The 57,671-nt window shown below is 29.8% G+C and carries 51 protein-coding genes and 1 pseudogene (2 of these 52 cut by a window edge); 24 read left to right on the top strand and 28 right to left on the bottom strand.

Features of this window, described 5'->3' with window-relative positions:
* The 5 genes and pseudogenes from BUA86_RS15955 to recG form a co-directional block, all read right to left on the bottom strand.
* On the bottom strand, positions 1-338 hold the beginning of the coding sequence (locus BUA86_RS15955; RefSeq protein ID WP_083580324.1) for a hemin-degrading factor. Its footprint begins 700 nt before the window's first position; the window shows 338 of its 1,038 coding nt (coding positions 1-338); its start codon is at positions 336-338; its stop codon lies beyond the left edge, outside the window.
* Between the two features lie 81 nt (positions 339-419).
* Positions 420-1,124, bottom strand: a pseudogene (locus tag BUA86_RS15950) (ABC transporter ATP-binding protein); the annotation flags it as partial.
* Positions 1,124-2,155 carry a FecCD family ABC transporter permease gene (locus tag BUA86_RS06880; RefSeq protein WP_072931106.1) on the bottom strand — a complete coding sequence of 344 codons (1,032 nt, stop codon included), beginning with the start codon at positions 2,153-2,155 and terminating at the stop codon, positions 1,124-1,126. The pseudogene BUA86_RS15950 and the gene BUA86_RS06880, both read right to left, overlap by 1 nt.
* Before the next feature lie 161 nt (positions 2,156-2,316).
* Entirely contained in the window at positions 2,317-3,186 is an 870-nt protein-coding gene (locus BUA86_RS06875; protein ID WP_072931104.1) for a heme/hemin ABC transporter substrate-binding protein, read from the bottom strand.
* Positions 3,187-3,413: 227 nt separating this feature from the next.
* Complete coding sequence (gene recG, locus BUA86_RS06870; protein WP_072931102.1) at positions 3,414-5,519, bottom strand: ATP-dependent DNA helicase RecG; 2,106 nt, start codon at positions 5,517-5,519, stop codon at positions 3,414-3,416.
* 110 nt (positions 5,520-5,629) lie between these two features.
* On the opposite strand from recG, the gene BUA86_RS06865 reads away from it, so the two are divergent.
* Positions 5,630-6,223: a thioredoxin family protein gene (locus BUA86_RS06865; protein ID WP_072931100.1), complete on the top strand. Its 594-nt coding sequence runs from the start codon at positions 5,630-5,632 to the stop codon at positions 6,221-6,223.
* A 29-nt stretch (positions 6,224-6,252) separates the two neighbouring features.
* Positions 6,253-6,813: a TlpA family protein disulfide reductase gene (locus tag BUA86_RS06860; RefSeq protein WP_072931098.1), complete on the top strand. Its 561-nt coding sequence runs from the start codon at positions 6,253-6,255 to the stop codon at positions 6,811-6,813.
* Between the two features lie 259 nt (positions 6,814-7,072).
* On the opposite strand, the gene BUA86_RS06855 is transcribed toward BUA86_RS06860, so the two are convergent.
* The gene (locus BUA86_RS06855; RefSeq protein WP_072931096.1) at positions 7,073-7,285 is read right to left on the bottom strand and encodes a heavy-metal-associated domain-containing protein; all 213 of its coding nucleotides are present in this window, start codon (positions 7,283-7,285) and stop codon (positions 7,073-7,075) included.
* Between the two features lie 91 nt (positions 7,286-7,376).
* On the opposite strand from BUA86_RS06855, the gene BUA86_RS06850 reads away from it, so the two are divergent.
* Together BUA86_RS06850 and BUA86_RS06845 are read left to right on the top strand one after the other, a co-directional pair.
* The gene (locus tag BUA86_RS06850; RefSeq protein WP_072931094.1) at positions 7,377-8,201 is read left to right on the top strand and encodes a UDP-2,3-diacylglucosamine diphosphatase; all 825 of its coding nucleotides are present in this window, start codon (positions 7,377-7,379) and stop codon (positions 8,199-8,201) included.
* Positions 8,202-9,182: a glycosyltransferase family protein gene (locus BUA86_RS06845; protein ID WP_072931092.1), complete on the top strand. Its 981-nt coding sequence runs from the start codon at positions 8,202-8,204 to the stop codon at positions 9,180-9,182.
* Here the strand turns inward: BUA86_RS06845 and BUA86_RS06840 are convergent.
* From BUA86_RS06840 to BUA86_RS06820, 5 genes are read right to left on the bottom strand one after another with little or no spacing between them, the layout of a single operon-like run.
* Positions 9,179-10,720 carry a TrkH family potassium uptake protein gene (locus tag BUA86_RS06840; RefSeq protein ID WP_072931090.1) on the bottom strand — a complete coding sequence of 514 codons (1,542 nt, stop codon included), beginning with the start codon at positions 10,718-10,720 and terminating at the stop codon, positions 9,179-9,181. The two genes, BUA86_RS06845 and BUA86_RS06840, sit on opposite strands and share 4 nt — an antisense overlap.
* Positions 10,720-12,087 (bottom strand): Trk system potassium transporter TrkA, encoded by a 1,368-nt coding sequence (gene trkA / locus BUA86_RS06835; protein ID WP_072931070.1) that lies wholly within the window; start codon positions 12,085-12,087, stop codon positions 10,720-10,722. Before trkA ends, BUA86_RS06840 begins: the two co-directional genes overlap by 1 nt.
* Positions 12,088-12,106: 19 nt before the next feature.
* Positions 12,107-13,207 carry a peptide chain release factor 2 gene (prfB, locus tag BUA86_RS06830; RefSeq protein ID WP_072931068.1) on the bottom strand — a complete coding sequence of 367 codons (1,101 nt, stop codon included), beginning with the start codon at positions 13,205-13,207 and terminating at the stop codon, positions 12,107-12,109.
* Between the two features lie 46 nt (positions 13,208-13,253).
* On the bottom strand, positions 13,254-13,652 hold the full coding sequence (locus BUA86_RS06825; protein ID WP_072931066.1) for a hypothetical protein: 399 nt from the start codon (positions 13,650-13,652) through the stop codon (positions 13,254-13,256).
* Positions 13,653-13,688: 36 nt separating this feature from the next.
* Entirely contained in the window at positions 13,689-14,096 is a 408-nt protein-coding gene (locus BUA86_RS06820) for a DUF6146 family protein (protein WP_072931064.1), read from the bottom strand.
* Positions 14,097-14,294: 198 nt separating this feature from the next.
* On the opposite strand from BUA86_RS06820, the gene BUA86_RS06815 reads away from it, so the two are divergent.
* The gene (locus BUA86_RS06815) at positions 14,295-17,054 is read left to right on the top strand and encodes a M4 family metallopeptidase (RefSeq protein WP_072931062.1); all 2,760 of its coding nucleotides are present in this window, start codon (positions 14,295-14,297) and stop codon (positions 17,052-17,054) included.
* A 67-nt stretch (positions 17,055-17,121) separates the two neighbouring features.
* Here BUA86_RS06815 and BUA86_RS06810 read toward each other — a convergent pair whose 3' ends face one another.
* Both BUA86_RS06810 and BUA86_RS06805 read right to left on the bottom strand, forming a co-directional pair.
* Complete coding sequence (locus tag BUA86_RS06810; protein WP_178300406.1) at positions 17,122-18,966, bottom strand: carbon starvation CstA family protein; 1,845 nt, start codon at positions 18,964-18,966, stop codon at positions 17,122-17,124.
* 270 nt (positions 18,967-19,236) lie between these two features.
* Positions 19,237-19,866, bottom strand: coding sequence for a hypothetical protein (locus tag BUA86_RS06805; RefSeq protein ID WP_072931057.1), 630 nt, complete (start codon positions 19,864-19,866; stop codon positions 19,237-19,239).
* Between the two features lie 214 nt (positions 19,867-20,080).
* On the opposite strand from BUA86_RS06805, the gene BUA86_RS06800 reads away from it, so the two are divergent.
* Positions 20,081-20,425: an arsenate reductase family protein gene (locus BUA86_RS06800; RefSeq protein ID WP_072931047.1), complete on the top strand. Its 345-nt coding sequence runs from the start codon at positions 20,081-20,083 to the stop codon at positions 20,423-20,425.
* Positions 20,426-20,486: 61 nt separating this feature from the next.
* Entirely contained in the window at positions 20,487-20,711 is a 225-nt protein-coding gene (locus BUA86_RS06795; protein ID WP_143147255.1) for a hypothetical protein, read from the top strand.
* A 51-nt stretch (positions 20,712-20,762) separates the two neighbouring features.
* Here the strand turns inward: BUA86_RS06795 and BUA86_RS06790 are convergent, their stop codons facing one another.
* The 3 genes from BUA86_RS06790 to BUA86_RS06785 all read right to left on the bottom strand — a co-directional run bounded on the left by BUA86_RS06790 (position 20,763) and on the right by BUA86_RS06785 (position 22,663).
* Complete coding sequence (locus BUA86_RS06790; RefSeq protein ID WP_229731838.1) at positions 20,763-21,068, bottom strand: cupin domain-containing protein; 306 nt, start codon at positions 21,066-21,068, stop codon at positions 20,763-20,765.
* A 20-nt stretch (positions 21,069-21,088) separates the two neighbouring features.
* The gene (locus BUA86_RS16110) at positions 21,089-21,244 is read right to left on the bottom strand and encodes a hypothetical protein (RefSeq protein WP_178300405.1); all 156 of its coding nucleotides are present in this window, start codon (positions 21,242-21,244) and stop codon (positions 21,089-21,091) included.
* A gap of 84 nt (positions 21,245-21,328) precedes the next feature.
* Positions 21,329-22,663 (bottom strand): NAD(P)/FAD-dependent oxidoreductase, encoded by a 1,335-nt coding sequence (locus BUA86_RS06785; RefSeq protein ID WP_072931044.1) that lies wholly within the window; start codon positions 22,661-22,663, stop codon positions 21,329-21,331.
* Between the two features lie 239 nt (positions 22,664-22,902).
* Here BUA86_RS06785 and BUA86_RS06780 point away from each other — a divergent pair, with 239 nt between their 5' ends.
* From BUA86_RS06780 to BUA86_RS06770, 3 genes are read left to right on the top strand one after another with little or no spacing between them, the layout of a single operon-like run.
* Positions 22,903-23,982: an NADH:flavin oxidoreductase/NADH oxidase gene (locus tag BUA86_RS06780; RefSeq protein WP_072931043.1), complete on the top strand. Its 1,080-nt coding sequence runs from the start codon at positions 22,903-22,905 to the stop codon at positions 23,980-23,982.
* A gap of 3 nt (positions 23,983-23,985) precedes the next feature.
* Positions 23,986-24,375 (top strand): SMU1112c/YaeR family gloxylase I-like metalloprotein, encoded by a 390-nt coding sequence (gene gloA2, locus BUA86_RS06775; protein ID WP_072931042.1) that lies wholly within the window; start codon positions 23,986-23,988, stop codon positions 24,373-24,375.
* Positions 24,376-24,383: 8 nt separating this feature from the next.
* Positions 24,384-25,541, top strand: a complete 1,158-nt coding sequence (locus BUA86_RS06770) for an MFS transporter (RefSeq protein ID WP_072931041.1) — start codon at positions 24,384-24,386, stop codon at positions 25,539-25,541.
* A 245-nt stretch (positions 25,542-25,786) separates the two neighbouring features.
* Here BUA86_RS06770 and asnB read toward each other — a convergent pair whose 3' ends face one another.
* The gene (asnB, locus tag BUA86_RS06765) at positions 25,787-27,397 is read right to left on the bottom strand and encodes an asparagine synthase B (RefSeq protein WP_072931040.1); all 1,611 of its coding nucleotides are present in this window, start codon (positions 27,395-27,397) and stop codon (positions 25,787-25,789) included.
* Positions 27,398-27,608: 211 nt separating this feature from the next.
* Here asnB and BUA86_RS06760 point away from each other — a divergent pair, with 211 nt between their 5' ends.
* The 6 genes from BUA86_RS06760 to BUA86_RS06735 all read left to right on the top strand — a co-directional run bounded on the left by BUA86_RS06760 (position 27,609) and on the right by BUA86_RS06735 (position 38,278).
* Positions 27,609-27,935, top strand: coding sequence for a DUF493 family protein (locus BUA86_RS06760; protein WP_072931039.1), 327 nt, complete (start codon positions 27,609-27,611; stop codon positions 27,933-27,935).
* 590 nt (positions 27,936-28,525) lie between these two features.
* A complete protein-coding gene (locus BUA86_RS06755; RefSeq protein ID WP_072931038.1) occupies positions 28,526-30,097 on the top strand; it encodes a histidine kinase in 1,572 nt (523 codons plus the stop codon).
* 107 nt (positions 30,098-30,204) lie between these two features.
* The gene (locus BUA86_RS06750; protein WP_373282286.1) at positions 30,205-32,772 is read left to right on the top strand and encodes a zinc-dependent metalloprotease; all 2,568 of its coding nucleotides are present in this window, start codon (positions 30,205-30,207) and stop codon (positions 32,770-32,772) included.
* A gap of 7 nt (positions 32,773-32,779) precedes the next feature.
* Positions 32,780-36,118 (top strand): SusC/RagA family TonB-linked outer membrane protein, encoded by a 3,339-nt coding sequence (locus BUA86_RS06745; RefSeq protein WP_072931036.1) that lies wholly within the window; start codon positions 32,780-32,782, stop codon positions 36,116-36,118.
* 13 nt (positions 36,119-36,131) lie between these two features.
* Positions 36,132-37,451: a RagB/SusD family nutrient uptake outer membrane protein gene (locus BUA86_RS06740; protein WP_072931034.1), complete on the top strand. Its 1,320-nt coding sequence runs from the start codon at positions 36,132-36,134 to the stop codon at positions 37,449-37,451.
* A 62-nt stretch (positions 37,452-37,513) separates the two neighbouring features.
* Complete coding sequence (locus BUA86_RS06735; RefSeq protein ID WP_072931033.1) at positions 37,514-38,278, top strand: LytR/AlgR family response regulator transcription factor; 765 nt, start codon at positions 37,514-37,516, stop codon at positions 38,276-38,278.
* Here the strand turns inward: BUA86_RS06735 and prmC are convergent.
* Positions 38,275-39,099, bottom strand: a complete 825-nt coding sequence (prmC, locus tag BUA86_RS06730; RefSeq protein WP_072931031.1) for a peptide chain release factor N(5)-glutamine methyltransferase — start codon at positions 39,097-39,099, stop codon at positions 38,275-38,277. The genes BUA86_RS06735 and prmC overlap by 4 nt on opposite strands.
* 170 nt (positions 39,100-39,269) lie before the next feature.
* Here prmC and uvrA point away from each other — a divergent pair, with 170 nt between their 5' ends.
* A complete protein-coding gene (gene uvrA / locus BUA86_RS06725; RefSeq protein ID WP_072931029.1) occupies positions 39,270-42,071 on the top strand; it encodes an excinuclease ABC subunit UvrA in 2,802 nt (933 codons plus the stop codon).
* A gap of 50 nt (positions 42,072-42,121) precedes the next feature.
* The gene (locus BUA86_RS06720; RefSeq protein WP_072931027.1) at positions 42,122-42,598 is read left to right on the top strand and encodes a GNAT family N-acetyltransferase; all 477 of its coding nucleotides are present in this window, start codon (positions 42,122-42,124) and stop codon (positions 42,596-42,598) included.
* A gap of 88 nt (positions 42,599-42,686) precedes the next feature.
* On the opposite strand, the gene BUA86_RS06715 is transcribed toward BUA86_RS06720, so the two are convergent.
* The 3 genes from BUA86_RS06715 to lpdA form a co-directional block, all read right to left on the bottom strand.
* Positions 42,687-43,463 (bottom strand): T9SS type A sorting domain-containing protein, encoded by a 777-nt coding sequence (locus BUA86_RS06715; protein ID WP_072931024.1) that lies wholly within the window; start codon positions 43,461-43,463, stop codon positions 42,687-42,689.
* Positions 43,464-43,658: 195 nt separating this feature from the next.
* Positions 43,659-44,441 (bottom strand): T9SS-dependent surface endonuclease, AS87_RS02955 family, encoded by a 783-nt coding sequence (locus tag BUA86_RS06710; protein ID WP_072931022.1) that lies wholly within the window; start codon positions 44,439-44,441, stop codon positions 43,659-43,661.
* 149 nt (positions 44,442-44,590) lie between these two features.
* Positions 44,591-45,982: a dihydrolipoyl dehydrogenase gene (gene lpdA, locus BUA86_RS06705; RefSeq protein ID WP_072931474.1), complete on the bottom strand. Its 1,392-nt coding sequence runs from the start codon at positions 45,980-45,982 to the stop codon at positions 44,591-44,593.
* 90 nt (positions 45,983-46,072) lie between these two features.
* Here lpdA and BUA86_RS06700 point away from each other — a divergent pair, with 90 nt between their 5' ends.
* Together BUA86_RS06700 and BUA86_RS06695 are read left to right on the top strand one after the other, a co-directional pair.
* A complete protein-coding gene (locus tag BUA86_RS06700) occupies positions 46,073-46,420 on the top strand; it encodes a hypothetical protein (RefSeq protein WP_072931019.1) in 348 nt (115 codons plus the stop codon).
* 54 nt (positions 46,421-46,474) lie between these two features.
* Positions 46,475-47,086: an alpha-ketoglutarate-dependent dioxygenase AlkB family protein gene (locus BUA86_RS06695; protein ID WP_072931018.1), complete on the top strand. Its 612-nt coding sequence runs from the start codon at positions 46,475-46,477 to the stop codon at positions 47,084-47,086.
* A 36-nt stretch (positions 47,087-47,122) separates the two neighbouring features.
* Here BUA86_RS06695 and BUA86_RS06690 read toward each other — a convergent pair whose 3' ends face one another.
* The 3 genes from BUA86_RS06690 to pdxH all read right to left on the bottom strand — a co-directional run bounded on the left by BUA86_RS06690 (position 47,123) and on the right by pdxH (position 49,277).
* Positions 47,123-47,695 (bottom strand): hypothetical protein, encoded by a 573-nt coding sequence (locus BUA86_RS06690; protein WP_072931017.1) that lies wholly within the window; start codon positions 47,693-47,695, stop codon positions 47,123-47,125.
* 63 nt (positions 47,696-47,758) lie between these two features.
* Positions 47,759-48,541: a M15 family metallopeptidase gene (locus BUA86_RS06685; RefSeq protein WP_072931016.1), complete on the bottom strand. Its 783-nt coding sequence runs from the start codon at positions 48,539-48,541 to the stop codon at positions 47,759-47,761.
* Between the two features lie 88 nt (positions 48,542-48,629).
* Entirely contained in the window at positions 48,630-49,277 is a 648-nt protein-coding gene (pdxH, locus tag BUA86_RS06680) for a pyridoxamine 5'-phosphate oxidase (protein WP_072931015.1), read from the bottom strand.
* 89 nt (positions 49,278-49,366) lie between these two features.
* On the opposite strand from pdxH, the gene BUA86_RS06675 reads away from it, so the two are divergent.
* A complete protein-coding gene (locus BUA86_RS06675) occupies positions 49,367-49,918 on the top strand; it encodes a YqgE/AlgH family protein (protein WP_072931014.1) in 552 nt (183 codons plus the stop codon).
* Between the two features lie 7 nt (positions 49,919-49,925).
* On the opposite strand, the gene BUA86_RS06670 is transcribed toward BUA86_RS06675, so the two are convergent.
* From BUA86_RS06670 to BUA86_RS06660, 3 genes are all read right to left on the bottom strand, one after another.
* Positions 49,926-50,735 carry an aminotransferase class IV gene (locus BUA86_RS06670; RefSeq protein WP_072931013.1) on the bottom strand — a complete coding sequence of 270 codons (810 nt, stop codon included), beginning with the start codon at positions 50,733-50,735 and terminating at the stop codon, positions 49,926-49,928.
* A gap of 12 nt (positions 50,736-50,747) precedes the next feature.
* Positions 50,748-51,131 (bottom strand): START-like domain-containing protein, encoded by a 384-nt coding sequence (locus tag BUA86_RS06665; protein WP_072931011.1) that lies wholly within the window; start codon positions 51,129-51,131, stop codon positions 50,748-50,750.
* A 229-nt stretch (positions 51,132-51,360) separates the two neighbouring features.
* Positions 51,361-52,149, bottom strand: coding sequence for a DUF6515 family protein (locus tag BUA86_RS06660; protein WP_072931008.1), 789 nt, complete (start codon positions 52,147-52,149; stop codon positions 51,361-51,363).
* 228 nt (positions 52,150-52,377) lie between these two features.
* Here BUA86_RS06660 and BUA86_RS06655 point away from each other — a divergent pair, with 228 nt between their 5' ends.
* Positions 52,378-53,427, top strand: coding sequence for a nucleoid-associated protein (locus tag BUA86_RS06655; protein ID WP_072931006.1), 1,050 nt, complete (start codon positions 52,378-52,380; stop codon positions 53,425-53,427).
* Between the two features lie 67 nt (positions 53,428-53,494).
* Here BUA86_RS06655 and BUA86_RS06650 read toward each other — a convergent pair whose 3' ends face one another.
* On the bottom strand, positions 53,495-55,843 hold the full coding sequence (locus BUA86_RS06650; RefSeq protein WP_072931004.1) for an ATP-dependent helicase: 2,349 nt from the start codon (positions 55,841-55,843) through the stop codon (positions 53,495-53,497).
* 426 nt (positions 55,844-56,269) lie between these two features.
* Here BUA86_RS06650 and BUA86_RS06645 point away from each other — a divergent pair, with 426 nt between their 5' ends.
* Together BUA86_RS06645 and BUA86_RS06640 are read left to right on the top strand one after the other, a co-directional pair.
* The gene (locus tag BUA86_RS06645) at positions 56,270-56,725 is read left to right on the top strand and encodes a Fur family transcriptional regulator (RefSeq protein ID WP_072931471.1); all 456 of its coding nucleotides are present in this window, start codon (positions 56,270-56,272) and stop codon (positions 56,723-56,725) included.
* A gap of 19 nt (positions 56,726-56,744) precedes the next feature.
* Positions 56,745-57,671 carry the 5' portion of an OstA-like protein gene (locus BUA86_RS06640; RefSeq protein WP_072931002.1) on the top strand. 717 nt of this gene lie beyond the right edge of the window, so the window shows 927 of its 1,644 coding nt (coding positions 1-927); it begins with the start codon at positions 56,745-56,747; its stop codon lies beyond the right edge, outside the window.

Raw genomic sequence — 57,671 nt, 5'->3', positions numbered from 1 at the left:
GCAGTTTTCCAATGCGTTAAGAAAATACGCATATCAATATCTTCACCAACAAATAGTTGTGCATGAGGAGAAGAAAAATCTGGATTTAAATAAATACCCTTTCTTTCATGTACACATTCGTTGTTACGTGTAAGTGCCATTACTTTTCCTAAAGACTCTATTTCTTGTAAAATAGCAGCATGTTCTGGTTTTAGTTTTGTAACACCATTACCTAAATCTGTTGCTAATAATTCCATTTCGCTAACACCTAATTCTTTTGCAGCGTTACGAATTCTAATTTTTGGTTGATTTGCTTTCAAATCATCCCATTGTTTTTTTAAATCTGTGATTGTATTCATTGTGATTGTTTTTTTTCCAAATAAAATAAGTGGTTTCTGATCGAGCGGATTTTTACAAATTGTACACGGAAATTTATAAATCTTAGATATGATATCTGGTTTAAATACATTTTCGGGTAAATCTTTTAGTACAATTTTTCCTTTATCCATTAAAATAACTTCATCTGCAAACTGTGCAGCCAAATTAAGATCATGAATAACCAATATAATCAGGTTTTCTTTTTGTTTTAACTCTACTAAAGTCTCTAATAAATTAAATTGATGAGAAACATCTAGGTTGTTTAATGGTTCATCTAACAAGATTAATTTTTGCTGATGATTATTATCCAATTGAGAAAAAATACGAGCTAAATGTACACGTTGTTTTTCTCCTCCAGAAAGATGGATATATTCTCTATTTTTTAAATGAGAAATATTGGTTTTATTCATCCATAATTCTATTGCATTTGTATCATTTTTTTGCGGTTGATGATCAAAATAGGGGTAACGTCCCATTAAGACAACTTCTTCAACCGTAAGCGGAATATCTGCTGGTTGATGTTGAGAAAACTTCGCTTTATGTTGAGATAAATCTTCTTTTTTCCAGTTTTTTAAGAGAATTTTTTTAAACTGTATTTCGTTCTTCTTTGGTTCAATTTCATTTGCAATATAACTAAGTAAAGAAGATTTCCCTGCTCCGTTAGGACCAACGATAGCAATTATCTTTCCTGAGTCAGAATCAAATGAAATATCCTCTAAAATTTTGAAGGATTTGTGCTGATAATTAATTTTTTCTACCGTTAACATTACAATGATTTTTTATAATTCATTAAAATAGATATAAATACCGGAGCGCCCATTAACGAAGTTAAAATTCCAATTGGAATTTCTGATGGAGCAACAACAGTTCTACTAATTGTGTCAGCAACAATTACCAAAATTGCACCTAAAAATGCAGATAATGGTAGAATGATAACATAATTAGATTTAAAAATTAATCTCAAAATATAAGGAACAATTAATCCTACAAATCCTATAGTTCCTGAAAAAGCAACAATTGTTCCTACTAACAATGCAGAAAAAATAATGATTTGTTTCTTCGTTTTTTCAACATTAATTCCAAGATGCTCTGCATCTTTTTCTCCAAGCATCATTGCATTTAATATTTTTCCTTTTCGTATTAAAAAGAAAAAACTTACAACAATAACAACACTTAAAATTAAAATTTTGTCCCAGTTGGCACTTGCAATGCTACCTAATGTCCAGAATGTCAAGTTTCGTAGTTCTTCTTCAGTTGATAGATAAGTTAGTAATCCAGTTGCTGCTCCACAAAGTGCAGAAATTGCAACACCGGCAAGTAACAGTATTGTTACATTAGTTTTATGTTGATGAGAAGAAATTTTATAGACAAAAACGGTAGAGCACATAGCTCCTACGAATGCCATTATACTAAGTAATGAGTAATGAATAATTTCTGGGACAAAATTTTTGATATATCCTCCTAATACAATTGTAACTGCAGCAAATAAAATACTTCCAGATGTTACACCAATTAAATCAGGAGATGCCAAAGGATTTTTAAAAATTCCTTGTAAGCAAGTTCCTGCAACGGCTAATCCAGAACCAACTAAAATAGCCATTATAATGCGTGGCAATCTTAATTCGAATAAAACATAAAAATCACTTTCGTTAATAGCACTTTTATTAGAAATAGCATTATTTATTATAGATAAAATAGAATCATTAAATTGGTAAACACCTAAAAAAAGTGCAATACCAGCCATAATAAATATTACTAAACTAAGTAATGAAAGATGAATTTTAATTTGCGGATACATGTATAATTATAGTTTTTTGTAATAAAATTGTTTAAACTGATTAGTTTACATTGATTTGTCATATTGAGCCTATCGAATTTATTATTCTTCGACAAGCTCAGAATGACATGATGTATAAAACAAATTTATAGTCATTAAAAAAGTTTAAACAACTTCAATAATTATTTTTGTAATAATTGATTTAATTGTACTGCAGCTTCACCAACTCTTGGTCCAAAACCTGAAACCAATTGTCCGTCCATTGCAATAATTTTTTTGTTTTTACCAGCAGTTGTAGATGAAACACCTTCTAGTTTTAAAACACCATCTACACCACCAATACTTTGTAAACCACTATCGAACATTAAAATATAATCTGGATTGCTTTTTACAACAGCTTCTGGTGTTAATGGTTTAAAATCATCAAATTCTGTAATAGCATTTTCTGCACCAGCAATTCCGATAATTTTTTCCATTGGCGTATTTTTACCTGCAACCATTAATGTTCCAGCTCCACGCGCATAAATGAATAATACTTTTGGTTTAGTAGCTAATGGTTTTAAACCTTTTAAATCTGTATCAATTTTTGTATTGATAGCTTCATAATTTGTATTTTTTAATGATGAAGCGATTGTTTTAACTAATTCTTTAGTCCCTTCTACAGAGAAATCTTGTTTAATTATTTCAACACCAATTCCAGCGCTTTTTAATTGTGCAATTTGTTCTGTAGTCACATCTTTATCTGTAGCATAAACTTTTGTTGGTTTTAATGCTAAAACAGACTCTATAGATAACGAACGAACGTGCCCTAAGTCTTTTGCTTTTTCTTTTACAGTCGCAGGATATGTACTTGTAACATCAACACCAACTAAATTGTTTTCATAACCTAAATCGGCTAATGTTTCTGTGATAGCTCCATTTAAAGACACAATTTTTTCATTAGAAACAGCAACTTCTGTTGTTGGTTCAGATTTGACTTCAGTTTTAGAATCTTTGTTATTGCAACTAGCAAGTAAAACAAGGATAGCAGAGGAAATAAATAGTTTTTTCATTTTATTTGTATTAAGTCTAAATTAAAATGCAAATATTACTAAAAAGATTCACTTTAGCAATTTTATTTAGATTAATTTTAAATAAAAGTTCAATAGATTTATTTATAGTAATTTAAAGTATTTGTTTTGATTTTTTGTGAATAGAATTGGCACTTTACAGAATGTAAAGCAAGATGTATTCTCTAAAATAGAGAAGTAGTATATAGCGTGAATTAAAAAGCTATTTATTAAGAAATCTGGCTCCAACCAACCTTATCTTTATGGTTTTCTAAAAAGAAGTTTTTAGTTGGAATATTTATAGGTAAAGAAAGAGTAGGGTCGTATTCTAAAATTTTTTCAACGCATTTTCTAGCAGCATAAAGAATCTCTTTGTCTTTGGCTAAATCTGCAATTTTAAAATTTAAAACACCACTTTGTTGTGTTCCCATCATATCGCCTGGTCCACGTAACTCTAAATCTACTTCGGCAACTTTAAAGCCATCGTTGGTTTCGCACATCGTTTGTATACGACGACGAGAAACATCATTTAATTTTTTACCCGTCATTAAAATACAAAAAGATTGTTCTGCACCTCTACCAACTCGTCCACGTAATTGATGCAATTGAGATAATCCAAAACGCTCAGAATTTTCTATAATCATCACAGACGCATTTGGAACATTTACACCAACTTCAATAACAGTTGTGGCAACCAAAATTTGTGTTTCATTGTTTTTAAAACGATTCATTTCAAACTCTTTGTCTGCTGGCTTTTGTCTTCCGTGTACAATACTAATTGCATATTCTGGTAAAGGAAATGCACGCGAAATACTTTCGTATCCATCCATTAAATCTTTTAACTCTAATTTATCAGATTCTTCAATCAATGGATAAACAATATAAATTTGACGTCCCTTTGCTATTTCGTCTTTTATAAATTTAAAAACACTCAATCTATAAGCATCAGTTTTATGAACGGTCTTAATAGGTTTTCTTCCTTTTGGTAATTCATCAATAACAGAAACATCTAAATCTCCATACATTGTCATAGACAAAGTTCTAGGAATTGGCGTTGCAGTCATTACCAAAACGTGTGGTGGCAAAGTAGCTTTTCTCCAAAATTTAGCTCTTTGTGCAACACCAAAACGATGTTGTTCATCAATAACAGCTAAACCTAAATTTTTAAAGACGACGTTATCTTCTAATAAAGCATGAGTTCCTACAATAATTTTAAGTTCTCCACTTTCCAAATCTTCTAATATGGGTTGACGTTTCTTTTTTGTTACAGAACCAGTTAATAGCTTTACACTAACGTCTAAATCATTTAATAATTCAGTTATACTTTCAAAATGTTGTTGTGCAAGAATTTCGGTAGGAGCAATTAAAGCTGCCTGAAAGCCATTATCTATAGCGATTAGCATCGTTAATAATGCAACCATTGTTTTTCCAGAACCTACGTCACCTTGCAATAAACGATTCATTTGTGCAGGTTGTCGTAAATCTGTTCTTATTTCTTTAATCACACGTTTTTGCGCATTCGTTAATTCGAAAGGCAAATATTCGTTGTAGAAAGTATTAAAATAATCTCCGATAATAGGAAAAGGATTACTTTTATTTTTCTGTTTATTAACAGCTTTCTGTGATAGATTAGCTAAATTTAGAAAGAAAAATTCTTCAAATTTTAATCTACGTACTGCTGCATTTAATTCGTTTAAATCTTTCGGAAAATGAATGGCTTTTAGCGCTTCATTTCTACCAATTAATTTAAAATGATCCAATACATTTTCGGGTAAGTTTTCTGCAATAGCAATATTTTCTGCAAAAAGATTTTGCATCATTTTCTGCATTACGCGGTTTGTAATTCCTCTTTTAGTTAATTTTTCTGTACTTGGATATACTGGAAACAAACCAAGAGAAACACTTTTAGCATCTTCAATAAGTTCTATTTCTGGATGTGTAATACTATATGTCCCATTAAAAACACTTGGTTTTCCATAGATAACAATCTCTTTAAATAAATCTGATTTTAGTTTATCCTTTTGCCAAGTAGAAATCTTAAACCAAACCAATTCTAAGGTTCCAGAAGTGTCTTGAAACTTTCCTTTTAATCGTTTTACTTTTCCTTGATTAATTTCTTCTAATTCTACAATTTTTCCTTTTAATTGTATTTCAGCATCAGTAGAAGATATTTCAGAAACTTTATAAAATTTTGATTTATCTACATATCGAAACGGAAAATGCTGTAATAAATCCTCATAGCGAAATATACCAAATTCACTTTGTAGCGCTTTAGCTCTTTCAGGTCCAGCACCTTTCAGATATTCTATTGTTTTTTTTAATGGATTTTGGTACATTTTTCTCGAATGATTGTCGCAATTTAACAAAATTTAGCGACAAACAATGTCACGTTAATCACAAAAAATGTTGGATAAAATAAGTTATATTTGTATAAAAATTTACAAAAATGAACTTGTTAGAATATTTCGATAAAGGATTTAATTACGAACAATATATTACAGATGTTGAAGATAGATTAGAAGCAGAGATAGAAGTAGATGATCCGAAAGATTATGTACAATATTATGCTTTAGGTTTACAAAGAATGAATCGTGTTTTTAAAACATTTAAATTAACACCTGTACAAGAAAAAAGAGTTAAAGAAACAAACAATAATTTCAAGTTTTTAATTATTACAGAAGGTTGGTGTGGAGATGCATCTCAAATTGTTCCTGTAGTAGAGAAATTAGCTAATGCTTTGTCTGTTGAAACAAAATATGTTTTGAGAGATGAGAATATGGGATTAATGGAAAATTATAAAACAAACGGTTCTATTTCTATTCCAATTATTGTTGCTGTTTCTGAAGAAGGAGAGGAGTTATTTACTTTTGGACCAAGACCAGCTTATGGAATGGAATTATTAGCGAAGTTTAAGAATAATCCAGATATTTATTCTAGTGAAGAATTTCATGAAGACTTACAAGTTTATTACAATAAAAATAAAGGAGAAGATATTGTAAATGAGGTTTTAGATTTGATTGATGAAAATGTTGAGAACTAAAAATTAGTTGAACATAATTTCTTAATACGATGAAAAAAAATAAACAGATTATTTTTGCAGTTACTGTAGTAATAGCTTTAGTTGCGATTATGTTTACACCAATTGGTACTTTTTTGAAAAGTAAAATTGAAGATGATAGTCATGTTGCTGGAATGGATGTTGAATTATCTGAAAGTGATTATGATATTGATTTAATTGGACATAATGGCGCAAAAAATACGAATCTATTAGATTTTAAAAATAGTGGAGAAGTTATCTTTCTAAACTTTTGGGGAAGTTGGTGTCCTCCTTGTGTTGCTGAAATGCCAACAATTCAGAAATTATATGAGGCGAAAGGACAAAAAGTAAAATTTGTTTTGATTGCTATTCAAGATAAGCCAAAAGTTTTTAATGCTTTTCTAGAAAAGAATAACTACACAATGCCAGTTTACGAACCAAGTAGTCCACTTTCTAATAATATTTTACCACGTGTTTTTCCGACAACGTATATTTTAAATAAAAAGGGACAAGTTGTTTTAAAGGAGATTAAAACAAGAGATTGGAACGATAAAGAGATTAATGATTTATTAGATAAATTGATAGCTGAATAATTATTTGTTGTAAAATGTATATTTCTTATACTCTTACTTAAGCGTAATAAGGCTCGAAAATATAAAATCCCTTCAATAAAATTTGGAGGGATTTTTTTATTTTATCAGTCTTCTTTGTTATTATTTCTAATCCGTCATTCCGAGTTAAATTCGTTTAGAATTTTGTATAGAGAACGAAAACAGAGTTAAAAGTAATATTATATAACAGAAAAGGTTAGAATTATTTAATTCTAACCTTTTCTTATTTTAAAACTGTGTTTTATTCTTCTAATTTCTGAATTTTAAAACCAGCATCTGTAACTGCTTCTACAACTTCTTCTGCATCTTCTGTAGTTGTTACAGTTAACACTTTCCTAACATCAGCCGTGTCAACTTTCCAATTGTTTTCTCCAACTGCTTCATCTAGAAACGGTTTCACAGACTTGATACAGTTGTCACAATTTATATTTGTTTTGAATTTTAATTCACTCATAGTTTACAATTTAGACTCAAATTTATAAACATTTCGTAAGATTTAAAAAACATTCAAGTAATATTTGAGTAATAAATTTAAACAAAAATCTATGAAGCGTAATCTAGATGTAGTAATTATTTCAGATATACACTTAGGAACCTTTGGTTGTAAAGCACAAGAATTGTTAGCTTACTTACAATCTATTAATCCAAAAAAGGTTATTCTAAATGGAGATATTATAGATATTTGGAACTTTAAGAAAAGTTATTTTCCAGAAAGTCATCTTCAAATTATTCGTTATTTATTTAGTCTTTCAGAAAAAGGAGTTCCAATTGTTTATATAACAGGAAATCATGACGAATTATTGCGAAAATTTACTTCTATGAATTTTGGTAATATTCTCTTAACAGACAAATACATGTTGAAGCATCAAAATAAAGTGTCATGGATTTTTCATGGAGATGTTTTTGACGCTTCGATACAGCATTCTAAATGGATTGCAAAATTAGGTGGCTGGGGTTATGATAAATTAATACAGTTAAACTATGTAATTAATAAATGTTTAGAATTCTTTGGAAGGGAACGTTATTCATTATCACAAAAAATAAAAAATTCTGTAAAAAAAGCTGTAAAACATATTAATGATTTTGAACAAACAGCGGCAGAATTAGCAATAGAAAATCAATACGATCATGTTATTTGTGGACATATTCATCAACCACAATTACGAGAAGTAACAACAGAAAAGGGAAGTTGTATTTATATGAATTCCGGAGATTGGATAGAAAACTTATCAGCACTAGAATTAGTAGATGATAATTGGTCTATTTTCTATTTTGATGAACACGAAAAAGAATTGATGCAGAATTTAGAAGAAATTGAATTTAATTATTCAATTGACGAGTTAATTGGTTCTATTTTAAACAATAAGTAAATGAAAATACTATACGCATTACAAGGAACAGGAAATGGTCATTTGGCAAGAGCGCAAAAAATGTTACCTATTTTAGAAAACTATGGAGAATTAGATGTTTTTGTAAGTGGATCTAACTCTCAATTGTCTTTAGATGATTTTAATTTCTCTCATCATAAAGGATTATCATTGTTTTACAATCAGATGGGAAAGGTTTCTTATAAAAGAATCTTAAGAGAGAATAGTTTTAAATCTTTTTGGAATGAGGTAAAACAATTTCCAATAGAAAAGTATGATGTAATTATTAATGATTTTGAGCCTATTACTGCACATGCTGCAAGAAAGAAAAAGAAAGAAATTATTGGTTTAAGTCATCAGGCTTCTTTATTGTTTGATGAAACGCCTAAAGTAAAGAATAAAGCTGGTGAAACAATTATAAAATATTATGCGCCAACTTCTTCTAATTATGGTTTTCATTTCGAAGAATATAACGATTCTATTTTTTTACCAATTATTAGAGATAAAATCAGAGCATTAAATCCAAAACAACAAGATTTTAATTTGGTTTATTTACCAAGTTATCATCCAAACGAAATAATAGAGAAACTATCTGCAATAAAAGAAGCAAATTGGAAAGTTTTTTCTCCATTTGCTAGCGAATCTTTCAAACAATTTAATGTAGAGGTTTATCCAGTTGACGAAAGATTATTCATTAAATCTTTAGAGAATTGTACAGGCGTTTTATGTGGAGCTGGTTTTGAATTACCTGCTGAAAGCTTATTTCTTAACAAGAAACTTTTTGTAATTCCTATAAAAGGACAATATGAACAATTATGTAATTGTGAAGCCTTAAAAAGAATAGGAGTGGACTACTCTTTAGATTTAGAAATAGATAAAATTCAGAAATGGGTAGATTCTTCAAAATTAGTTCTAAGAGATTTTCCAGATCAATCAGAAGAAATTATTGATTATATTTTCCATCATCATTCTTTAATTGATTAGTTATTTTTCCAGAAAGAAGGTGTAAATAAAATAAGAATTGTAAATAGTTCTAATCGTCCTAAAATCATTAAGAAGCTGCATAATAATTTTGCACCTTCCGATAAAGAATTCATAGAAGTTCCTGGTCCATATTCGCCAAGTCCTGGTCCAACATTTCCTAATGTTGAAGCTGTAATAGTAAGTGACGTTAAGATATTTTGGAAGCTCATGGTTACACCATAATTAAGTAAGCCAAATAATATAGAGCTAGCAATCCAAGTTATCATAAACATAACAAAAAATGCCATTACATGGAATACAATGGATTGATTTAATGAACGATTATTATAACGAACAGGTATTATAGCATTTGGGTGTAAAATACGCTTAAACTCAACCCAACTATTTTTTAATAAAATGACGTGTCTTATAACTGTAATTCCACCAGAAGTAGAACCTGCAGATCCACCAATAAAAAATAGAGCAAAGAAAATAAGTGTTGTAACACTTAGCCAACTCGTATAATCTTCCATGGCTAAAGCAGTTGTAGAAGCAATAGAAATTACATGAAATAGAGAGCTTCTAAAGGAATGTTCTAAGTTACTCCAAGAATAGACTTCTGTGGAATAGTTAGGATAAACAACATAAAATAATGCAATAAAAACGATGAAGCTAATTCCGGCAATTAACCAAACCCACCATCTAAATTCTTCATTCTTCCATATTTTTTTAAATTGACCTTTAACCATTAAGTAAATTAAGGCGAAGTTTGTTCCTCCTAAAAACATCATAACTATTAAAACGTACTGAATAAAAATATTGTTATTCCAATACATAATACCTGCGTTTTTAGTCGAAAAACCAGCTGTTGCAATTACACTCATAGAATGATTTGCAGCATCAAACAAATTCATTCCTCCAAAATATAATAATGCCGCAAAAAATAGAGTTAATCCCAAATAAACCAACCAAAGATTTTTAGCTGTTTCTGTAATTCGAGGATGTATTTTATCTGTATGTATTCCAGGCGCCTCTGCCATAAACAATTGTCGTCCTCCAATTCCTAAGAAAGGTAAAATAGCAATAGTTAAAACAATGATTCCCATACCACCAATCCAATTTGTGGTACTTCTCCAAAATAAAATACTTTTAGGTAAACTTTCTACATTATCGTAAATGGACGTTCCTGTTGCAGTATACCCAGAAACAGTTTCGTAAACAATATTTACAACACTAAAATTTTCTGAAATGATATGATCGTTTGGTAAAAAAAATAGTGAGGTTACATAAGGTAAACATCCAGATATAATAAGAAATAACCAACCAACACAAACAACAATATATCCTTCTCTTTTATTAATATGCTTTCTTCTGTCTCTTGTAAAGTACATCATAATTAATCCTCCCAATCCTACAATAGTTCCAGAAAGTAAGAAAGGATAAGATAGGTGGTCTTCAAAATAAACACTTACGCATGTTGCAATAAACATAAATAAAGCATTTAATAATAATAAGACACCAGAAAGGTTGAGAATAACTTTGATGTTAAGTGATTTCATTATTTAAAATATTTGGTCACTTTTGAGATTAAATTGGCTTGACTAAACACAACAACATGATCATTTGGTAGAATAATAAAATCTTTTGTAGGAATAAAACCATCATTTTTACGAACAATACCAGCAATTGCTGCATCTTCTTCGAAAGGAAAATCGCTTACTTGTTTATGTGCAATTGTAGAGTTTTCGTGTATTCTAAATTCTAAAACTTCTGCATCTAAATCGGAAATACCAGTAACATTCATTACAGAACCTTGTCTAATGTAACGGAAAATACTATCGGCAGTTAGTAATTTTTTGTTGATTAAAGCATTAATTCCAACTTCTTGACTAAGATGTATATAATCTATATTTTCTACTAAAGCAATGGTCTTTTTTACACCTTTAGATTTTGCTAAAAGACACGACATAATATTGGTTTCTGAACTTCCTGTTACAGCAATAAATGCATCAGAATCAGAAATTCCCTCTTCAAGTAATAGTTCACCATCTCTTCCGTCTCCATTGATAATCAATATATTATTAAATTCATCAGCTAAGTCAAAAGCTTTATTACGGTCAATCTCTATAAGCTTTATATTGTGTTTGTTTTCTTTTAATAATTTAGATGTTTTTACACCAATACTTCCACCTCCAAGAATAATTACATTCTTAAAATATTCTTGTTTTTTACCCAGTATTTTATAAATCTCTAGAATACCAGCTTTCTTTACAATAAAGTAAACATGATCATTTATTCGGAAGTCTGTATCTGGTTCGGGAATAATTGTTTTATATTCTCCGCGTTCATTACTTCTCATAATTGCAATCGGCGTAAAAAGATTTTCATCTCCGCCTTTTGTCGTTAAATACATGTCCTTGTATTGCTTATCCAAAATTTTGCAATCTTCGTCCAAGGTTGTTCCAACTAAATATAATTGTCCACCAGCAAAAGGATGCATAGTATTAAAAGCAGATTGTTGTACTAACGAGTAAATTTCGTCAGCCGCTAATTTTTCTGGACTAATTAAAGCATCAATTCCCATTTTCTGAAACCAGAACTGATTTTCTTTGTGTAAAAACTCTGGATTAGAAATTCGAGCTAAAGTTCTTTTTGCACCCAAATCTTTTGCAATAGATGCGCTCGTTATGTTGGTATTCTGTAAATGCGTAACAGAGATAAACATATCAGCATCATCAACGCCTGCTTCTCTTAAAGATTTAAAAGATGTAACATCGCCACGAAAAGCCATTACATCTAATGAATTTTCGATGATAGCTAATTTATCTTTGTCCATGTCTATAATGACAATGTCATTCATTTCATTAGACAATAATTTAGCTAAATGAAACCCAACTTCACCAGCACCTCCAATAATAATTCTCATAGAGAAGTTTTTTACGTTACTATTTAGATGTTTCTTTTTGTCCCATCAACATTAAGAAAGCTTTTAAGAAATCGTCAATTTCTCCATTCATTACTGCATCAACATTTCCTGTTTCGTGCGCAGTACGTACATCTTTAACCAATTTGTAAGGATGCATTACATAATTACGAATTTGAGAACCCCATTCAATTTTCATTTTGTTTGCCTCAATTTCGTTTCGAGCGGCCATTTTTTTCTCCAGCTCAATTTTATATAATTCAGATTTCAACATTTCCATTGCACGCTCGCGGTTTGCTAACTGAGAACGCTCAACTTGACAAACAACAACAATACCTGTTGGTTTATGTGTTAACTGAACTTTAGTTTCTACTTTATTTACATTTTGTCCTCCAGCTCCACCAGAACGAGAAGTTTGTAATTCTATATCAGCAGGATTAATTTCAATTTCGATTGTATCATCTACAATAGGAGATACATAAACCGAAACAAAACTTGTATGACGTTTTGCATTACTATCAAACGGTGAAATACGAACCAAACGGTGTACTCCATTTTCACCTTTTAAATAACCAAAAGCAAACTCTCCATCAATTTCTAATGTAACCGTTTTTACACCAGCAACATCACCAGCTTGATAGTTTAATTCTTTTACTTTGTATCCATTTTTTTCTGCCCACATTAAATACATACGCATTAACATAGACGCCCAATCACAAGACTCTGTACCTCCAGCACCCGCAGTAATTTGTAGCACAGCACCAAGATTATCTCCTTCTTCCGAAAGCATATTTTTAAACTCTATGTCTTCTAATAACTTTGCAACAACTTGGTATTGTTCCTGCACTTCATCGTCGGTAACTTCACCTTCGCGATTAAACTCAACTAAAACTTCAACATCATTTACTGCATCAGCAATAGCTTGATATTCATCGACCCATTTCTTTTTACCACGAAGAATTTTCATAAAACTTTCCGCTTCTTTCGGATTATTCCAAAATTCTGGAGAAGCAGCATGTTCTTCTTCGTTTTGTATTTCGATTTCTTTTTGTTCAATTTCCAAATAGGCGTATAATTCTTGAGTACGTTTCTGGATATCTTTTAGTAATTCGTTATTAAACATAAATGCAAATGTATGAAATTAGCGTTGAAAATGAGTTGAGATGAATTTAGCCTACAATTGTTTTATCATTTTTACCATTCCATGAAAGTACTTGGTAGGTAATTCCTTCTTCTGTTTTGATATCTTGATCTTTTAAGACTAAAAATGTATCATCCCAATCTTGATCTTCATAACTTACAACCCAAAATAATTCATTAAAAAATAAACCTTCTAGAATGTATAAAAGCTCTTCTGCCGAGTCAACTTGATAAGTTGTGTAAGGATGGCTAGTTTTAATCCAAATTTCATTCTCTGCAGATGTTTGGATATATAAATCACCTATTTTAGTTTTATACTCATTACCAATATGGAACTCTAAAAATTCACTTTCCTTTTTATGAAATCCACCTAATTCTGGTAATACTTCAATAATTTGATTATATAATTGAGTTGAAAATTCGTTCATTTTAATTAAAAAATTAGTTTGCAAAAGTAAACGATATTATCTAATTCTAACACGATATTTATATTCTATGAATCGAAAGAAGTTAAAAAGCTTATATTCAAAATCATATCCGTAATCAACCGTTGGATCCAAGTCTATGCTAACCGCGTATAAGTCGGGATTATATACCATTGGTTGCATATGGCGTTGATTCCATACAATTACATATTGTCTGTTTCTTTGTTCATAATATGCTTTAGAATAATAGTCTCTTGGGAATGCAATAGATTTTAAATAAGTTTCATATTGAGGATCAAAAACAACAATATCATATTCTCCATCATCATTTGGCTCAAATTTTAATGAATTGTCTTCTTTATTTGATGCCGTTTTTTCTGTCGATTTATTGGTTGAGCATCCAATAAACAGTAACGAAAAACTTACGAATAAAATTAACTTTCTCATTTTTTTATGATTTTTAATGAATTTAATACATTTTATTCATTAATTAAAAATAATAATTTTTTTAAGTTAATAATGTAGTGTAGAAAGGGCATACTTCAGTAAAAATTAAGTAATAATCATTTATTTTAGATTTTACGAATAAAGTATATTTTGCAATTTTTTTATAGATTTAAAACTAAAGAATTAAAAAAACTCTCTATGAAAAAAACATTTACTACTATTAACATTTTAGCTTTTCTATTGTTGCAAAGTGTTTCACTTAATGCTCAATCTTCCATTCATAATATTGCGTACAATAAAGATGGAACGATTAGTATGATTGTTTTTGAAAAAGGCACATCTAAAAATGCTATTACAAAAGAAGGAAAGTCTACTGCAAATAGTTTAAATAATCTTTTAAAACTATCTGATAATATTGAATTAAGATTCAATAAAACGACTTCTGGTGTTCAAGATTTTATAACAGAATATTATGATAGTTATATAAATGGGACTATCGTCGAAGGCGGCGAGTACCATATTAATTACAAAGGAAGTGATATAATCAGTATAACTGGGAGGAATTATTCTACCAGTGATATAGTTGCTGATAAAGAATTAATTGGAGAAAGTAAAGCGTTTGATTTTGCTAAAAAAAGTATTAATGCAAAATCGTATGCTTGGGAAAATTCTCAAAATCTTAATAAATTCTCAAAACCAAAAGGCAAATTAGTTTACATTCCTATAGAAAATCAGGAAGGTAAAGTATCATTATTTTTAGTTTATAAGTTTGATATTTTTGCAACACAACCTTTATCAAGAGATTATGTTTATGTGGACGCTAATAATGGGCTAATTTTAAAGAAAAATGCTATTATTAAACATTCCGAAAGTTTTTATAAAAAGAAAAATAATAATCAATCGAAGGAAATACAAATCATAAATAAAGCATCAAAATTAGATAAATCGAGAGAAATTGAGCAAGCTAATGCAGATACACGCTATAGTGGAAAAAGATTTATTGAAACAGAATTATCAAATGGATCTTATATTTTACGTGATAATAGTAGAGGTGTAACAATACACACATTAAATGCTAATAACATGGAGTCTTCAGATTTTGTATCGGAATTCAATGATAATGATAATAATTGGACAGCTGAGGAATACCATAATGATAAGAGAGATGATGCTGCTCTTGATGTGCATTGGGGTACAATAAAAACATACGATTATTTTAAAAACACATTCAATAGAAATAGTTATGATGATAAAGGCGCACCAATAAACAGTTATGTTCATGTAGGTAATGAACTTGTAAATGCTTTTTGGGCTGGTGATTTTATGGGTTATGGTGATGGGAATGCTGATATTGATGCATTAACATCTCTGGATATAGTTTCTCACGAATTAGGGCATGGAATCTGTCAAGAAACTGCTAATTTGGAATATGAAAGAGAGTCTGGGGCTCTTAATGAAGCCTTTTCTGATATTTGGGCTGCTATTGTTGAGCATACATATGCTCCTGAAAAGAATGCTTTTGTAATGGGAGAAGATATATTTTTGATAGCACCTTATTTTTCAAGATCTATGTCAGATCCAAAATTAACAAATGATCCAGATACTTATAAAGGTACTTTTTGGAAAGCAGCATCGGTAGAAGATGGTTGTACAATTCCTTGGGGTAGTATAAATGATTATTGTGGTGTGCATTCCAATAGTGGAGTACTTAATCATTGGTTTTATATTTTAGTTAATGGAAAATCTGGTACGAATGATATTGGAAATTCTTATAATATTACTGGAATAGGATGGGAAAGTGCTGAAAAAATTGTTTATAGACTAGAAACAGCATATTTAACATCTAAATCAGATTATAAAAATGCAAGAGATTTTAGTATTCAGGCTGCAATAGATTTATTTGGAGAACATTCGACAGAGGCTATTGCTGTTCAAAATGCATTTTATGCAGTTGGTATAGGAGGAAAATATTTGTTATTTCCAGATACTACTAGTCCAACTTCTCCAACTAATTTAGTCGCTAAAGATGTTACAGGAGATGCTGTAAGCTTAAGTTGGGATTCTTCTACAGATGAAAATGGAATTTGGGGATATATTATATTACAAAATGGATCCGAAGTATATAAAACTCAAGAAACTTCATTAAGACTTACTGGTTTAACTCCAGAAACTTCATACGATTTTAAAGTAAAAGCTTACGATAATTATAGTAATGTATCATCAGAAAGTAACTTAGCAAAAATAACTACAACGAGTCAACCTAAAGCATGTTTAGCAAGCAGTTTTTCTCCAAATTTTTTTACGATAAGTAATGTGAAAATAGGAGATATAGATAATTCTAGTACTAAATTATTAGGTTATGAGGATTTTGCTTATTTAAATACAAATTTAGAGCTTGATACAGAATATACAATTGAGATTACTCCAAAAGCTGCTAATGGTTACGAACAATCTCCTGTAGGATATAGTATTTTCTTAGATAAGAATAACACTGGAGATTTTACTTTTGATAAGAGAATAGCTGTAATTAGCCCTAGAGGTAGTTCTTCAAAATTAACAGCAACATTTAAACTCCCAGAAGATACTATTTTAAATCAACCGCTTAGATTAAGAATTTTACAAACGTATAATGGCATTACATCTTCAGGTTGTATAGGTTATAATTATGGACAAGTTGAAGATTATTCTATAACTGCAAAATCTAAAAAATTAGCTGTAAGTGATCTATTAAAAGAAGAAGAAATTAAAATATATCCAAGTCCAGTAAAAGAAACGTTGAATGTTGTGCTTAAAGATAACAAAGAGTTTAACTATGAAGTTTTAAGCATTACTGGAGGTGTTATAAAATCAGGAATTTCTAAAGGACAAATAGATGTTAATTATATTCAACCAGGTACTTATATTTTAAAAGTTAATCAAAATGGGAAAGTAATAACTCAAAAATTTATTAAAAAATAATCCAATCAATAACTAAAAATGGCTGACTCCGAAAGAAGTCAGCCATTTTTTATTTTTATAATTAATCTTATCGTTCTACAATCTCTTTTACAACTTCTCCATAACTATCTGTTGCAGAAGTACTCATATTAAGTAAAGCGTACCATTTTTTAAATGCTCCAATAAAAACAAATAACATTAGTAACATTGCAATACATGCTAAAATAGCTAAAGTGTATTGTTTTTTTGGTATATAAATATCCATAACTTGTATGTAGCCCGCCCAGAAGGTAATAATAGCCATTAAAACTCCTGGAATCGCTGCACATAGCGCATATTTTCCTCTATTAAGTCGAATTAGCATTGTGGTACAAACAATTAGTCCACAGGCTGCCAATAGCTGATTACTAATTCCGAATAATGGCCAAATACTACTTACATTCCCTGTATAAACTAGATATCCCCAAGAGAATGTGAAAATAATACTACTCACTATAATTCCAGGCATCCAATTTTTATCATTAAATTTCGGAATTACACTTCCTAACATTTCTTGTAAGAAAAATCTTCCCACTCTGGTACCTGCATCAATTGCTGTTAAAATAAAAACAGCTTCAAACATAATTGCAAAATTATACCAATAAGCCATTAACTCGTCCATGTGTGGAATTTTATTAAAAATGTGAGCCATTCCGACTGCTAAAGAAACTGCACCACCAGTTCTTCCATGTAAATCGATTCCAATTTTTTCTGAAAAATAATCTAAGTCTACTGTATGTAATGCAGGGTTATTTGCTATAAATGTACCATAAGCATCTGTAGGAGTATTAATAGCAAAGTAATCTCCTGGCATTAATGTACAAGCTGCAATTAAAGCCATTAGTGCAACAAAACCTTCTACAAGCATTGCTCCATAACCAACAAATAAAATCTCTCTTTCTTTTGCAATCATTTTAGGAGTTGTTCCAGTTGCAATTACAGCATGAAATCCTGATATTGCTCCACAAGCAATCACAATAAAAATAAAAGGTAAAACAGGACCACCAATAACAGGACCACCACCATGAATAAACTCTGTAATAGCTGGCATTTGTACAGTTGGAGCAATAAAAACGATTCCGATAGTAAGCATTACAATAGTTCCAATTTTTAAGTATGTAGAAAGATAATCTCTAGGAACAAGTAATAACCAAACAGGTAATACAGAAGCAAAAAAACCATAAATAGGAATAGCTACTGAAATTGTTTTTAAATCCCAGCTAAATAAATTATGAATGCTTTCTATTTGCATTAAATCATGTCCAAAAATAATTCCAGCAATTAAAAGAACTCCTCCTAAAATACTAGCAAACGTTACACTATTTTTACGGTAGCGCATAATTAATCCCATAATTATGGCAATAGGCATTGTTATAATAACAGTAAATAAAGACCAAGCAGCTTCGTGCATTGCATTTATACAAGCCAATGATAATCCTGCAAGCGTTAAAATTAGAATAAAAAGGATTGCAAAACCTGCAATAGTTCCTGTAAAAGCTCCAATTTCTTTAGATGCAATGGTTGCTAAACTTTGACCTTTGTGACGAACTGATGCAAATAGTACAACCATATCGTGTACACCACCTGCAAGGACACAACCAATCAAAATCCATAAAGCACCAGGTAAATAACCAAACTGAGCTGCTAAAACTGGTCCAACAAGTGGTCCGGCAGCTGCAATTGCAGCAAAATGGTGTCCAAATAAAACATTTTTGTTTGTTTCGACATAATCTTGTCCATCTGCAAATTCTACAGCAGGAGTTTTATTTTTGTCATTTAAACGTAGAACTTTATTGGCTATAAAAATTCCATACATCCTGTATGAAATAGCGAGAATAAGTAATGCAGCAAAAATTAATGTAAGTGCATTAATACCGTTAAGTGATTCGAACATATTTTTTGTGTGATTTTTAAACGTAATTAAATTACAGAAAAAATCATAACGAAATGTTAATAAATAGTTTATTCGTTTAATAATTATTTATATTGAAGTAAATAACTCTATTTAATGAGGATATTTTTATAAAATAGATAAATTATTTAATAAAAATGATAAACCCTTAAATTTATCTTTTAATAAAATCACTATTTAAATACACACAAAAAATCCGAAGAAAGGTTATTTCTTCGGATGTATATATTGTTTAATGAATAGAAATCTATTTTACAATTGATTATTCTGTAAAATGAAAATATTTAAATTCGTTTTTAAATCTTTTACTCCAGAAAGTTTATTATCAAATACGATATTATCAATTTTCCAACTATTATTAAGTGGTTTTACAAAATATATTGTATCCATCCAAGCTGCTTGAGGAGTAACTTTAGAGTTTTCTAGTTGAACAGTTACTAAAGCAGCACTACCTACTGGATTTACATTTTCAGTATATTCTATACCTTTTATTTTATAAGAAGTGTATCCTTCATATAAACTAGTAAAAGTAGCACCTTCTAATATGAAAGGTTTATCCGTTGGATTTGCGCTATTTTCTATTTTTTTTCTATTAATTTCAGTTATCTCTTTTACTTTATTCAAATCTTTTTCTAAATCAGTATTAAATAAATCTTTAATTATTGGTTTAGAATAAATAGGTTCACTACTAAGTCCTTCCTTTCCATAATTTTGATAAAGTAAATCTACTTTTTCTGCAATTATTTTATCTTCCCCTGTAAATATTTTATCTTTTTCTGTCGTTATTTTATCATTTACATTTCCACTTTCTTCATTTTTTTTGCAAGAAAAATAGAAAAGAAAAAGAATAAAAGAGAAGCTAAAAAAATAATTTTTTTTCATAAATTTTTAATTTTAAGATCGTATCTAATATGACAAAAAGTATACCAGTTCTTATCAAAAGCTTTATTGTGTAATTAAATAACTAATTTATTATTAATTATTTAATCGTTATTTATTAAATGCTGTAATCTAACATGATAAAAAAAATAAAAAGTTAAGTGTAGATATTTATAACTTTACAATTAATTAGAAATAACCTAAAAAAAAAATAGATATGTATACAATATTGCATAACACGAGATGTGGAAAAAGTAGAGATGCTGTAAATGTTTTAGAAGAATCTGGAAAAAAATATGTTGTAAGAGAGTATTTGAAAGAACCTCTTTCTAAAAAAGAATTAAAAGAAATCTTAGAAAAATTAAAGGTAAATCCAATAGATATTGTAAGAACGAATGAGGAGGAGTGGAAAGCAAATTTTAAAGGAAAAGATTTATCAGATGCTCAAATTTTAGATGCTTTGGTAGAGTATCCAAAATTATTACAACGACCTATTGTTACAGACGATAAAAGTGGAGTAGTAGGTAGGCCAACAGAATTAGTAACAGTGTTTATTAAATAAGGTTTATTTTTTTGGTTTGATAGTTGCTTAATTCATAATGTACAATCACAATAAATATATTATGAAAATATTAGAAAAATTATCAAAAACAAAGAACGGTGAAAATGCTTCTAAAATTGGATTATTAGCTACAGCCGCTACAACAGGAGTTACAGTTGCTAAGTTTTTAGGAAAACGATCTATTTATGGTATTGTTGGAGGAATAGCTGTTTCTTTAGCTGCTGAATACATACAAAAGAAATATAGAAAGAAAAATGATATTAAAGAAGACTTAAATGCTGTTTAATTCATAAAAGAAAAGACTTCATAAATTGAAGTCTTTTCTTTTGTTTACTTGTTATAAGTTGTTATATTCTTTATCTGATACTGGTAAAAACCATTGAGAAGGATTTTCTTCATGGTCTATGCTAATTGCAATATGCGACATTCCACAATCAACACTTCCTCCATGCCAATGCTTAACATTTTTTTCTACATTAATAACATCACCTTTTTTTATAATTTGAATCGGTTTCCCTTCAATTTGATGATAACCAACTCCTTCTGTTACCAATAATGTTTGTCCACCAGGATGTAAATGCCAGTTGGTTCTACTTTTAGGCTCAAATGTCACGTTACTTGTTTGGGTTCCTATTTTACCCAATATTTCTTGATAAACATTTCCTACAAATTTATCATTACTAACTTTTTTTCCTTTCCCAAAACAATTTTTTCATCAGCAATTTTACCACTTGTTGTCGTAGAATTATCAGAAGTTCCTTTGCATGAAAAAATGAATAATAGAGGAGTAATAAGTAGATAACTGAATTGTTTCATCATATTATGTTTAAATAATTATAATCGAATATAAAAAAAGAGAGCTTATAAAGCTCTCTTTTTATGTTATTATTGTAATAATAAAGTTTATTCTTCTGTATTTTTATCTCTGTTTAAAGGAAAACGACGATATTGTTTTAGGTTAAATCTAAAATCTTTTTTTGTTGGTCTCACAATAATACGTAACGAAGAATCATTTGTTAAATATGTGTGTGCCCAGTTTAAGAAAATAGCTAATTTATTTCTTACAGTTAAAATCAACATTAAATGTAAAAACATCCAAACAAACCATGCAATTCTACCCGAAAAAGAAAATTTAGGTAAATCTACAACAGCTTTACGTTTCCCAATTGTTGCCATAGAACCTGGATCTTTATACTCAAACAATGTTAATTTGTCTTCTGAAAGACCATTACCAAGTTTATCAAAGTTTTTAGCTAATTGCTCAGCCTGATCTCCAGCTACACGAGCCAATTGTGGATGTCCATGTGGATATTTAGGAGTTTCCATAGAAGAAATATCACCAATAGCATAAATGTTATCAGATCCAAGTACTTTAGAAGTTCTATCTACTTTTAGACGATTTCCTCTTTGTAATTCTTCTTGTTTAACAGTTCCTTCTGGAACATTCCCCATTACTCCGGCAGCCCAAATTAAATTACGAGTTTTGATTGTACGACCATCATCTAAAGAGATAGTTTTACCATCGTAATTAATTACTCTACCATCTGTCCATACATTAACTCCCATTCCAGTCAAATATTCATAAGACTTTTTGTGAGCCAAATCAGACATTGGTCCTAATAAATTAGGTCCACCTTCAATTAAGTAGATGTTTAACTTAGAAAAATCTAAATCTGGATAATCCTTAGGAAGAATAAATTTTTTCATTTGTGCTATTGCTCCAGAAAGCTCAACTCCAGTTGGTCCTCCTCCTACAACAACAATGTTCATGATTTCTTCTAATTCTTCTTCAGATTCTGCAGAAAATGCACTTTCGAAGTTTGTTAATAATCGATTTTTAAGCGTTAATGCTTCATTTGTCGATTTCATTGGAAATGATAATTCCTCAATTTGTTTATTACCGAAGAAATTTGTGGTACATCCCGTGGCAATAACTAAATAGTCATAAGAAAAATCACCGATTGTGGTTTCAACTTCATTTTTCTCTCTGTTTATACCTGTTACATCTGCTAAACGTACGCTTACATTTTTACTGTTCTGAAAAACTTTACGTATTGGGAATGAAATATCACTCGCGTTAATTGATGCAGTTGCAACTTGATAAAAAAGAGGTTGAAATTGGTGGTAATTATAGCGGTCAATAAGTGTAATAGAAAAGTGTGGGTTATTATTTAGTTTACGGGCTAATTTAAGTCCGGCAAATCCAGCACCTAGAATGACAATCTTTTTCTTTTCCAAAATTTCACTTTTTTGTAAAAGTACGAACAAACTGAAATATACGAAAAATTATTAAAATTTAATTTTAAAATATATGAGTAATACCTGATATTAAGTTGATTTTTAGATATTTTTAAGAATCATGTTTTTTGTCAGTATTTGATAAATTTATGTAAAATATTATAAATAGACATTTCTATTTACTTTTCTGAAAAAAAATATATACTTACTTTTATACAAGGTTTAACAAAAGTAAAGTAATGAGTAAATTATTCGAATCTATTAAAATAAACGAAAATATAATTTTAAAAAATAGAATTATAATGTCTCCAATGTGTCAATATTCTGGGGAAGATGGTTTCCCTAACGATTGGCATTTCCAACATTATATTTCTCGTGCAGTAGGAAATGTTTCCGCAATTATACAAGAAGCAACAGCAGTTGTATCAGAAGGAAGAATCTCTTATGGTGATTTGGGTATTTGGAAAGATGAGCATATAGAAGCTTATCAAAAAATAGTTTCTGCAATTAAAAAGTATGATTGTGTACCTGGAATACAATTAGCACATGCTGGTAGAAAAGCAAGTACAGATAAACCTTGGCTAGGAAGCAAACACATTCCATCTAATGATGAGAAAGGTTGGCAAACTGTTTCTAGTTCTTCGGTTCCATTTAATGAGGGCTATGAAAAACCTCATGAATTATCAATTGATGAAATTAAAGAATTAATTACAGAGTGGGGAAAAGCTACTGAAAGAGCAATTAAAGCTGGTTATGAGATTTTAGAAATACATGGTGCGCATGGATATTTAGTTCATCAGTTTTTATCACCTTTAATTAATTTCCGTAATGATGAATATGGTGGAAGTTTTGAAAACAGAATTCGTTTTATTTTAGAAATTTTATCAGAAATGAAAAAATATGTCTCAACACAATCTATTTGGGTTCGTTTATCTGCATCCGACTGGGCAGAAGGAGGTTGGGATATTACTGAAACGGTAGAGCTTTGTAAAATTTTAAAAGAAAATGGAGTGGAGGTTATTGATGTTTCTTCCGGTGGAGGTGTTAGCCATCAAGAAATTGATGTAAAGAAAAATTATCAAGTTCCATTTGCAAATGAAATAAAACAAAATGTAAATATAATTACGGGTGCTGTAGGTCTAATTTTCGAAGCCAAACAAGCAGAAGCTATCTTAGATAATAATGAAGCCGATTTAATTTTCTTGGCAAGAGAGTTATTACGTCATCCATATTTTGCTTTAGATGCTGCGAAAGAATTAGGAGTAGATTTAAAATGGTTACCTCAATACGAACGTGCAAAAAATAATCATTACGCATAAAATATGTTATCATTAAGTAAAATTCATCACATAGCAATTATTTGTTCTGACTATGAAAAATCTAAGAAATTTTATACAGAAGTCCTAGGATTTAAAATTATAAAAGAAGTTTATCGAAAAGAACGTGATTCTTATAAATTAGATTTAGCTTTGCAAAATTATTATTGCATAGAACTTTTTTCATTCCCTAATCCACCAAAACGTATGTCTAGACCAGAATCTACAGGTTTAAGACATATTGCTTTTGCAGTAGAAAATATAGAGAAAGAAAGAGAAAAGCTAGTGCAATTAGGAATTACAGTTGAGCAAATTCGTGTGGATGAATTTACACAGAAAAAGTTTACTTTTTTTGAAGATCCAGATGCTTTGCCAATAGAACTTTACGAAGAATAAAAAATTAAATGGTACAGAAAAGTTTACTTGCCTTAGCAATGGGAGGTTTAGCCATCGGAATGACGGAGTTTACGATGATGGGTGTTTTAGAGGATTTTGCGAAAGATTTACAAATATCAATACCAAAAGCTGGTAATTTTATTTCGATATATGCAATTGGAGTTATGGTTGGTGCACCAACACTTATTATGGCTACTAGCAAATATTCTCCTAAAAAGGTATTAATCTTTTTTATGCTTTTATTTTCAATTTTTAACTCGTTGTTTGTTATAGCTCCAAGTTATTCAACTTTAATGATAGCCCGTTTTATGTCAGGTTTACCTCATGGAGCTTTTTTTGGAGTTGGTTCTGTTGTAGCTGCGCAATTAGCAACAAAAGGGAAAGAAGCCCAGGCAATATCTATTATGTTTGCAGGTTTAACATTTGCCAATTTAATAGGAGTTCCGTTGGGAACAAAATTGGGACAAATGTTTTCTTGGCGTTTAACTTTCGGAATTATTTCTAGTTTAGGATTAATAACAATGTTAGCTATTTCTTTATGGGTTCCTGCGTTAAAAAATGAAAATAAAGGAAGTTTATTAGAACAGCTTAGCTTTTTTAAGAAATGGGAAGCTTGGATATTAATTGTAATGATATCAATCGGAACATCTGGTTTATTTGCTTGGATTAGCTATATATCACCATTAATGACAGATGTTGCACAATTGCCAAAAACACAAGTTCCAGTTATTATGATATTAGTAGGATTGGGAATGTTTATAGGTAATTTTATAGGTGGAAAATTGGCAGATACGGTTTCTCCGAATAAAGCAGCTATTATCTCTTTTTCTACGATGGCAGCTTGTTTAGTGGTTGTTTATTTTACATCTCATCTTTCATCTTTTGCTTATGTAATGTCATTTGTTACAGGTCTAATTGCTTTTACAATTGGTTCGCCAATTCAGATGATGTTAATTAACAATGCAAAAGGTTCTGAGACTTTAGCTGCAGCAGCTGGACAAGCAAGTTTTAATATAGGAAATGCTTTGGGTGCATACTTAGGAGGAATACCAATTGCAATGGGATTAGGATTTAACTCTCAGTTATGGGTAGGATTTGTAATGGCTGCCGTTGGAGCAGTTATAGCTTTTATCTTTTTACAATTAAAATCGAGAAGATTAAGTTAATCTAACCGTAAGGATACAAATATTTCGTAGAGAATTAAAAGATAGAGATAAGAGTTTTTCTGTTGATTAAATCAGTTACAAATTTCTAATCTCTAATTTCAAAAACGAAAGATTAAAAAATATATCAAAAAAGGATGCTTTTTTAAAAGCATCCTTTTTCTATTTAAAATTAACAATACATTTTGAAGAATAACTTACAATTTTCCTCGATTTAGAAGAATTCAAAATGTAACACATTATTTTTATTATAATTCAACAGCTTCTGTTGTTTTCTCATGAATAGTAGAAGCACGTCCCGATGGATCTTCGTTTTCTTGCCATTTTGGAATCCATTTTTTTACAGTTTTTGCAGCAGACTCACTTGGGAAATGTTTTGCGAAAATTTTACGCATATACATCGCTTCCTTAGATGTTGGCGTGTTTACAGGAAATAAATCCGCGGCTTGCGCCATTTCTTCGTCAGAAATTTGTTTTGCACAATGGTCCACTAAATCATCAATCCAAGAATATCCAACACCATCAGAGAATTGCTCTTTTTGTCTCCATAAAATATGTTCTGGCAACCAAGGCGTTTCTTTATCATCAAATGCTTTTCGTAAAATATGTTTTTCAATTTTACCTTCTAAGCGACTTGGTCTTTTTACACTTGGTTCTATTTTCATTGCTACATCTAAGAAGTTTCTATCTAAGAATGGAACACGAGCTTCTAATGCCCACGCCATAGTAGACTTGTCTGCACGTAAACAATCTGCTGTGCTTAATAATTGAACTCTACGAATTGTTTCTTTCTGAAATTCTTCGTCGCTTGGTGCGTTATGGAAATATAAATATCCACCAAAAATTTCATCAGAACCCTCACCAGATAAGACAACTTTTATTCCCATATCTGTAATATATTTAGACATAATGTACATTGGTGTAGAAGCTCTAATAGATGTAATATCGTAAGTTTCTAAGTGCCAAATTAATTTATCTATAATTGATAATCCTTCTTCAAAAGAAAAATGAATCGCATGATGTGTTGTTCCAATAAAATCTGCAACTTCTCTTGCTGCAATAATATCTGGAGCAGTTTCATCTAATCCGACAGAAAAAGAATGTAACTCTTTCCCTTCTTCTTTTAATAATCTTGCAGTTATAGAAGAGATTAAAGAACTGTCTAAACCACCAGAAAGTAAAACTCCAACTGGCACATCGCTCATTAATCGTTTTTTAGTAGCATCAATTAAACCATCACGTAATTGTTCTAAATCTAATTGTTCTGTACAAACTTCGTGATCTTGCCATTCTGGCTGATAATATTTTACAAATCCTGTCTCTTTTGTAAAGAAGTGACCAGGAGGGAAAGCTTCTAATTTTTCAACTTGATCTTCTATAACTTTCATTTCAGATGAAAAGTAATAAGCACCAGTTTTATCTTGTCCATAATACAAAGGTTTAATTCCGATTGGGTCTCTCGCTACCATAAAATCATCTCCTTCCATTACAATAAAACCAAAAACTCCATCTAAAAGGTTACAAAAATCTGTTCCGTATTTCTCGTATAATTTTACAATAACTTCGCTATCACATTTTGTAGAAAAAGAGTAATCTTTTAACTCTGTCTCTTTCAATTTCATGTGATTATAGATTTCTCCATTGTGAACTACGTAGGCATTATTTGTTCCTTTTATTGGTTGTTTTCCTGTTTGTAAATCGACTATAGCAAGACGCTCATGTGTAATAATTCCAGTTTTAGATTCGTTTAATTCGAAATCTTGTTCGTCTGGTCCACGATGTCTCATTCTTTTGCTTAATTCTTGTACTTGTTGTACGTCTAAATCTTTTTTGTCAAATACGCCTAATATTCCACACATAATGTTATTGTTTTGTTGATTATTTAATGCAAATATTGTATTTGTTGTTTAAATAATAAATATTAAAACTTAAATATGTTTATAAATTAAAGTATAAATATGTTTTTTATATAAATACTGAATTAAATGTGACAAAATGTCTTTTAAAATGTTGAAATTTTGAATAAAATGGAGTGGTATTGTTTTTGTATTATTGTCTGAAAATATGATTATGAGCGACGAGAGAGATTATACATTCGAAGAAATTCCAGATAACTCAAATAACGAGCAAGATTTCTATGCTAAGTTTAAAGAGAGATTGGATGATGTAGAGAAGTTTCCAACAGATTACTTATTTAAATTCATTTATCCATCTAGTGAAGAGACAATGAAACACATTAAAAGTATATTTGAAGGAACAAATGCTACATACGATTATAAAGCTTCAGCAAATAGAAAATACACATCTATTTCTGTAAAATTATATATTATAGATGCAGATACAGTTATCAATTACTATAAAGAAGTTTCAAAAATTGATGGTGTAATTATGCTATAAAATTTATGTTTTCCGTAAATTGGGATTTTTATTTCGATTTACGGAAATGTTGTTTTTCAATAGTTCTTTTTTTATTTCTGAACTCAATATTATAAGATGCGATGTTGAAGCAAATTCAACATGACAAAGTGTAGTAAATATTAAAACACTTTGTACTCTCTACATTTTACTTTGTACATTTTATTTTCTAGTCTAAGTTCTCGATACAATTTTTCTTTATTCCATTTCGAAAAACCACTCGAACTGACAGAAAATAGCTTTTTGATTGTTTCTAATCCGTCATTTCGAGTGAAATTCGTTTAGAATTTTGTATCGAGAAATAAGTAAGGATTAATAGATTTTCTAGTCAAAGTTCTCGATACAATTTTTCTTCATTCCATTTCGAAAAACCACTCGAACTGACAGAAAAAAATTACCTTTCTAACTTCTAACTTCTAACTTCTAACTTCTAACTTCTAACTTCTAACTTCTAACTTCTAACTTCTAACTTCTAACTTCTAACTTCTAACTTCTAATCCGTCAATTTAAAACTTAACAACTTAATCGCTTAAAAACATAACCACTTCTCTTATATTTGCAAAAAAAATCATTTGCTACTTCATTTACGATATAGTTTATCAAGAAAAGCCATTTATTTAACTGCATTATTAGTAAGTTTAATTACGCTAACTGCACTTATTGTTTTAAGTTTTCTGCTTACAAAAGAGACTTTAAAAAATAATGAGCAATTTGCTCGTAGAAGCTTTTTAAATAAATACGATGCAATAGAATTTGAATTTAATAATATTGCAAATTATCAAAACGTATTAAAAAATGTAGTAGATAAAAGCAATGTTAATAGTTACAAAGATCATTTTAATGTTTTAAATGAGTTAAATAACCATCGTAATTTAAGACTATATAATTGGTACTATTCTAATAAGAATTCTAATAATAAAAATGAGTTTAATTATACTTCTATAGGAAAACCATTTAATGATAAAGCAGAATTAATTTCAGAAAAATTAAAACAACAAAAAAATAGTTTAATTATTCATGATAAAGATTCTATGTATTGGGTGAATTACGATTCGGTACCATATAATCAATCTTATTTCTATTATGGTTCGACAATTAATCTGATAGATTTACATGATTATTTTATTAATATCAATAAAAACTCTTTTAATTATGTTTTTGTTTTTGATAAAGAAGGATATTGTATCACACATCCAGATGAAAAGTTTATTGGTAAAAACATTTTTGATTTTACAACGATTACCCCTCAAGATACGTTATCAAGTAAAACACAATTAAAGTACACAGAACAAAAAGCAATTTCCGAATATTTAACAGAGACAGAAATTACACGATTTATAAAACCATTAAAAGTTGATGGTTTTGATGGTTATGTAGCCGTTGGTTACCTTAATTTTTACATTGAAGAAAGTGTTCAGCCTACGAAATTATATGTTGCAACAATTTTCATTGCGACCATTTTTTTAATTAGTGTTATTTTTCTTCTTTTTAATTTATTAACAAGAAAAGCTTTTAGAGAAAAAGAAGTTGTATCGAATGAAAAAAATAAATTACTGATAGAAAACGAAATGATTGTAAAGGAAAATGCACTTAATCAGTTAAAGCAATTAAAAAATCAGATTAATCCGCATTTTCTATTTAATTCGTTAAATACACTTTACATGACAATTGGACTAAATCAGAAGCAAGCACAGCGCTTTACAATGAATTTGTCTAAGATTTATCGTTATTTAATTGTTCCTCCAAAAGAAAATATTGTTACGGTAAAAAAAGAATTAGAATTTATACAACAGTATATGGAACTGCAAAAAAGTAGATTTCAGGAAGAGCTAGTTTTTAATCTTATTATTAAAGATGAAAAAAGTCTTAAAAAATCTATTCCATATTTAGCGTTACAATTGGTTGTAGAAAATGCAATAAAACATAATATAGCGACAATAGATTCTCCTCTTTCTATTACGATAGAATTAAAAAAGAATAACATTGTTGTAAGCAATACTTACCAACCAATTAATAATACAACAGATAATATGCATTTTGGATTAGAATATTTAGAAAAAATGTATGCTTTTTATAAAACCAACACATTACGAATAAAAGTGAAAGACGGAATATTTATCTGTAAATTAACATTAATTAACTAAAAATAACCATTCACTCTCAAAAAACAACCACTCACTCTGTAAAATTTCCTGAAAATTTCTTTTTGATATAAGTTTAAGACGTAAAAGTAAACAGTCGAATGAATTTAATGCCAGATAGAAAATATCCTTATGCACTTCTTTTCGGTTTAGCTTTTTCTTCTACAATATTGTACGGACAAAAAGTTGACACAAAGAAAAAAGATAAAGAAAAAACTGAGAAAACTGACTCAATAGCTAAAAAAGCTAAAAGTATAGATGAGTTAGTAAAGAAAGGAACATATAAAAAAGGACTTTTTAATATAATAGAAGTAAAAACAGATATTTATTTTGAAATTCCTGATAGCCTTTTTGGTCGCCAATTTTTAGTGGTGAATAAATTATCTCAAGTCCCAATGCAAGTAAATGAAGCTGGACTAAACAAAGGGATGAATTATGAAAACAAAGTAATAAGTTTTTATAAAGATGCTAAAGCAAAAAAGATTTGGGTAAAAACAATTAATCCAATTGCTTCATCTCCTAAAAACGATGCAATTACAGCATCTGTAAAAGATAATTTTTCTGAATCTATTATAGAGGTTTTTGATATTGAGGCACAGAATAATGATTCAACACGTGTTGCTATTAAAGTGAATAAAATATTCGATGGAAATCAAAAAAGTTTCAACGATGTTTTATCTAATACTGGTTTAGGAGGTTCTGTAAAATCTAACCTTTCTTATGTAGAGCAGGTGAAGACTTTTCCAGAGAATATTGTAGTAAAATCTCAATTATCTACTTCAGTTAACGAAGGAGGATCTGATTTGCCAATTACATTAGGAGTTACAAGTAACTTAGTATTGTTACCAGAAGTTCCAATGCAACCTCGTTTTTCTGATAACCGTATTGGATACTTTACAGAAAAACATTGGTTTTTTAATGATAACCAACATAAAATGGACGATCAACGTTTTATTACACGTTGGCGTATGGAACCAAAAGATGCAGACCGTGAAAAATATTTAAAAGGAGAATTAGTAGAACCTAAGAAACCAATTATTTATTATATTGATCCTTCGACACCAAAACAATGGCGTCAGAAAATTATAGAAGGTGTATATGATTGGCAAGTTGCTTTTGAACAAGCAGGTTTTAAGAATGCAATTATTGCAAAAGAATCAGATCCTAACGATAAAGATTTTGATATTGATGATGTACGTTATTCTGTTATAACATATGCAGCTTCACCAAAATCGAATGCAATGGGACCATCTGTTGTAGATCCAAGAAGTGGAGAGATTATAGAGTCTGATATTATTTGGTGGCATAATGTAATGACTTCATTACACGAATGGATGCGTATACAAACAGGACCAATTGACCCAAAAGCTCGTGGTAATAAATTTAGCGACGAACACATGGGAGAGGCGATTCGTTTTGTTTCTTCTCATGAAGTTGGACATACATTTGGTTTAAAACACAATATGGGATCTTCTTTTGCTTATCCAGTAGAATCTTTACGTTCTAAAGAATTTACAGATAAAATGGGAGGAACAGCACCATCTATTATGGATTATGCACGTTACAATTACGTAGCGCAGCCAGAAGATAATGTAACTGCTATTACACCAAAAATCGGTATTTACGATAAATATGCTATAGAATGGGGTTACCGTTGGTACCAAAATTCAGAAATAGAAAAACAAGCATTAAAAACGATGATTGATATTCATCAAAATGATCCGATGTATTTCTATGGTGAACAACAAAGTTCTATGGATGTTGTTGATCCAAGATCTCAATCAGAAGATTTAGGAGATGATGCTGTTTTAGCAAGCGAATATGGTTTAAAGAACTTGAAAAGAGTTTCGGATAACATAACAAAATGGTCATACGAAAAAGGAAAATCATACATAGATGCTGGTAGATTATATTACGGTACTATCGGTCAATGGGATATGTATTCTGGTCATGTTTTAGCAAATGTAGGAGGAGTATATTTAGAGAATCCAGTTTTTGGAGACAATAAAAAAGCTTATCAAGCAGTTGACGTAAAAATGCAAAGAAAAGCAGTTGATTACTTGAATAGAAATGTAATTAATATTCCGAAATGGTTATTCTTTAACGATGTTATAGAGAAAACGTATGCAATTAAGAACTCACCAATGGGTCCTTACGAGCAAACTCCATATACATTAGCGAGAGAAATGCAATATAACATTATCTACTCATTATTTTCTGATGATAGATTGCTTCGTTTATTAGAAAATGAACTAAATCACGAGCAATCAAACTCAAAAGAAGAAGTTTATACAGTTGAAGCGCTTTTTAATCAAGTTAGAAATGAGGTTTTTGAGAAAAAATCAAACTTAACAATGTTAGAGCGAATGACACAAAAAAATTATGTTGATGCATTAATTGTTTCTTCTAATAAATTATTTGAGAAAACAACTGTAACAGGATTTCAAATTAACCAAAATTTACAAATACCAACCATCTGTAACTATTTAGATGATGATAAATCGGCTCGAAATATCAATTATTCATCAATGAAAAGAGTTTCGGAAGTAACTACATATAAAAGAGCGGAGCTACAAAAAGTCTTACATCTTTTAAACAAAAAGAAAAATAAAGGGAATGATGCTACACAAGCTCATTACACAGATTTAATAATACGAATTAACGAGGCTTTAAAGTAAAATTAATATGAAAAAAACGCTACTATTTTTACCTCTTTTGGCGGCAAGTTTAGCATTTGCACAAGAGAAGAAGGTAATTACGGGAATGGTTACGGATGATGAGACGTTGGTAGGAATAGCTGGAGCTTCGGTAAAAGTTGAAGCACAATCAATTTCAACAAAAACAGATCAGAAAGGGATTATAGAGAGTGTTACAGTAGGTACTGTAACAGATGAAAATGGAAATTTCTCATTAGAAGTTCCTGCAAATACAGAGGCAGTTCTAATTAGTTATTTAGGGTATGAATCTCGTTTAATTCAGCTTTCTTCTAGTAATGGAAATTATACAATTAGTTTAAAACCTACAGAAGAAGTTTTAAAAGAAGCAGATAATGCTTTAAAAGAAGTTGTTGTAACCGGATATCAAAAAATAGAGAAAAGAAAATTAACTTCAGCTATTGCATCTGTAAAGATGGATGATATACAACAAGCTGGTGTTGCCAGTGTAGATCAATTATTAGCGGGTCAAATTGCTGGGGTTGCTGTAACGCCGGAAACAGGTTCTCCTGGAGGAGCTACAAAAATTAGAATTCGTGGTACTGCTTCTCTTTCAGGTCCACAAGATCCATTATGGGTAATTGATGGTTTACCATTAGAAGGGAGCGACGTGCCTAATTTTAGTGATAAAGATAATATCGATCAATTACAAAATTTCTCAATTGCAGGATTAAATCCAAACGATATTGAAGAAATCACAATATTAAAAGATGCCGCTGCAACAGCAATTTATGGAGCAAGAGCTGCAAATGGTGTAATTTCTATTACAACAAAAAGAGGTAAGAAAGGAAGAATGCAAGTTAACTTTTCTGCTAATACATTTGTAAATGCTCGTCCAGATTTTGGAAAATTAAACCTTTTAAATGCTTCTGAAAAAGTAGATTTAGAATTGATGTTAGCAGGAAGAGACGATTTAACTTACCGTACAGGAAAAGGGGAAGTTATGCGTTTGTTACAACAAAACAATCAATTAGATTTGTTTAGAAGTGGAGGTTTTAATGCGATTAGTTTAGCTACTCAAAATCAGATAAATGGCTTAAGAAATAATACAACAGATTGGGGGAAGTTATTGTATCAAAATGCAATCAATCAACAATATGGTTTGAGTGTTTCTGGTGGTAATGATTTATCAGATTACTACTTCTCATTAGGTTATTACGATGAGCAAGGTTCAACAATCGGAACTGGTTTTGAGCGTTACAACTTAACATTAAAAAATAACTTTAATATTAGTGATAGATTAACTGCTGGAATTTCAATTTTTGCAACATCAAGTGATCGTAATTCATTTTTAACGGATGCTGATGCATCGATTAATCCAGTTAATTATTCTCGTAATGCAAACCCATATCTTTCTCCGTTTAATGCAGATGGAAGTTATAGATACGATCAAGATATAGATGGTTTCGAAGATGTTTTTATTCCTTTTAATTTTATAGAAGAAAGAAATAACTCTCGTTACACATTAAAGAATAGAGCTTTAAAAGGAATTTTAGATCTTGAGTATAAAATAGCAAAAGGATTAAAAGTTAGTTCACAATTAGGAGTACAATATGATAACAATAAGACAGAAAAATTCGCTGGACAAGAAACATATTTTACACGTAAATTAAGACAAGGAACACGTTATTATCAATCAGGATATAAATACTTTTTACCAGATGGAGCTGTAAAGCAAAATTGGTTTAACGAGTATTTCCAATACAACTGGAAATTACAAGCAACTTATAGTACGACAATTAATAATCGTCATGAGATTGATGTAATGGCTGGTACTGAGTTAAGAAGAACACAGGATCAAACAACATTATCAAGAGCATTTGGTTACAATCCTATTACAAGAAAGTCTACACCAATCATGTTCCCAAATTCTAGTTCTGCTGATGATCCACGTTATAGAACTTACGATGAAACACCTGCAGTAATTAATGCTTATGCTTCTATGTATGCAACAGCTGCTTATACTTTAGATAAAAAATATACAGTTTTTGGAAGTGTTCGTTATGATGGTACGAATCTATTTGGGGTTAACAAAAAGTATAAATACTTACCAATTTGGGCAGCTTCTGCTTCTTGGTTAGTTTCGAAAGAATCTTTCATGGAAAATCTTGACTTTATTTCTGAATTAAGATTAAGAGCTTCTTACGGATTACAAGGAAATATAGATCGTAATACTTCACCATTCTTTATTGGTCAATACGAAAATGTAACAATTTTACCAGGTAATCAAGAAACAACAATTGGTGTGGTAAATCCGCCAAATGATAAATTACGTTGGGAGAAAACAACGAATGTTAACTTTGGAATGGATTTAGGTTTATTCCGCAATCGTATTAACCTTACAGTTGATGTTTACAACCGTAAAGGAACTGATATGATTAGTATGAGAGAAACTCCATTAGAAACAGGTTTTGGTTATACAATGGTTAACTGGGGAGAGATTACAAACAAAGGTTTTGAGATTGCTTTAACAACACGTAATATCAATAACAAAAACTTTAAATGGTCTACAACAATTAACTTTGCACACAATAAGAGTAATGTTTTACAAGAAAACGTTAGCGAAAATAGCACATTGCCATCTCGTGTAGGTTTACCTGTAAATGCAGTTTTTGCTCTTAAAACAGCAGGATTTGATGAAGCAGGAAATCCTATGTTCTGGAAAGGAAACGAAAAGATTTCTGCAAAAGACTTTTTTAAATTATATGATTTATTTGGAGACTTTTTCCCAGGAGAACAAGCTGAATCTAATTTAACAAACGCCGAAATGAGAAGTTTGTTTACTTACATTGGTGACCGTGATCCTAAATTTACTGGAGGTATTATTAATACATTCAAAATTCACAATTTTGATTTAAATATTTCTGCTGCTTTCAATTACAAACAAACCATTATGAGTACTCCTCCTTACAGAGGAATGGAAGTAGATGCGGGACGTAATTATACACAAGCTATTTTACAAGCAGGAAATAATATGCCAGGAATTACTAGCCCAATAATGGGAGATGATGATTCTTGGATGGTAAACAAATGGTTTGCTGGTAACAGAGCAAATACTTATAGTTTATTAGATATTTGGGCAAAAGAAGTAAGTTACTTACGTATTACAAGTATTCGTTTAGGATATAATTTACCATCTAAATTTACAGATACTATAGGTATTAAAGGATTAAAATTAAGTGTAGAAGGACGTAACTTATTTGTAATTAGTAATGGATATAAAGGATATTTTGATCCAGAAACTTACGGAAATATTTACGCGCAACCAATCGCAAAGTCAGTAACAATGGGATTAAATGTCTCTTTTTAAACAGTAGAAAAACATGAAAAAAATAATCATATTATTAAGTGTATTCGCTGCAAGTTTTTCAGCGGTTAGTTGTGATAGTTATTTAGATATAGAACCAGAAGGGAAAATTATTCCTAAAACGGTAGACGATTATCGTAAAGTAATTACAACAGCATATTCTAAATATCCTCAACATAAATCATTAACTGCGTTACGTACAGATGAGTTGATTTTAGATGAGTATTCTACAGACTTTTTATCTTATAGAGAAATTGTAATGTGGAAAGATGCAAATCAGGATCAATCTACAACACCATTTCAATGGGAAGCATTTTATTCTGTTATATTCTATGCCAATCAAATTATAAATGAAGGGCAACAAACAATGGAAGCTTCAGCAGAAAAAGATCAAATTCTTGCAGAGGCCTATGCGTTACGTGCTTATGCTTATTTTGATTTGGTAAACTTATACGGTAAACCTTATCAGGCTTCTACTGCTGGCTCTGATCGTGGTGTGCCAATTAATTTATCATTAGACTTAGAGAAAACTTTACCAGCATCTAGCGTTGCAGAGGTTTATGCTCAAGTTAATGCTGATATCGAAAAATCTTCTGCTTTAATGAATTTAGATCAGCAAGCAGATAAAGTAAGATACCGTTTCTCTAAAGGAGCATTGGCAGCATTTAAATCTCGTATTAGCTTATACCAACAAAATTGGGAAGATGCGTTGAAAAATGCTGAGACAGCTTTAAGTATCAATAAGACTTTGGTTAATTTAAATACAGAGAAAATTGTTCCAAATCATTATACATCACCAGAAGCTATTTTGTCTTTAGATAATACATTTATTAGCGCTTTAGGATATTCTACAGCTGCATCTAAGGAATTAATAGCGAGTTACGATCAAACAAATGATTTACGTTTCAAAACTTATTTTGAGAAAAATGGAGCAGATTACAAAGTAATTAAAGGAGGTAATTCTGAGTTTAGAACATCTTTTAGAGTAAGTGAATTATACTTTATAAAAGCAGAGGCTTTGTTGAAATCGAATCGCCTTGAAGAATCAAAAGCAACGTTAAATGAAGTTTTGAAAAACCGTTACACAGCAACAGGTTTTGCAAATGTGCAAACAAAAGTTACTTCTATGAATGCAACTCAATTTATGGAGTTTATTTTAGAAGAACGTAACCGAGAATTTGCTTTGGAAGGACAACGTTGGTTTGATTTAAGACGAGCAAATCAAAAACAGATAATTCATACAATTAGCGGCGTAGAATATACTTTACAGAAAAATGATGTAAGATATACGATTGAGATTCCTCAACAAGCAAAGCTAAATAATCCAAATTTATAGCATTTTATTTTAAAATTCCGCCTGACATAAAAATCAGGCGGTTTTTTTATACTTTTGCAGGAATGAAGATTGCAATTGTAGAAGATGAATTATTAGCTGCTACTTATTTAAAACAGCTTTTAGAAGAACAAAATATAATAGAGATTACAGAACTAGATATTTTACGCTCTAAGAAAGAAGCTATTGCTTATTTTTCTACAAATACAGTCGATTTAATTTTTATGGATATCCATCTTGGAGATGGTAAAAGCCTAGAAATTTTTGAAGAAATAGAAGTTAAAACACCTATTATCTTTACGACAGCTTACGATGAATATGCGCTAAAAGTCTTTAAGCATTTTACGATAGATTATATCTTAAAACCTTTTGAAGATGAAGATTTATATCAAGCATTAGCAAAGTATGAAACGATTCGTTCTAATTTCGACATTTCTCTTACTTTAAATACCCTGGCAACATTAGAAAATAATTCTAAAACAACAACTTTACATAAAATAGCTGTCTCTAATGGTCATAAATTACATTTATTAAATGAAAGAGATATTGCTTATTTCTTTGCATCTGGTAAACATCTTTTTATTACCACAAATGAAGACAAGACATATATTTATGATGATACTGTAAAGGATTTAATAGAAAAATTAGACACATCTAAATTCTTTAAAATCAATCGTAAATACATTATTAACAGAGATGCAATTGTAGAAGTTGTAAAACATTCTAGTCAAAAAATTGAAGTCATATTATCACCTTCACCAGAAATTAAAACAGAAATTTTGGTAAGTAAAATGCAACTATCAGAATGGAAAAATTGGTTATTGAATTAATTATTCGTTGCCTTTATCATTCTATCATTCCCAGAAATATCTTTTATAAGCTGAACATTTTTATATTTTGTTAGAAATAAAGTTTTTGTTTCTTCTCCTAAATATTGATTAATTTCACAGTAAATAACGCCGTTTTCTGTTAAATGGTTTTCAGCAAAAGCAATAACTCTTTCATAAAAAATAAGAGCATTATCATCTTCGACAAAAAGTGCTAGATGAGGTTCAAAATCTAAAACATTTTTGTGCATTTCCTCTTTTTCTAAGTTTCTAATGTAAGGAGGATTAGAAATAATAACTTCAAACTTTCTATCTAAATTAAAATCTTCAAGTAAATTTTGATGAATTAATAGTATGTCTGTGTTTAAATTCTTTGCATTAATAGCCGCAACTTCCAATGCTTTTTCTGAAACATCTAAAGCAGAAACATTCGCATTTGGAAATATTTTTTTCAAAGAAATAGGAATACATCCACTCCCTGTTCCTAAATCTATAATAGATGAAGGAGGATTTTTTACGTAATCATTTTTAATAATCTCTATTAATTCTTCTGTTTCTGGGCGAGGAATTAAAGTATGTTGATTCACAAAAAAGAAATCATCATAAAAAAATGCTTTTTCAGTAATATGCTGAATAGGAATTCCACTTTTCAATTTATCCAAATCAGAAAAAATTACATCTAGTTTCTCAACCTTATTATGGGGTGTATATTGTAAACCAAATTTGTCTTCAAGATAAATCAGAAAAATTTGTTCACTTTCATCTTTATCATAAATAGTTTCTAATTCGGTAATAAAGTGTTGTTTTAGCTCAGCTAAAGTCATTGCATTATTTTTTACAAATGTACTATTTATCTACTGAAATGCTTATTTTTTTAGTTATGATAACTTAGAATGTTGATGTTTTTATTTGAAAATTAAATACATCAAAACTTAAAAAACAAATCTATTAATCAATTAAAATAGTTTCTAAAAAAACTTACCTTTGTTTTCCAATGAAAAAAGATATTAATCAACTCGATCCAAAGGAATTTATCCTTATAAAAGGTGCAAAATTGCATAATCTTAAAAACATAGATTTAGCAATACCAAAGAATAAATTAGTTGTTATTACTGGAATGTCTGGTTCTGGTAAATCAACTTTGGCTTTCGATACATTGTATGCAGAAGGTCAGCGTCGTTATGTAGAAAGTTTATCTTCTTATGCAAGACAATTTTTAGGTAAATTGGATAAACCTCAAGTAGATTATATCAAAGGAATTGCGCCAGCAATTGCCATTCAACAAAAAGTAAATTCTACGAACCCTAGATCTACTGTTGGTACAACAACAGAGGTTTACGATTATCTAAAGTTGTTATATGCACGTATAGGTAAAACATATTCGCCAATAACAGGAGAATTAGTACAAAAAGATTCTGTTACAGATGTTGTAGATTACTTAAAAACATTTGATGCTGAAACAAAATTTATTCTACAAATAAAATTAGTAGTTCCAGAAGAACGTACATTTTCTGAGCATTTAAATATTTTACAACAACAAGGTTTTACAAGATTAAGTGTAGATGGAAATCAAGTAAAAATAGAAGATTTAATTTCATTTAATTTTGAGCCTCAACCCGAAAACGATGTTCATTTAGTTATAGATCGTATTGCTTTACCAACAGAAGATGAAGAATCATTTTACCACCGTTTAGCAGATTCTATAGAAACTGCTTTTTTCGAAGGAAAAGGAGATGTAAGTTTAGTAAACGTTGAAAATAAATCGGTTCAATATTTCTCAAATAAATTTGAGGCAGATGGTTTAATTTTTAATGAACCAAATATCCACTTTTTTAGTTTTAATAATCCTTACGGAGCTTGTCCTACTTGCGAAGGTTACGGAAAAGTTATTGGGATTGAAGAAAATTTAGTTATTCCTAATAAATCTTTATCTATTTACGAAGATGCTGTTGTAGCATGGAAAGGAGAGAAGATGAGCGAATGGAAGATGGATTTTATTAAAGTGGCTCAAAAAGTAGATTTTCCTATTCATAAACCTTATTTTGAATTAACAGAAGAACAGAAAGATTATTTATGGCGTGGCGATAAGAATTGGGAAGGTTTAGACGGTTTCTTCAAAATGGTAGAAGAGAATACTTACAAGATACAATATCGTGTAATGCTTTCTCGATACAGAGGTAAGACAATTTGTCCTACATGTAAAGGAAAACGTTTACGAAAAGAAACCAATTTTGTGAAAATTGCAGACAAGTCGGTTAACGATTTGGTCGATTTACCTTTAAATGAATTATATGATTTCTTTTCTAAAGTAGAATTTAATGAATACGATCAGCAAATTGCTGGAAGAATAATTTATGAAATTAATTCTCGCTTAACTTTTTTACTAGATGTAGGTTTAGAATATTTAACGTTGAACAGAGCTTCTAACACACTTTCTGGAGGAGAATCTCAGAGAATAAACTTAGCAACTTCTTTAGGAAGTAGTTTGGTAGGTTCTATGTATGTTTTAGATGAGCCTTCTATTGGTTTACATTCTCGTGATACAGAAAAATTTATTACAATATTACAACGCTTACGCGACTTAGGAAATACTGTAATTGTGGTAGAACATGATGAAGATATTATGAAGGCTGCAGATTACATTATTGATATTGGTCCAGAAGCAGGAACTAATGGAGGTGAAGTAGTTTTTGAAGGAACATATAAAGAGTTATTAAAAGCAAATACTTTAACGTCTCAATATCTTAATGGAAAAATGGAAATAGAAGTTCCTAAACAGCGACTTAAATCTCCTAATTTTCTAAAAGTTACTGGCGCTAGAGAAAATAACCTAAAAAATATAGATGTTAAGTTTCCATTGAATCAACTAACTGTAATTACAGGAGTTTCTGGTTCAGGAAAATCAACATTAATGAAAGATATTTTAGCTCCAGCTATTCAGCGTAATTTCGAAATTTTTGGGAATAAAATTGGAGATTTCGATGAACTAGTTGGTGATATAAGAAAGTTAGAAGGAATAGAATTAATAGATCAAAATCCTATAGGAAAATCTTCTCGTTCTAATCCTGTGACGTATGTAAAAGCCTACGATGATATTCGAAATTTATTTGCTTCTCAAAAAGCAAGTAAAGTAATGGGCTTCCAAGCAAAACACTTTTCATTTAATGTAGATGGAGGACGTTGCGATACGTGTAAAGGTGAAGGAACGATAACTATAGAAATGCAATTTATGGCAGATGTAGAGTTACTTTGCGAGGATTGCCATGGAGAGCGTTTTAAGAAAGAAGTTTTAGAAGTTAAATTTGAAGGGAAATCAATTTCTGATATTTTAAATTTAACAATTGACGATGCAATTAGTTTCTTTGATGAGCATAATCAAAAGAAAATTGTAGAGAAATTAAAACCTTTACAAGATGTTGGTTTAGGATATGTAAAATTAGGACAATCTTCTAATACACTTTCTGGTGGAGAAGCACAACGTGTTAAGTTAGCTTTTTTCTTAACGAAAGGAGAAACAACGAATAAAACGTTATTTATTTTTGATGAACCATCTACAGGATTACATTTTCATGATATACAGAAATTAATTAAAGCCTTAAGAGCTTTAATAGATTTGGGTCATTCGGTTTTTGTAATAGAACATAATATGGATATTATAAAAGTAGCCGATTGGGTAGTAGACCTTGGACCAGAAGGAGGAAAGAACGGAGGTTATTTGGTTGCTGAAGGAACACCAGAACAAATTGTAAAAGTAAAAGAATCATATACCGGAAAATTTTTAAAAGAGAAGCTTTAAGCTTCTCTTTTTTATGGTATCTTTTCAGATATTAAAGCATATAAGTAAAAATGATAATAAGAAGAATAAGATTAGAGGATAATGCTGCAATGGCAAATATATTAAGAACTAGTTTAGAGGAGTTTAACCTTAATATTCCTGGAACAGCTTATTTTGATGAAAGTACAGATCGATTATTTCAATCATTTCAAATAGATAATTCTGCTTATTTTGTAGCAGAAGAAAATGGAGAAATTATTGGAGGAGCAGGAATTTATCCAACAAAAGGACTACCGAATGATACAGTAGAATTAGTAAAAATGTATATGTCATCTGCATCAAGAGGAAAAGGAATTGGAAAAATGTTAATGTTAGAATGTATTGCATTTGCTAAACAATCTGGTTATAACAATATTTATTTAGAAACATTACCGGAACTTAGTGCTGCTGTTTCTGCTTATGAAAAATTAGGATTTATTTCTTTAAATGAAAGGCTAGGAGATACGGGTCATTTTTCTTGTACAATTTGGATGAATCTTGAGTTGTAGATTTGGGCCATTAGATAATGTAAAAAGTACAAGTCTAAAAAATAAAAACCTGTAGTATTAAGTAATCTACAGGTTTTTATTTTTAAAATTATTTTTTAATTACTCTTTGAGTAACTTTAGATAAACCATTGTCTACAGTCGCTATATAAACACCTTTTGATAAAGATTGTGTATTTATAAATTCACCATTATTAATACGGTCAGAAGAAATTAATTCACCATTAAGGGTATAAATATTTACAGTCGATTTTGATGGCAATGTAAGAACTAATTTATCAGAAATAATTGTATTCATTTTAACTTTTTTCTGAAAATCATTATGATCAACAGTAGATAAAGTACCTTCTATTAAAGAAAAGTCATCAAACGAAACTGTTGAATTAACATATGATCTAATCGCTAATCTAAGCTTTATAATATTAATAGGAGAGGTAAATACTACAGTATGTTGTCTCCATTCTTCAGTTTTGGGTAGATATCTGTTGTTGTTTCTTAAAGGATTATCTCTATTTGAAGTAGTTAGATTTATAGTTGTATTGGTTACAGATATAAAGTTACTCCATAATCTGGCTCCTAATCCTGAGCCATAAGCTTTATACCAAAAAGACAGCGTATATGTTGTATTTGCTGATATTTCAACATCTTGATAAAAACCATTAAGTGGTGAATCTATATAAGTTGCATGATAAGAGCCATTATAAGAATTTGTAGATGAAATATTAGGTTCGGTATAACGTGCTGTCGGACCTTTTTTCCATGGAGAAAATTCTCCTGTTTCAAAACCTGGATTTTCAACTAAATTTTGTTGAGCATATGATATTGTAGTTAATGTCAGACTCAAAAATAAGGTAGAGAGTTTTTTCATATAAATTTTTTAGGTATGTAATTGTACTAATTTATATAAAAAGATATCAAGTGAAAGAAGTTTAAATACTTAATTTATATAACATTTTAAGTTACTCAAAATTTAAAATGATTCTCTCGTTATTTCAATAAAAAAAGCTGTAACAATACTAGATTGCTACAGCTATTAATTTTATAAATTTTCTTTTTTAGAAAATTATTTTTTAACTACTTTTTGAGTAGAAGTTTTTCCGTTAGAAGTTGTTTTTACAACGTAAACACCTTTTACTAAGTCAGAAACATTTACAGTTTGAGTTCCTTTAACTTGGAAAGATTTTACTAATTGTCCATTGATGTTGTAAACCTCTACATTAGCTTGATCTTTTACATTGAAAGAAGCTGTGTTAGTCCATAATGTATTAGCAACTGCTTTAGAAGCTTCAGTGTAATCAATTGTTCCTAAAGTACTTTGAGTTGTTACTTTAAAAGAATCGATAAAAAATCTATTACTAGCAGCATCTTTTGCTGCAACATTAATTTGAGTATTAGCATTAGCTCCAGTTACATTAATTGTGTAAGTAGTAAAAGATCCTTTTCCTAATGTTATTTCAGCTAAATCAGCAGTACCTCCGTTTAAGATTTCAATAACTAAAGTTGTTTTTTCATTAGCACCATTCCAAGCAGCTGATTGAAAAGTAACTGTAGCATTTCCACCTACTATACCAGTGAAAGCAGGACTTGTTATTTCTCCTTTTGCACTACCAGTACCTAATTTTATAGCAGAATTTGCTGCATAAGATTTAATAAATGAAAAACCTGAAGCGTGTACACCATCAGCAATAGTATTACCAGTTCCACTACCAGCTGTACTGTTCCAAATTCCATCATTAGCACCAATTCCTTGAGCGAAGCTGAAACCTTCATCAATAATTGTTTTTTCTTGTCCAAAAGATACAGAAGCTAAAGCAGCAACTGCAATTAAAGAATAAAATTTTTTCATATCGAAGTATATATTAAATTGTTTATGACGCTAATTTATGTCAAGTAGGTATAAACTACACACTATTTTATCAAAGTTAACAATTTGTTAAAACTAGAAAAGCAACTCGTAAGAGTTGCTTTTCTAGTTTTATTATTATAATCTATTGATTAAATGTGAATTGCATGTCCATAAGCATCTTCAACAGCTTCCATAATAGCTTCTGCCATTGTTGGATGTGCGTGAACAGATTTCATAATTTCATGACCAGTAGTTTCTAATTTACGTGCAACAACTGCTTCTGCAATCATTTCTGTAACACCATCTCCAATCATATGACAACCTAACCACTCACCATATTTTGCATCAAAAACAACTTTTACAAAACCGTCAGCAGCTCCATTTGCAACAGCTTTACCGTTTGCAGAGAATGGGAATTTACCAACTTTTACTTCGTAACCAGCTTCTTTTGCTTTAGCTTCTGTAAGACCAACAGATGCAATTTCTGGAGAACAGTATGTACATCCAGGAATGTTTCCGTAATCAATAGGTTCTACTTTTTCACCAGCGATATGCTCAACACATAAAATACCTTGTGCAGATGCTAAGTGAGCTAAATCTGCTCCTTTTACAACATCTCCAATTGCATAATATCCTTTTACAGAAGTTTCACAAAAATCGTTAATTACAATTTTTCCTCTTTCTGTAGCAATACCAACTTCTTCTAAACCTATATTTTCTGTATTTGGAACAACTCCAGCAGCCGATAATAAAACATCAGCTTCTAATACTTCTTCACCTTTAGCAGTTTTTACTGTTGCTTTAACACCTTCTCCAGATGTATCAACACCAGTTACTTCAGCGTTAGTTAAAATATTAATTCCAGATTTTTTTAGAGATAATTGTAATTGTTTAGAGATATCTTCATCTTCTACAGGTACAATTCTTGGTAAATATTCTACAATAGTAACTTCTGTTCCTAATGTATTATAGAAATGAGCGAACTCAACTCCAATTGCTCCAGAACCAACTACTATTAAAGATTTTGGTTGTTTCTCCATTGCTAAAGCACCACGATATCCAATTACTTTTTTACCGTCTTGTGGTATTGCAGGTAATTCGCGAGAACGAGCTCCTGTAGCAATAATTATATTTTCAGCAGAAATCTCTTTAGAAGAACCATCTGCAGATGTAACTTTTACTTTTTTACCTGGTAAAACTTTTGCTTCACCTTGAATCACTTCAATTTTGTTCTTTTTCATTAAGAACTGAACACCTTTGCTCATTCTATCTGCAACACCTCTACTACGAGATACTACATTTCCGAATTCGAAAGAAATATCTGAAGGAAGATTAATTCCAAAATCTTCTGCATGATTCAAATATTTAAATACTTGAGCCGATTTTAATAAGGCTTTTGTTGGGATACATCCCCAGTTTAAACAAATACCACCTAATTCAGCTTTTTCTACGATTGCTACTTTTTTACCTAATTGCGCAGCTCTAATTGCTGCAACGTATCCACCAGGACCACTTCCAATAACTATAATGTCGTAACTCATTTTTTCCATAATTTGATTGTAAATTTAATAATTATAAAACGAAATAAAAGCAAATCTGAAAAATAGATTAAAATTTCTTACTTTTGTATTGTGAAAATATTCTTTGAAAATTATGCAGACGACTTAACGGTCGAAACAGAATTACCTTTAGAAGGTAGTTTCTCACAAGCTATTGAGATTTTTCATAACCTACCAGATTACGATGGTAGTTACATAGGTTTTGTAAATCAAGATAGAAATACTGTTCAAATATCAAAGTATGATCGTTTTTTGTTTTTGGTAGAAATCCCTGTTTATGAAGAACAAGCTTCATATTCTACTCTTTTTACCTATTTTCAAGTAAAACAATTAATAACAGATTTATACAATGGATTTGATCCGTACAATATAGCAGGATTAAAATTTGAATCTTATTTAAATGAAAACGCAACGAAATAAATCGTTGCGTTTTTTTATTTATACATACAATCTTTCATTCTAATTTTTTGAATTATGGACTTATTTAATGACTTATTTGATGGTAATCAAAATCTTTTACCAAAAGATGGAATTGTAAATTATTTTGGACAAATAATGTCTGATCAAGAAGCGAATGATTATTATTCTATTTTATTACAGGAAATTGAATGGAAAAATGATCAAGCTGTTATATTTGGAAAATTAATCGAAACAAAACGTAAAATAGCTTGGTACGGAGATATTCCATTTTCTTATACTTATTCTAATGTTACCAAAACAGCTTTAGTTTGGACAGAAACTTTACTTAAATTGAAAAAAATAGTAGAGGAGAAGACAGGCGAAACTTATAATTCTTGTTTGCTAAACTTATATCACGATGGTTCTGAAGGAATGGCATGGCACAGTGACGGAGAAAAACAACTAAAACGTCATGGAGCTATTGGTTCACTAAGTTTTGGAGCTGAACGTAAATTTGCTTTTAAACATAAAGAAACAAAAGAAGTCGTTTCATTAAATTTAGCAAGTGGAAGTTTATTAGTGATGAAAGGTGAAACACAAGATTATTGGCTACATCGATTACCACCAACAAAAAAAATATTTTCTCCAAGAATTAATCTAACATTCAGGACTATTGATGAAGAGTAGAAATAATAAATAAAGATTGCTAAAAAATATTAATTACTAATCTAATTTTGAAATTTCTGTTTTATAAATTGATGATATTTTTTCGGCAAATTTTATTAAGAATTCATCATTAAATGCATCTAAATGCACTTTATTTAAAATCAATTTTGTTTTTAATGTTGGCATAGAAACCATTTCTTTGGTCGTTTTGCTAATGTAATTCCATTTTGCAACAAGTTCTTGTGTAGAAAATTTATAACTAGATTCTCCATTTTCAAACTCGTTATTAAGAGATTTTATTTTACGGTTAATACCAACTAACTCTAAATTTTTATGTTCTTTATTGAATTTAAAGTAAGATGAATAAAGAATATTATCGATATTATTCTCCAATTTAAATCCATTTTTTGTCTCTATTAGCTTTGTATCTTTACTTAATTTAGAGAAAGATAAACTTTGTTTTTCTAAGTAGTCACAACTAGATAAAAGATATATAATCGTATTAGATGTATGATTAATATAAACTTTATCTAATTTATTATCACCATCAAAATCTTTTACAATTACATCATTTGCAAATAATGTTTGTAGAATACTATAAAATGCTAGAATAAATAATTTAACTTTCATAAAATTGGTTTTATAGTTAGGTATTTTTATTCCATCAAAAAAAGCTCCAAAATGGAGCTTTTTTTATTTTAATTTTGGATTGATATCCAGAATGTTATCATTTTTATATTTTTTAATAAATTCATCAGAAAAATTTTCACTTCCCATTAATTTATTCTCTTGTAATATTTTTTTAATATCTAATTTATTATATGCTTGCAACATTGGTTCTGAAATAGCTTTATAGCTAAAATGCCATGGTTCGTATTTAAATCCTTTTCTTGTAGGACTATCTGTATAAACTAAATAGAAACCATATTTAGATGCGTTTTCATCTAACCATAATTTAAATTTATGCATAGACCCTCCTTCATTAAAATGTTTTTCGTTTAATGGATCGCTAGGGATTCCTTTAGTGGCATCTATAATATCAAAATCAGTTCCCCAATGATGACGAGATGTTCCTGGAATTGTAGAATATTCGATTATTTTATCGATGTTTTTCTTTGCATCAAGCTTTTTAGCCTGATTCGCTTTGTATTTTCTTTCCCAAATTCCAGTTTGATAACTAAAGTTTCTATAACTAGAAACAACATGAATATTAAAACCAGCTTTTTTTGCTTCAGCTTTCATTAATTCGAACTGTTTAGCAACTTCTGGTAATAATTTATAATTTTTACCTACTAAATTGGGATTTCCTTTTCCTATTAATTCATCAGTTGTAAATGTAGAATTAATAGAATCTGCCATATTTTCTGTATTATCTTCTTGATTAGTTTTTTCGTTGCTTCCAAAAGCACAACTTGTATTTAAAACAAGTAGAACTGTTGCTAAAAAAGAATATTTTATAATATTATTATTGTACATATTGAAGTAGAATATTGAGTTATTATTTCAAAAGTAAAAAATAAATTTAAAGTTACTTTAAATGAATTTTGTTAAATTTTTTCTAAAACTAAGGAGCTAAACGTTCCTTTTTCCAATCGAAATCTTTTTGTAGAACATAACGAACTCTATCGTGTAAGCGACTAGGACGTCCTTGCCAAAATTCTATTTCTGTTGGTCGAACCAAAAAACCTCCCCAATGTGCTGGTCGTGGAATTTCTTGTCCTTCATATTTTTTTTCAAGTTGTAGTTCTTCTTCTGCCAAATCTGCATGTTCATCAATAATAGAACTTTGATCCGATATCCAAGCACCTAATTGGCTACTTCTTGGTCTAGTTTCAAAGTAACCATCAGAATTATTATCTGATGTTTTCTCTGCAATTCCTTTTATAATAATTTGTCTTTCTAAGAAAGGCCAAAAAAAAGATAAACAAATATTTGGGTTATTCTCTAAAGCTTTTCCTTTTTGGCTGTTATAATTGGTATAAAAAATAAAACCTTCGTCAGTATATCTTTTTAATAAAACAACTCTCGTTCTAGGAAATCCATCTTCACCAATTGTAGCAACAGTCATTGCGTTTGCTTCATCAACACCATCAGATTCTTCTGCTTGTAAAAACCAATCTCTAAATTGTTCGATAGGATTATGTCTTAACGAATCAAAATTCATCGATTGTTTTTCGTAAACTTTTCTTTTATAACTTAAATCTTGTTTCATTAATATTTTATTTATATTTTTAAAAAATAATGCCAATTATAATCCATCACTTTTTAGTTATTAAACTAACCAAAAAATACATTATATAAATGTCTATCAAAAGTATAAAAAAAGGAACTATTCTAGTAGCAAAACCAACATTAACTAATGATATTTTTCAAAGGAGTGTTGTTTTGATTACAGAACATATTGATTCTGGAAGTATTGGTTTTATTATCAATCGTTCTACAAATTTACCTATTAGTATTTTTGTATCCGAAGTAGAGTCGGGTGCATTAGTTTATGAAGGTGGGCCTGTTGACAAAGAAAATATTTATTATATCCATAAGCGACCTGATTTAATTAAGAACAGCGAAAAAATTGCTGATAATGTTTATTGGTCTGGAGTTTATGAAGATGTAAAAATTGCTGTGAATCAGAAATTGATTAAAGACAACGAAATAAAATTTATGATTGGATATTGTGGTTGGTCTCCTAATCAGATTATTAATGAGCTTAAAGATAATTCTTGGGAAATAACAGATTTAGATTTTGATATTTTTGAGAATTGGAGTTCTGATTTGTGGAAGAAATTAATGAAACAGCTAGGAGGTGAGAACCTTATTTGGGTTAACACTCCCGCTGATCCGTCTATGAATTAAGATGATTTTATAAATGATTAAAAATCAATCTTGTTTTTTCTGTTGAATAAATTTTCTTACGATTTTTTGTTATTGGTAATATTCCAACTCCATCAATCAAAATAAAAACTTCTTCTGCTTTCTGTATTTCAAAAGGAAAAATATCTGTTTCTTCAACTTCAAATTCTTCACTTTTATTAATTTTAGAAATTAAGTTATTTCTTAAAACACTTGTAATTACACCTTCTTCTTTTTTTGGTGTACGAATTTTATTATCATTAATTAAGAAAATACTTCCTTTTAAAGATCTTGCCATTCGTTTATTAATATTCAACAAAATAATATCTGCAAAATCATTTTCTAAACGATATATTTCGGCGATATTTTCTTCTGGTTTATGAGAATTTACTAACGAATAAAAAGCTGTGTTAACACTGTAATCTTTGTAAACATAAATTTTATTTTCAGAAGTTAAAAACTCCCATTTATTATCAGAACTTTCTAAAGAAACAATATAATTTATTGATGATTTTAAATAATCTTCTTCATCATTTCTAAAAACAAAAAAAGCTATTTTACCGTTTTTAGCTTCGTTTGCTTTTGCTAATGCGTGAATTTGTTCTTGAAAAAATTCTGGAGTAAAATCTAAAGGAATATTCATGCGAAAAATTCGCATAGAAGCCATTAAGTTAAAATAATGATCCTCCCAATCTATAATTTCTCCATCAACAAATCGTAAAATTTCCTTTACAGCATCACCATTTAAAAAAGCTTTATTCTGAATGTGAATTGTTGCAGTTGCTTTTTCAGTGATAATGCCACCTAAATTAATTTTCAAAATAATAGATTTTTAAACAGATCCTAAGATTTTTTTAAGATCTTCAATTTGACTTTCCCATAATTGTTTTGATTCTTCTACTTCGTCTTCATCAGCAAAATCTGTAATAACTAATGAAACATCGTTTGTTAAATCATCTTCAACAATCGTTAATTCAAAGAAATATTTTGTGTCTTCATCGTATTCCCACTGAAAACGTACATATCCATCTTGCTTAGATTTCATTAAAAAAGCAGATTCTTCGTGTCCGTCCCAAATGAATGTATATTTTTCTCCACGAGAATTTACATTATCTGCAAACCATTCTGATAGGCCAGAAGGGTTAGAAATATAGTTGTATAATAGTGAAGGTGAAGATTTTATTGAAAATTCTATTTGGTATTTCTTTTTTGGCATAATTCTATTTAATTGAAGTCGCAAGATATAAAATGAATTGAATCTACCAAAAGAAAATCAAAATTAGTTTTGCAGTAAAAATTGAAAAAAATTACCTTTGCAAAAATTAAAAATTCTTTATTAGATAATTATTACTCTAATTTTAAGATTTAAAGCTGTTTAGAATAGTTTTAAAACAATAATGGCGAAGTTATTTCTAACTCCGCCATTATTTATTTTCATTTAAAATTTAGCTTAAATAACCGATTACTTGATAAGCTCTATTTCCTTTATGATTTATTCTTTGGTATAATGTTCCACCAAATTCATACACATATTCACCGCTAAACCTTACACGTTCGTAGCCAGATGGTAAGCCATAAACGATTGCTCCTATAGGAGCTTGTACTACTTCGTAATAACTTTTGTAAGGTCTATAATAAACACCTTCGTAGAAGTAATAAGGATTACGATTACCTAAATTTATTGTTGAATATCCGATTGGTAAAACATTAATTCTGAATCCATTTGATGGAATATATCGTGCATAACCTTTATTATAATTACGATAATAGATACCTTTATTAGAGTAAAAATTAACGTTGTTGTGTTTATGCTTTTTATAATTTCCAATATTAATATTTGTTACTGGTCGAGTACTTCTTGAAACATCACGAGAATTTATTCTCACCGGATTTTTATGAAAATCGCGATTACCTAACGAATTATTTCTACTTGGAGTAGTAACTTTTCTTTTTGGTTCAACACGCTTTATTCTACTATCTCGGTTCCAATCTTTATTTGTCGTATTAACTTTTCTAGTAGGCTCAACTCTTTTTATTCTACTATCTTTATTCCAAACGTTTTTATCGTGATTATTTTGTCGCGCCTTATCTCTTGAAACTTCCGAACGTTTATTTTTTACATGAGATTCTCTAGCATTTCTTTCTCCTCTCGAACCTCTTTCTTGCGCATTTACTCCAATTGCAAACATTGCAGTAAAAGCTAATCCTAAAATTGTAAATCGAATCTTTTTCATGTTATTATCATTTATTATAACAACTTTATATATACTATTTCTATGCCAATTTTTACAAGAATTTCTTCATTTTAATGCATGTAATAATTCTTGATTATATAATTATTTGTAAATGAATTAATTGTATTAACTAGTTTGTTTAACAATATTGTCTATTTTTTTATTCTGTTTCAAGATTTGTATTGATTTTTAAATTCATTACTTTTGTTTTCTTAGAAAATTTAAACAATGGTTGACGTTAAAAATGCTTATATAGCTTTTATAACTTTACAAAAAGTAGGACATAAGGTTCGTGAAGAAGCAAATATTTTTGCAGATCAAACAATCGAATATGATGAAGCGAAAGAAGAACAATTGGTTCCTTTTTTATTAAGTCCTTTTAGAAAATCGTTAGAAATAAATCGTTTTACACATTATACAGAGAAATTAGAATTTAATGTTTTGTATAATCAGTGTAAGCAAATGTTTGATGAAGAAGTAGACTTTGTAGATTTCTCACAAGAGGTGCTAAGTCATTTATACGAAAAATCATTACATCCACAAATAAAAAGTGGTGAAGTGTTTGTCGCATTATTTGAAAATATGATGTTTGACGGAATACCATGTCGTGGAATAGGAATTTATAAATTAGAAAATAAGAAAAAGTTTTTACGTTTCGATGAATCTAAAGGTTTAGATTATAATATCTGGAAAGGTTATAAGCTTGAAGGTATAGACAAAGCATGTTTAATACTAGATGTGCACAGAGACGAAGGTTTCCGAGTTTTTTCTATAGATGATAAAAATGTTGAATCTGAATACTGGAAAAAGAATTTCCTAGAAATAGATTTGATAAAAGATAATAATTATCACACAAAGAAATACATGGAGTTAATTACTGATTTTTCTAATGATTTCTTATTAGATAAAACAGATAAAAAACAACAAGCAGAGTTTATTTCTAATTCGATAAATGTTTTAAATACAAATGAATTTGTAACTAATGAGATTTTGGAAGAACAGGTTCTTAAACCATTTGAATTGATAGACGATTTTAAAGATTATAAAAAAGACTACAGCGAAAATAATAGAGTAGAATTTGTAGAATCTTTTGAAGTTTCTGTTCCTACTTTAATGAAGGAATCTAAAAAAATAAAGAGTGAAATAAAATTAGATACGAAGATTAACATTAAGCTTGATTTAACAAATCCTGATGCTGCAGAAGAATATTTGGAGAGAGGTTTTGATGAAGAAAAGAAAATGTATTATTATAAAGTATTTTTTAACTCTGAACAATAAAAAAACAAAAAAAACAATACGAATTTCGAGAATCGAAATTCGTATTGTTTTATAAATAAAATCCTTATTAAGATCTAATAATTTTTAGTTTAGCGAAGTTTAATAATAACTTCTTTTCACCAGCATTATCAAAATGGATGATTGCTTTCATATCATTTGGCTCACCTTGTAAATCTCTAACAACACCACGTCCAAAACGATCATGTACTACAACTTGTCCTACTTTTAAACCTAGCGCATTTTCTTGCGAACCAGCAGAAGATGAACTTGTTTGATTAACTGGTTTAAAATTTGGTCTTGGTTGCACATTTCCACTTGGTCGTTGATTTGGATTTGGTCTTGCAACGGATTTTTCTCTTTGTTTGTAACTTTCAGCACTTGGCTCATCACCAAATAAATCAGCAGATAAACCACTGTTATTGCTATTTCTTACAGGAATATTTAAATTTTTCCAATCTAAGAAATCATCATCTATTTCTTCTAAAAAGCGAGAAGGTTCACAATCTATAATTTTTCCCCAACGGAAACGAGAAACAGAATAAGTCATGTAAGCTACTTTTTCTGCACGAGTAAGTGCAACATAAAATAATCTACGTTCTTCTTCTAATTCTGCTCTTGTATTCACACTCATCATCGATGGGAAAAGATTCTCTTCTAAACCAGCAATAAATACAATCGGGAACTCTAAACCTTTTGCAAGGTGAACAGTCATTAAATTAACTTTATTATCGTCCTCTTCTTCGTTATCAGCATCCGTTGCTAAAGCAATGTTTTCTAAAAATCCAGAAAGAGAAGCGTCACCATCTTCTAATTGTTGTTGTTCCTCTACATAACCTTGTATTGAGTTTAACAATTCTTGTACGTTCTCTAAACGAGAAACTCCCTCTGGAGTAGAGTCTTCTTTTAAAGCATTCAACAACTGTGTTGTTTTTGCCATTTCCATTGTAACTTCATAAACGTCATGTGATTTTAACATCACTTGAAAACGTTTAATCATTAAAGCATAATTATTAAGTTTTGTTGTAGTACCAGCATTTATACCGATTGTCGGTGCATACATAGCTATATTTTCTACAAGAGAAAATAAACTTATTTGGTGTTGATCTGCCGCAACTAATAACTTAGAAATTGTTGTTTGACCAATTCCTCTTGCAGGATAATTTATAGTACGTAATAAAGCTTCTTCATCGTTCTGATTAATTAAAAGGCGCATATATGCAACCATATCCTTAATCTCTTTACGTTGATAGAAAGAAGTTCCACCGAATACACGATACTGAATTCCTCTTTTTCTTAACGCTTCTTCTAATGCACGAGATTGCGCATTTGTACGATATAATATAGCAAAATCTTTTGGTTGTAAATGCTCACTTATTTGTCTTTCCCATATCTGAGAAGCAATAAATCTTGCTTCATCTGCATCAGATAATCCACGATAAATGGCGATTTTTTCTCCAGATTCATTTGCTGTCCAAACATTCTTTTCTAGCTGATCTTGATTTTGTTTAATAATCTGATTAGCAGCTTCAACAATCATTTGTGTAGAACGATAATTTTGTTCTAATGGATATAATTTTGCATCTGGATAATCTTGTTTAAAAGATAAAATATTACGAATATTTGCTCCACGGAATGCATAAATAGATTGCGCATCATCACCAACCACACAAAGGTTTTCGTAACGAGAAGCTAATGCTTTTACAATTAAATACTGAGAATGGTTGGTATCTTGGTACTCATCAACCATAATGTATTTAAAACGTTCTTGATATTTTGCTAAAACTTCAGGGAATCTTGTTAAAATCTCGTTCGTACGTAATAGTAAGTCATCAAAATCCATCGCTCCAGATTTAAAACATCTGTCCACGTAAGCTCTGTAAATGTCACCCATTCTAGGTTTCATAGCTTCGTTATCAGCTTCTATTAAAGCTTGATTGTTGTGGTAAGCACGAACAGTTATCAAATTATTTTTAAATTGAGAAATTCGTCCTAAAACTTGTTTTGCTTTATAAATATCTTTGTCAAGATTCATTTCATTGATAATCTTTGTCATCACAGAAACAGCATCTTGTTGATCGTAAATAGTAAAATCTGAAGGATAACCTAATAAAGGTGCTTCTACACGTAGAATACGAGCAAAAACAGAGTGAAAAGTTCCCATCCAAAGTGACTTTGCATTAGATTCTCCAACAACATATCCAATACGCTCTTTCATTTCACGTGCGGCTTTGTTGGTAAAAGTCAGGGATAAAATATTAAATGCGTCAACTCCTTTATTCAATAAATGAGCAATACGATAGGTTAATACTCTTGTTTTTCCAGAACCAGCACCTGCAATTACCATTACTGGACCTTCGGTAGCTTCTACAGCCAAGCGCTGTGGTTCGTTTAACTTATCTAAATAATTTTCTTCCATTGTATGCAAAGTTAACAGATGTACAGTAAAGGATGAAATAATTTTTTAAGTTATTCGACATTTAAGAATTTTCTTGTCAAATAAAGTAAAATGTACAAAGTAAAATGTACAAAGTAAAATGTACAAAGTAAAATGTAATATGTAATATGTAATATGTAATATTGATTTTAAACTTACTTTCTCTACTATTTCCATATTTTTTTTAACGAAGAATAATCAATGCAGCAAAATAACTCAAGATTATAAATCATTATGTCTTACAGCTTACAATCTTATATCTAAATCATAAATTGTAATGGGTAAATTTATCTAACAAATACAAATCATAAATGTTTGTTATAAATGAATAGATTTATAGTAATAAATCGTGATTTAAACGCTACTTTCGTAAATTATAAATTCTTATATTTACACAAATTTTTTTATATGACAGACGAATCAGTAAAATCGAGCAATTACGAAATAGTAAAGCAAGTGTTTACTAATTTTTTAGAAGAACATGGGCACCGTAAAACACCTGAACGTTACGCTATTTTAGAAGAAATTTATTTTACAGATGATCATTTTGATATTGATATGCTATATATCAAAATGAAAAATAAGAAATACCGTGTTAGTCGTGCTACATTATACAATACGATAGAGTTATTAATGGATGCTAAATTGGTTCGTAAACACCAATTTGGAGATCAACAAGCACATTACGAAAAATCATATTTTGACAAAAATCACGATCATATTATTTTGTCTGATACAGGTGAAGTTTTAGAATTTTGTGATCCTAGAATTCAAACTATCAAACAAACAATAGAAGAAGTTTTTGATATCAAAATAGATAATCATTCATTATATTTTTACGGTACACGAAAAAATAAGCAATAATTATTATTCGTTAATTTAAATGAAATTTAAAATTTCAATCATCTTATGCTTTTTATTAAGTGTAGGAGTATTTGCACAACAAAAACCCAAGAAAACTCGAGCTGTTCTTAAACATGCCGATTTTATTGAACGCGATCCAAAGAAATTCGAAGGAAATCAATTCTTATCTGGAAATGTTTTAATAGAATACAAAGGAGATTTAGTTTCGGGAGATAGTGCAGTCTTTTATCAAGATAAAAACGTGGCTGTTGTTTGGTCTAACGCTAAATTAGTTAGTAAAGATAAAACAATAACAGCTAAGAAAATGGAGTATGATGGAAATACAACCATCGCAAAAGCATACGATAATGTTGTTTTAACTGATCCCGGTTCTACTATAAAAGCAAATTTTATGGAGTACAATCGTACAACAGAAATTGCAATAGGAACAGGAAATGTAGATGTTCGTACTCCTACACAACAAATTAGTTCGGAGAAAATGATCTACGAACGTTTAACGGGAAATATCATTGTTAATGATTCTTATAAAACGATTGGTTCTGACGGTACTTTGGTTGAAGGACGAAATGTTGTTTACAATGTAAATTCTAAATCTGCTAATTTTGGTTCAGAGGTTTTTATTACGAATAAAGATTATACGATTTATTCTAGAAAAATGACAACCAATGATGTAACTGGTATTACAACATTTAGAGATTATTCTAAAGTAACTCGTCGCGATGATCCTTCTCAATATATTATTACTTATGATGGTGATTTTAATAAAATTACTGGAGAAGCATGGTTAAGAAAGAACTCAAAAGTTTATTATCAACAAAAAATATTATCAGCAGAAAAGCTTTATTTCAACGATAAAACTGGATTTGGTAAAGGAGAAGGAAATGTCGTTTTAGATGATCCATTAGAAAAACGTTTTTTAAAAGGTGATTATGGCGAGGCATTCCGT

The organism is Chishuiella changwenlii (assembly GCF_900142565.1).
In the GTDB taxonomy this organism is placed as follows: domain Bacteria; phylum Bacteroidota; class Bacteroidia; order Flavobacteriales; family Weeksellaceae; genus Empedobacter; species Empedobacter changwenlii.
The sequence above is the reverse complement of the archived record's forward strand: the minus strand, read 5'-3'. Positions and strand labels throughout refer to the sequence as shown.

What these genes read in the sequence shown, in the direction of transcription:
- prmC (WP_072931031.1), bottom strand. Translation starts at nt 39,099, where the DNA reads ATGACTTTAGCTGAGCTAAAACAACACTTTATTACCGAATTAGAAACT.
- gloA2 (WP_072931042.1), top strand. Translation starts at nt 23,986, where the DNA reads ATGTTATCATTAAGTAAAATTCATCACATAGCAATTATTTGTTCTGAC.
- BUA86_RS06720 (WP_072931027.1), top strand. Translation starts at nt 42,122, where the DNA reads ATGATAATAAGAAGAATAAGATTAGAGGATAATGCTGCAATGGCAAAT.
- BUA86_RS06820 (WP_072931064.1), bottom strand. Translation starts at nt 14,096, where the DNA reads ATGAGAAAGTTAATTTTATTCGTAAGTTTTTCGTTACTGTTTATTGGA.
- pdxH (WP_072931015.1), bottom strand. Translation starts at nt 49,277, where the DNA reads ATGAAACAAGATTTAAGTTATAAAAGAAAAGTTTACGAAAAACAATCG.
- BUA86_RS06845 (WP_072931092.1), top strand. Translation starts at nt 8,202, where the DNA reads ATGAAAATACTATACGCATTACAAGGAACAGGAAATGGTCATTTGGCA.
- BUA86_RS16110 (WP_178300405.1), bottom strand. Translation starts at nt 21,244, where the DNA reads ATGATGAAACAATTCAGTTATCTACTTATTACTCCTCTATTATTCATT.
- BUA86_RS06690 (WP_072931017.1), bottom strand. Translation starts at nt 47,695, where the DNA reads ATGAAAGTTAAATTATTTATTCTAGCATTTTATAGTATTCTACAAACA.
- BUA86_RS06710 (WP_072931022.1), bottom strand. Translation starts at nt 44,441, where the DNA reads ATGAAAAAATTTTATTCTTTAATTGCAGTTGCTGCTTTAGCTTCTGTA.
- BUA86_RS06650 (WP_072931004.1), bottom strand. Translation starts at nt 55,843, where the DNA reads ATGGAAGAAAATTATTTAGATAAGTTAAACGAACCACAGCGCTTGGCT.
- BUA86_RS06685 (WP_072931016.1), bottom strand. Translation starts at nt 48,541, where the DNA reads ATGTACAATAATAATATTATAAAATATTCTTTTTTAGCAACAGTTCTA.
- BUA86_RS06645 (WP_072931471.1), top strand. Translation starts at nt 56,270, where the DNA reads ATGACAGACGAATCAGTAAAATCGAGCAATTACGAAATAGTAAAGCAA.
- BUA86_RS06655 (WP_072931006.1), top strand. Translation starts at nt 52,378, where the DNA reads ATGGTTGACGTTAAAAATGCTTATATAGCTTTTATAACTTTACAAAAA.
- BUA86_RS06875 (WP_072931104.1), bottom strand. Translation starts at nt 3,186, where the DNA reads ATGAAAAAACTATTTATTTCCTCTGCTATCCTTGTTTTACTTGCTAGT.
- BUA86_RS06770 (WP_072931041.1), top strand. Translation starts at nt 24,384, where the DNA reads ATGGTACAGAAAAGTTTACTTGCCTTAGCAATGGGAGGTTTAGCCATC.
- BUA86_RS06880 (WP_072931106.1), bottom strand. Translation starts at nt 2,155, where the DNA reads ATGTATCCGCAAATTAAAATTCATCTTTCATTACTTAGTTTAGTAATA.
- recG (WP_072931102.1), bottom strand. Translation starts at nt 5,519, where the DNA reads ATGTACCAAAATCCATTAAAAAAAACAATAGAATATCTGAAAGGTGCT.
- BUA86_RS06855 (WP_072931096.1), bottom strand. Translation starts at nt 7,285, where the DNA reads ATGAGTGAATTAAAATTCAAAACAAATATAAATTGTGACAACTGTATC.
- BUA86_RS06810 (WP_178300406.1), bottom strand. Translation starts at nt 18,966, where the DNA reads ATGTTCGAATCACTTAACGGTATTAATGCACTTACATTAATTTTTGCT.
- BUA86_RS06800 (WP_072931047.1), top strand. Translation starts at nt 20,081, where the DNA reads ATGTATACAATATTGCATAACACGAGATGTGGAAAAAGTAGAGATGCT.
- BUA86_RS06780 (WP_072931043.1), top strand. Translation starts at nt 22,903, where the DNA reads ATGAGTAAATTATTCGAATCTATTAAAATAAACGAAAATATAATTTTA.
- BUA86_RS06805 (WP_072931057.1), bottom strand. Translation starts at nt 19,866, where the DNA reads ATGAAAAAAAATTATTTTTTTAGCTTCTCTTTTATTCTTTTTCTTTTC.
- prfB (WP_072931068.1), bottom strand. Translation starts at nt 13,207, where the DNA reads ATGTTTAATAACGAATTACTAAAAGATATCCAGAAACGTACTCAAGAA.
- BUA86_RS06695 (WP_072931018.1), top strand. Translation starts at nt 46,475, where the DNA reads ATGGACTTATTTAATGACTTATTTGATGGTAATCAAAATCTTTTACCA.
- BUA86_RS06865 (WP_072931100.1), top strand. Translation starts at nt 5,630, where the DNA reads ATGAACTTGTTAGAATATTTCGATAAAGGATTTAATTACGAACAATAT.
- BUA86_RS06840 (WP_072931090.1), bottom strand. Translation starts at nt 10,720, where the DNA reads ATGAAATCACTTAACATCAAAGTTATTCTCAACCTTTCTGGTGTCTTA.
- BUA86_RS06815 (WP_072931062.1), top strand. Translation starts at nt 14,295, where the DNA reads ATGAAAAAAACATTTACTACTATTAACATTTTAGCTTTTCTATTGTTG.
- BUA86_RS06850 (WP_072931094.1), top strand. Translation starts at nt 7,377, where the DNA reads ATGAAGCGTAATCTAGATGTAGTAATTATTTCAGATATACACTTAGGA.
- BUA86_RS06860 (WP_072931098.1), top strand. Translation starts at nt 6,253, where the DNA reads ATGAAAAAAAATAAACAGATTATTTTTGCAGTTACTGTAGTAATAGCT.
- BUA86_RS06795 (WP_143147255.1), top strand. Translation starts at nt 20,487, where the DNA reads ATGAAAATATTAGAAAAATTATCAAAAACAAAGAACGGTGAAAATGCT.
- BUA86_RS06665 (WP_072931011.1), bottom strand. Translation starts at nt 51,131, where the DNA reads ATGCCAAAAAAGAAATACCAAATAGAATTTTCAATAAAATCTTCACCT.
- uvrA (WP_072931029.1), top strand. Translation starts at nt 39,270, where the DNA reads ATGAAAAAAGATATTAATCAACTCGATCCAAAGGAATTTATCCTTATA.
- BUA86_RS06750 (WP_373282286.1), top strand. Translation starts at nt 30,205, where the DNA reads ATGCCAGATAGAAAATATCCTTATGCACTTCTTTTCGGTTTAGCTTTT.
- BUA86_RS06735 (WP_072931033.1), top strand. Translation starts at nt 37,514, where the DNA reads ATGAAGATTGCAATTGTAGAAGATGAATTATTAGCTGCTACTTATTTA.
- BUA86_RS06760 (WP_072931039.1), top strand. Translation starts at nt 27,609, where the DNA reads ATGAGCGACGAGAGAGATTATACATTCGAAGAAATTCCAGATAACTCA.
- asnB (WP_072931040.1), bottom strand. Translation starts at nt 27,397, where the DNA reads ATGTGTGGAATATTAGGCGTATTTGACAAAAAAGATTTAGACGTACAA.
- BUA86_RS06675 (WP_072931014.1), top strand. Translation starts at nt 49,367, where the DNA reads ATGTCTATCAAAAGTATAAAAAAAGGAACTATTCTAGTAGCAAAACCA.
- BUA86_RS06740 (WP_072931034.1), top strand. Translation starts at nt 36,132, where the DNA reads ATGAAAAAAATAATCATATTATTAAGTGTATTCGCTGCAAGTTTTTCA.
- BUA86_RS06715 (WP_072931024.1), bottom strand. Translation starts at nt 43,463, where the DNA reads ATGAAAAAACTCTCTACCTTATTTTTGAGTCTGACATTAACTACAATA.
- BUA86_RS06825 (WP_072931066.1), bottom strand. Translation starts at nt 13,652, where the DNA reads ATGAACGAATTTTCAACTCAATTATATAATCAAATTATTGAAGTATTA.
- lpdA (WP_072931474.1), bottom strand. Translation starts at nt 45,982, where the DNA reads ATGAGTTACGACATTATAGTTATTGGAAGTGGTCCTGGTGGATACGTT.
- BUA86_RS06745 (WP_072931036.1), top strand. Translation starts at nt 32,780, where the DNA reads ATGAAAAAAACGCTACTATTTTTACCTCTTTTGGCGGCAAGTTTAGCA.
- BUA86_RS06660 (WP_072931008.1), bottom strand. Translation starts at nt 52,149, where the DNA reads ATGAAAAAGATTCGATTTACAATTTTAGGATTAGCTTTTACTGCAATG.
- trkA (WP_072931070.1), bottom strand. Translation starts at nt 12,087, where the DNA reads ATGAGAATTATTATTGGAGGTGCTGGTGAAGTTGGGTTTCATTTAGCT.